Source organism: Streptomyces sp. NPDC049541 (assembly GCF_044465725.1).
Lineage (GTDB): Bacteria > Actinomycetota > Actinomycetes > Streptomycetales > Streptomycetaceae > Streptomyces.
In genome coordinates, this window is sequence record NZ_JBITLY010000007.1 from 352,999 (window position 1) to 408,723 (window position 55,725).

The following is a 55,725-nucleotide window of genomic DNA, read 5'->3' on the forward strand; positions in this document are numbered from 1 at the left end:
GGCGACGAGGAACGCCTCCTGCCGGCGGGCCAACGGCCGCAGCGACGCCGCGAAGAGGGCCACCCCGGCCACCAGCGGCGGCCCCACGACCAGCAGGAGCAGCGGGGCGAGCGAGAACAGCCCGGCGAACGCCCCCACCGCGGTGAACACGAACGAGCGCGACACCATCACGAGCCCGGCGAAGGTGTCCCGCGCGATCTCCACCTGCTGCGTCAGCCCCGACAGCGCCCCGCCGTCGGCCTCCCGCACCCCGCGCCCGACCACCCCCTCGACGAGCCGGTCCCGCAGGGGTTCGACCAGGGCGGCGACGGCCGTGTAGACCCGTCCGGTCCCGTACGCCCCCACGACGACACCGAGCCCGGCCACCCCCAGCCAGGCCAGCCCGACCTCGGCCCGCCCGGCAAGGAAGCCCGCGTCGAGTGCCCGCGCCGGGGCGTACCCGGTGACAAAGGTCTGCCCCGTCTCCAGCACGGACCACCCGCCGAGCCGCACCACGACCCGCCACCGCTCCCGCAGGAAACGAAGCCCGCGCACAAGGATCCCCCCGCCGTGCTGTGCGCCACCCCGGCTGTTCATGCGTGCGCCCCGTCCCCGGCCACCACCCGGAAGCGGACGCCGTGCCACCCCCCGATGCACACCCTCACCGCCAGGCCTCCACCCCACAGGAACCGGGAACCGCGCCACCCGCCCCGCTCCTGCCAGAGCCACACCTCGTCACCGAGCCCGGCCGAGCGGTTGGCGGTCCGCCGGGGCTCCTGCGCTCGGGCTGTGCTCTGCCGAATGCGCCGGGGGCGGTGCCCCTTGATCCCGTCCTGCCTGGGACGGGCCTTGTGACGGGGGCCTGCCGAGCAGCCGGCCGTCCGTCGGGGCTCCTGCGCTCGCGCCTTGCTCTGCAGAACCCCCAGGGGACCTTTGGAACCGGCCCCCTCTTGCCAGGGACACGCCTCAACGAGTCCCGCCGAGCTGTCGGCGGTCCGCCAGTGCCCCTGCACTCGTACCTCGCTTCGCCGAACCCCCCGACGACGCCAGTGGCCCCCGCCGTTCACGCTCGCCCCCCGTCTCCGAAAACCGCCCGATACCCGGCCAGCCGCCACAACTCCGCATGTGTGCCCACCGCCCGCACCCGCCCCCCGTCCAGCCACGCCACCGCATCCGCACGGGCCGCCGTGGCCGCCCGGTGGGCGATGAGGAGTCGGGTGCCGGCCGCGCCGCGGGTCAGGGATTCGGCGATCTGTGCCTCCGTCACCGTGTCGAGGCTGGAGAGGGCGTCGTCGAGGATGAGCAGGCGGCCGTCGTGGGCGAAGGCCCGGGCCAGGCCCAGGCGTTGGGACTCGCCGCCTGATCGGGGGGCGTCGGCGCACGCGGTGGCGTAGCCCTTCGGCAGACGGCGCACGAAGTCGTCGGCGTGTGCCAGGCGGGTCGCCTCCCGGATGCGCGCGGGGGAGGGGGGCCGCAGGCCGAGCGTCAGCGCGTCCTCGATGGTGGTGCCCAGGAGGGCGGGGCGTTCGAAGGCGTAACCGACCGATCCGCGAAGGTCCTTGTGGGTCAGCTCGCGCAGGGGGACGCCGTCGAGCAGGATCCCTCCCGCGTCCGGCTCGGCCAGCCGGCCGGCGAGTGCGGCGAGCAGCGACTTGCCCGTGCCGGAACGGCCGACCAGGGCGAGTGTCGTGCCGCCGGGGACGACGAGGTCGACGCCGTCGAGAACGGTGCGGTCGCCGCGCCGCGCCGTCACGCCCCGCAGTTCCAAGCGGCCGGGGCCGGGCGGCAGTTGGCGGTGACCGTATGTCATGGTCGGTTCCGAAAGTACCTCGTCGAGGCGCCCGGCGGCCGCCCTGGCCCGGGCCAGGCTCGCGAACTGGCCGACCAGCACGCCGACGCCGGTCGCGAGGACCGCGTACCGGGATGCCGCGAGCACCTCGCCGACCGACAGCCGGTGCCGGGTGAGGAGCAGCCCGGCCACGGCGAGGACGCCCAGCTGCAGCAGCGGCGCCACGGCACTCGCCTGCGCCGCGGCCCGTCCCTGCACCCGCCACATGCGGTGGCCCGCGCGCGACAGTTCGGGCAGGGGCCGCAGGATCCGCGCCGTCTCCTTGTCCGCCGTACCCGCCGCCTCGATGGTGCGGTGGCCGGCCACCGCCTCCGCCAGCGCGCCCGCGATCCGCCCCTGTACCTGCTGGTAGTCCGCCACGCAGCGGGTGGTGTCCCGGGAGAGGACGCGCAGCAGGAGCGCCAGGAGTGGCCCTCCGGCCAGGAACACGGCCGCCAGCCACGGGTCGATCAGGCCGAGCGCCACCACGCCTCCGACGGGACCGGCCAGCGCGGCGAGCAGTGCGGCGCGGGCGGCCGGGGCCGTCCCCGCCTGGGCCGCGTTGCCGACGAGGCGGGCGACCAGGTCGCCGGGTCCGAAGCGGGCGGCGGCGCGCGGGCCGACGGCCAGCACATGTCCCGTCAGCCGTCGCCGCAGCCATGCCGTGGTCCGGGCGTCGACGGTGCCGCCCAGCACGGTCTCGCCCGCGTCGAGCAGGGCGAGCAGCAGCACGATCCCCGCGCAGTACAGCACCCAGCGGGTCGCCGGGGAGTGGGCGAGGAGAAGGTCGAGGGTGCGGCCGAGCGCGGCCGGCAGCAGGAGTCCGGCACCGGTGGACGCCGTGCTCATCAGGCACAGGGCGACGCAGCGCGCGCCGCTGTGCCGGGTGGCGGAGTTCAGCAACGCGGCGGGAGGAGCGGCGTCGGCACGAGTCATACGGCTGCGGCCTCGCATTGGGGGTCGGGGGAGCGCAGGACCCCGGGCGGCCCCTCCCTCGCGGGAGCGGACCGCCCGGAGCCGTGGATCACGGTGCCGTCAGAGACAGAGCAGAACGCTCGCCGCGCTGATGCAGGAGAGCAGGCTCGCGGTGCTGGCGCCGCCACCGCCGGTGTGCTCGTCGGATTCCATCGTCTGCAGGTCGAGCAGTGCCATTTCGTGTCCTTCCATCTGTGTGTTCACCCGTGGGGACGGGGTTGGGTCACGACTCCGTCAGGTCGCGGAGCCGCGTCATAGGGGCCGCCGCAGCGGCGGGAGGAACGGCAGGTGGGCGCTACCATCGGTGGCCGCCGCGAGCGCGAGCAGACACCCTGCCGTTCCGGTGGCCAGGTCCATGGACAGCCGCATCATCTGGTGCCCGGGGAAGGCCAGTTGGCCCTCGTATGTCATCGCGTACCAGCCGAGGGCGGCGATCTGCTCGGCCAGCTGCTGTTCCGTCGCGCTCGGCTCCGTGGTGCGGCCGAGGTGCAGGATCATCCCGGCGCGGCCCTGGAACAGGCCGGGCTGTGCGTAGAAGCGGGAGGTGGCGGCGGTGAGGATGCCGGAACGCGCCTTGTCGAACTCCGCGTCAGCGGCGTGCGCGAGATAGTCGTCCAGGACCATGCCGAGGCCCGCGCTGCCGTCACCGAGATAGGGCAGCGTCCGCCAGCCCTCGTCGACCTCCAGACCACCGCCGCTCTTCTGCACGACGCAGCAGTCCAGGTCCCGGCGCAGCGCCACCGCGGCCGCTTCCAGCAGCCCGGCGTCGCCGGTCCACTCGTACTGCCGCAGCAGGAACAGCGCCGGTCCGCTCGCACCCCGCAGCAGCCCGGCCCGCCGCCTCGGCTTGTCGGGCAGCGGCTCGGCAAGGCGTCGTACGACGATCTCCGCGGCCTCGGCCGCCCGCTCGCGCAGCTCCGACTCGCCCGTCGAACTCGCCAGTCGGCCGAGGACCAGGCCGAGGCCGGCCAGGCCGCCGTGCAGGGTGGAGGAGAGCTTCTGCCACTTCTCGGCGAGGATGCCCTCGACCAGGTCGAGCGCCCGCTGCCGGTGGCCGAGGCCGTCCAGGACGTACGCGACGCCCGCGAGCCCGTCGTACAGGCCGAGCGGTGTGCCGGGCGGTGGCGGGGCCGTACGCTCCAGGAGCCAGCGTTCTCCCTCCTCGTACCGTTCGGCGCCGGTCTCGGCCAGCGCGTACAGCACTCCGGCCGCGCCGTGGGCGAGCCCGAGTCCGCCGCCGTCGGAGAACTGGGCGATGTCGCCCGGGAAGAGCCGGTCCTCGCGCTCCGGGGTGGCCGAGGCGAGGATCGCCTTGACCATCGAGTCACGGCTGTGCGGCCAGTCGCCGGGCCGCACCAGCGCCGGGGCCCCCACAGCGGCGCCGCGCGTGATCTCCGCGACGGCCTCGTCCAGGAATTCCCGCGGCACGTCCGGGAACTGCTCCGCGATCACCTCGGCCAGATGCGCCGCCTTGCCCCGGTCGACCACGAACAGGGTGGTCACGGGCAGGAACAGCGCGAGCCGTAAGCAGGCCAGCGCATAGCGGTCGACATCGGTGCCCCTGCGGTCGGGCGGCGCGAAGAAACCGGGGTGCGCGACGACCTGACGGCCGTTCTCCGACACCGGGGCCGCCGCCTCGAAGTCGAGCAGGAACACCGACTCCTCGTCAGGGGCGACCATGATGTTGAAGACGTGCAGGTCGTTGAAGACGATCCCGCGGGCGTGCACCGCCTCCACCGCCCGCTGCACCGCCCCGTGGATGCGCACCGCCCACGCCGTGTAGCGCGCGACCGCCTCCGGATCCGGGTCCGGGGTGAGCAGCGGATGCCGTTCGGCGAAGAAGGAGTTGAGCGGGCGCCCCTCCAGGAAGTCCATCACCAGGAACCGGTGGTCGCCCAGCGTGAACCAGTCCCGCACCTCGGGCACCACCCCGGTGCCCGCCACCTGCTCCAGCGCCTGCTTCTCACGCTCCAGCCGGGCGATCGCGTCCGCGCCGTCGGAGGCCAGGCCCGCGTGCGGCCGCCCCTCCTTGAGGACGACCTTGCGGCCGTCACGGGTGTCGGTGCCCGCGTACACCCCGCCGCCGTTGGAGAAGTGCAGCGCCTTCTCGATGCGATACGGCAACTCGCCGACCGTCGTGGTGTTGCGGGCCGCCAGATGCGGCTCCAGGAACGTCGGCAGCGTCACCCACTCGGGCACCTGGAAGGACGGCGCCCGCCGGTCCGGCACCAGTGTGCCCGCGCCGTCCCGAACCGCCGGCACGAGCGAGCCCCGCTCGTCGACGACGAAGGTGCGTGCGAAAGCGCCGTAGCGCACATAGAGCGGACCGTCGTGCCAGCGCAGATCGGTGAGGATGTACGGCCCCTCGAAGCCCTCCAGCAACTGGCCCAGCTCGCGCAGCACCCCATGGAGCTGCTCCTCGCCGGCCGGATACACGGTGACGAACTTGCCGCTGGTGTCGCGGGCCGCGTACTTGGTGTTGCGCAGGTGCAGCAGATGCGGTCCCGGCACGAACTTGAACGGGATCCGGCGCGGCACGCAGTAGTCCCACACGATGGCCGCGACCCGCTCCGCGTTCGCCCGGGTGGCCGAGGCGTGGATCTTCCAGCCCTGCGCCGGGCCCGGCAGCGCGCTGCCGTCCGCGCCGAGCGGCGTCAGCGTCAGCCAGTCGCCGATCCGCGTCGCGTCCCAGCCCTCCGGCACCTCACGGCGCGCGGTCTCGAAGAGCGGTGCCGGCTGCTGTCCGGCGCCGGCAAGCCGGTCCGGCGTCTCGTAGAAGTGTCTGTCCGCGAGTGCGTACACCTCGTACCGCTTGTCCATGGATTCCCCTCCGTGGCCCGGCACCGACGTTTCCAGCCGCCCGGGGGCCCGGGACAGTCACGCGTGTCACGAGATCACCGTGCGATACGCACGCGTTAAGACATGTTCGGCGTGTTTCGAGTCGGCACGCCCGATGACCTCCACGGAATGCTCACAGGGGCTGCGCAGGCGTCCCATACGCGCTGTAATTGCGGACGTGGTCAGTGAGGGCGCCGAGGCACGCAGAACGAGAACTCTGCGCGCCGAAGGTGCCCTGAAAGCGCTCACATCCGGTCCGGCGCCCGAGCGGGTGCGCCGCGTCCTGGAGCAGGCGCTGGTCTTCGCCGGGGCGGCGTTCGCCGGTGTGTACACCCCGGAGGACGACGGGGACCTGCTGTGCCTGGTGGAGTCGGCGGGCGTGCCCAGAACGCTGTTCGGGCTGCGCGACAGCTATCCGCGCTCCGGCGGCTCCCCGGTCGCCGACAGCCACCGCTCGGGAAGCCCGGTGTGGCTCGGGCCCGAGGAACTCGCGGGGGACGCCGAGGCGCGGCGGACGCCGCCGCGGGACTTCCACCTGGCGGTGCTGCCCGCGCGGGGGGACGCGGACGGCGGCTGTCTGCTGGCCGTCAGCGAGCGGCCGGACGGCTTCGACACCGAGGACCGCAAGTGCCTGGAGCTGATCGCCGACGCCGTGGGCTGTCCCGCCCCCGCCCGCGCCGCCGAGGGCGCTGAGCTGCCGGCCAACGCGTTCAGCCTCGCCATGGACAGCGGCCGGGTGGAGGTCGGCGACGACATCCTGGGGCTGTTCGCCGTCACCCGCGCCGAGTTCGACGGCAGGGTCGAGACCCTGCTGGGCCTGACGGTGCCGGAGGACCTGCCCTCGCTGATGTCGGTGGTCGAGGCCGACCACATGTCCCTCGGCGACCGCGAGCTGGAGTTCCGGGTCCTGCAGCCCTCCGGACCGCCCAAGTGGCTGCGGCTGCGCGGGCGTCTGGTGCCCGGCGGCGAGGGCCGGCCGGGCATGCTCGTCGGCACGGTCGCCGACGCCTCCAAGCTGCGCTCCGAGGTCACCGACGTGGCCCGCGTCCAGCGCCTCGCCGCCATGCTCGCGACGGCCGGCACCGTCCGCGACGTCAGCCAGGCGGTCGTCTCCGCCCTGCGCAAGCCGCTGCAGGCCGACCGCATCGCGCTCGCCGAACTGGAGGGGGACCGGCTCGTCGTCACGGTCCTCGACCCGCCCGATCCGGAATCCTGGCCCGAGCTGTGGCGCCTGGAGTGGCGCACCGAGTGGCCCGACGCGCCCGTGCGCGCCATGCCCACCCTGGCCGCCGCCCTGCGCGAGGGCCGCGCCCGCATCTGGCCCGCCGGCACCCCCCTGGAACCCGCCCTCGCCGACGTCGGCCCCGGCGGACTCGCCGTGCTGCCGCTGCCCGCAGGCAACCGCATGGCCGGCGCCTGTCTGATCGGCTGGGACACCCCGCACGACTTCGGCCCCGACGAGCGCGCCCTGCTTACCGCGTCCGCGGGCCTCGCGGGCCAGGCCCTGATGCGTGCCCACGCGTTCGACGCCGAACACGAACTCGTCGGCATGCTCCAGCGCCAGCTGCTGCCGCGCCGCCTGCCCAAGCTGCCCGGCGCGGTCGCCGTCGCCCGCTACCTGCCCACCACGGCGGGCCTGGAGGTCGGCGGCGACTGGTACGACGTGATCCCGCTGCCCGACAACCACGTCGCCCTGGTCATCGGCGACGTCCAGGGCCACAACGCGAGCGCCGCCACCCTCATGGGCCAGATGCGCACCGCGCTGCGCGCCTACGCCGTCGAGGGCCACCCGCCGGACGTGGTCGTCTCCCACGCCAACCGGCTCCTGACGGACATGGAGACCGACCTCTTCGCCACCTGCTGCTACGTCGACGTGGACATGGAGGAGGGCTCCGCCTGGTACGTGCGCGCGGGCCATCTGCCGCCGGTGCTGCGCCACCCGGACGGCAGCACCGAGGTGCCCGAGTCCGACGGCGGGCCGCCGCTCGGCGTGGTCGCCCAGGCCGACTTCCCGATGAGCGCGCTGCGGCTGCAGCCCGGCACGGTCCTCGCGCTCACCACGGACGGCCTCGTCGAGTCCGCGGAGGCAGACATCGACGACGGCATGGAGCGACTGGCCCGGGAACTGTCCGGCTCCGACCCCGGCCACCTCGGCCTGGTCGCCGACACCCTGCTCGGCAACGCCCGGCGCAGTGACGACGTCGCCCTGCTCCTGCTGCGCTACGACGGCATGGCGCTGCGTCCGCTGCGCGAGAGCTGGACGGTCTGGCGCGTGCCCGAGGCGGTCGGCCACACGCGCCGTTTCACCCGCCGCACCCTCCGCGCCTGGGGCGTCACCCGCGACGACATGGACGCGGTACTCCTGGTCGTCTCCGAACTCGTCACCAACGCCCTGGTGCACACCGACGGCCAGGTCCGTCTCGACCTCACCCTGCTCGACAACCGGCTGCGCGTCTCGGTCGCGGACGCCTCGCCGCGCACCCCGGTGAAGCCGACGAGCATCGGCTGGGAGGCCACCGGCGGCCGCGGCATCCTCCTCGTGGAGGCCATGTCGGATGCGTGGGGGACCGTGCCGGCCAGCGGCGGCAAACAGGTGTGGGCGGAGCTCGTGCTCGGTTCGTGACGTCGGCGCTGATCAGCCGAGCATTTGTACTGCCAGGACGCCCTGCCCGGGGGGCGGGCCCATGGCGTCGCCGCCGGCGAGGGGCACCCGGCCCGCCCTCTCCCGCAGCTGAGCACCGGCCTCGGTGAGGCGGAGGGCGACCGATCGCTTGGCCGATGCTGGAGCGGGTGGCGGAGCAGATCGACCAGGACTTCCTCCGCGGCGTTCTCGGCGCAGCAGCAGACGCGAGCTTCGACGATGGTTCTGTCACCAGTCCACGACGAACGAGGCGGAGCGCACCCGGCTCACTGCGTCTCCACTTCACCGGTCTCGCCCGCCAGGCGGTCAGCATCCTTCGCGGCGTGTCGAAAGGGCGCCGAAGTGGGGCCTGCTCGCGCCAGGTTCCGTGCGGCGGATACGGCGTTTGACCGGGCCGCCGAAGGGGACCCGGCCAGCAGGCACTGAAGCAGAAGGAAGATGAACCGCCGTGACGCCGCACACCACAGACAAGCTTGCGATCCGTCGACCGGAGACCGGTTGGGCGAGGGCCCGGCGGCTGCGGGGCAAGGGCGTGCTGCGTACCTGGATTCCGGCGGTTCTCGAGCAGGGCACCACGCGAACCGACCAGCCCGACCCGGAGGGCAACATCGTGCGGGGCGAGGACTGACCACCGGCGCACCCAGGCCAACAACACCCCGTTCAGCGGGCGTTGGCCCGCAATCCGGCCCGTGCCTGCACGGCACACAGCGCCGGCCTGGTCCTTCTCTGCGCCGACCACGCCTTCGACGGGCGATGCGCATACCCCGTACCCCGAAGATCATGCCAACGTCCCGAGCAGTGCACACCGCCGCACCGGGTCGCCTGCGGCCGAGGAGCTTCCCATATAGAGCGCAATCGCGCGAACCGCTTGGCTCGACGGCGTTCACGGGCGTAGTTTCGTCCGCACGATGATCGACCTGGAGTCCCGCCACGACACCCTCGACGTCGTCGACGACCAGCGCGGGCAGCCCACGTGGAGCGCGGACGTCGCCGCACGTCCCGTCGACCTCGGCCCACATCCGGGCCGGGGTGCGAGTGATGTCCTGCATGCCGTCGGCTGTGGCGACACCTCCTGGTCCGACCGGGTGCGGCGGGTGAGCGGCGGGGCCTTCCCGCGGCCCGCTCCCCGACCCGCGTACAGCGCGCTCGCCCACTGCCGTCGGCAGGAGCTGGGTCTGCCGGCGCCGCGCGACCGGCGATCCGCCCTGCATGAAGCATTCGCCCTTATCCGCAAGGAGTCCCCTTCGTGAAACGCCATGAATTCCTGCGGGGTCTGCACAAGGCCACCGCGAACCGCAACTACCTGGAGATCGGAGTCAACGACGGCCGCAGTCTCACGCTGTCCCGCGTCCCCAGCATCGCGGTCGACCCCGCGTTCAAGGTCGTCACGGAGATCCGGTGCGACGTCCACCTGGTGAAGGCCACCAGCGACGACTTCTTCGCCCGCGACAACCCCCTCGGCCACCTCAAGGGCGGCCGCCACCCCGTGCGCAACCTGCGCCGGGGCCGCAGCCCGATCGGTTACTGGCGGCGCACCACGCTCGACCTCGCGTTCATCGACGGCATGCACCTGTTCGAGTACGCGCTGCGGGACTTCATCAACATCGAGAAGCACTCGGACTGGTCGAGCGTGATCGTCTTCGACGACATGCTGCCGCGCAGCATCGACGAGGCCGCCCGCGACCGGCACACCGACGCCTGGACCGGCGACGTCTACAAGCTCATCGAGATCCTGAACCGCTACCGGCCCGATCTCGTCACCGTCCTCGTCGACACCCAGCCCACCGGTCAGCTGATCGTCTTCGGCGCCGACCACCAGAACACCGTGCTGAAGGACAAGTACGACGAGATCATCGCCGAGTTCCAGGTGCCCGACCCCCAGAAGGTGCCCGAGACGGTCCTGGAGCGGGTGAAGGCGGTCACGCCCGAGACCCTGCTGGGGGCCGACTTCTGGCGCCCCCTGGTCCGTGCGCGCAACCGCGGCCTCAGCCGCTCCCGCGGCTGGCAGCCGCTGCGCTCGGCCCTGGAGAGCCTGACGGCCGGCCGCTGAGTCGCCGGCCGCGCACACTCTCCTCGTAACCGGAGGTGCAGGCGTCGTACGGCAGGAGCCCGGTCCGCCGGGCCGCTGCCGACGACGGCGCCTGCGCGTCCTTCGGGAACAGCACCCGAGGGACGCCCTCGGGTACGCCGTGCTCACGCGCCCGCTATGGCCGGCGAGCGCCCCCTTTCACGCCTTTCCCGCCCGGGATGCCGCACGCCGTCTGAGGACCGCGGCCAGCGCACGCCGTGCCCTGCGGGCCAGCCGCCGTACCGCCGAGGGCCTCGGAGTCCGTACCACCTTGATCGAGTTCGCGTCCGCGCGCAGGGCGAGCGGCAGCGGGAGGAAACGCGGCTCGGCGGCGTCGGGGGCCGCGCACAGGGCGGTCCGCCAGGTCGCGCCGCTGAGGTCGGCGACGGTCAAGGCGGCCTCCAGCAGGGCCCCGTCCCCGGCCGGGGACAGTGTGCCCGGCACGTCCAGGGACCTGTCGGGCGAGGTCAGCCGCAGCAGTACGGCCGTCTCGGCCGGAACGTGCAGCGGCAGGGGCGCGCGCAGCCGGCCCCCGGAGACACTCACGGCGTCCGGTTCGAGCCGGCCGAGGCCGAGGCGCTGGTTGGCCCGGTCGACGTCCAGGGAGAGGTTGCCGTGCTGGTCGGTCCAGTACGGCAGGACCACCCGCCCGCCCACCACCGCCGCGGACGTGGCGGCACGTGCCTTGCGCGGGCCCGGACCCACGCGGGACGTCTTGCTCCAGCCGCCGAGCCTGACGCGGGCGTAGGTGTCCCACAGCCCGGCGCGCAGCGAGGCGCCGTCCACCGCGCCGGCCGGGTCGACGGTGGCCGTGGCACGCAGCACGAGCCGCACCCGCCCGCTGTCCTCGACCGGCACGATCTCCCGGGTGACCTCGATGGGCTGGAAGTACTGGGCGGCGCTGGAGCGTTCGCGCACCAGCAGATCCACGGCGGCCTGTCCGAACCGGGCGACGGTGTCGGCGCCCACCCAGGCGATCGCCTCGTCGAGGTCCTTCGGCGGGCCGTCCAGCGGGATGCGGACCCCGCCGCCGGGGAACGTCAGCGGCGTGCCGCCCGCCGTGAGCTCGGCGGCGAAGTCGAAGCGCAGCCTGCCGTCCTGCCACTCGACGGTCCCGGGCCGGGCCGAGAGGCCGAGCCCGGTCTCCCACTCGGCGAAGGCCACCACGTCGTCGTACCGGTCGGCGGCGACAAGCGCGACCACGACCTGCTGCGTCGGCTGCAGACCGACGGCGACACCGGGACCGAAGCGCTCGAGGACGACCTGGCGGATCTCCTCGAACTGCTTGCGCCGGTAGTCGTCCGGCTTGGCGAGCAGACGGTTGCCGCGCAGCCGCTCCACCATCTCCACCCGCAGCCAGCGGCGGTGGAGGCTGTCTCGCACCGCGCCCGGCTCGGTGTACTGGTCGACGACGTCCAGCGCCTCCCGCAGGTTCTTGAAGTACCCGGCCGGGTCGAACTCCTGGAACCCCGCGTTGGAGGAGTCGTCGCGCCGGACGTGGTAGTAGCAGACGTAGTCGCCGATCACGGACACGTTGGCGGCGCGCAGATACGCCTCCGTCACGAAGACGTGGTCCTCCAGGCGCCGTCTGCCCTCGGGGAAGCGCAGGCCGATCTCGTCCAGGAAGGCCCGGCGGAACATCTTGTGCGGGGTGAGGCTGTCGATGAGCGGGGCGTCCCGCACACTGGCCCGCGGCCGGTTGCGGCGGAACAGCTCGACCGGCACCCCGCGGCCCTGGCCCGCCATCTTGCCGACGACGACGTCGGCGCCGTTGGCCACGCCGTAGTCGTACATCCGCTCCAGGGCCTCCTCGCCGAGGCGGTCGTCGTTGTCGACGAACATCACGTACTCGCCCCGGGAGGCGGCGATGCCGACGTTGCGGGGCTTGCCCGACCAGCCGGAGTTCTCCTGGTGGATCACCCGGACCCGGGGCTCCTCGGCGGCGAGAGCATCGAGCCGGGCCGGGGTCTGGTCGGTGGAACCGTCGTCGACGAAGATCACTTCGTACTCGTCGGGTGGCAGTGACTGCCTCAGCAACGACGCGATGCAGTCCTCGATGTAGGGCCCCGGGTTGTAGACGGGGACGATGACGCTGACCTTGACCGGCATCGGGCTTCCGAGCCCCCTCGGGTCGCTCGCCGAAAGTGTGGGTACGGGTGGCCAGATGCTATCTCCGCCGTGAGCCTCGTCCCACTGCGAGCCTTTTTCTCACCTCGTTTCCGCGGGCCGGGTCAGTCGTGCGTCTTGGCCAGCAGTTCCAGGATCTCGGCGGTGGTGCCCGTCTCGCCCAGCCGCGGGAAGATCCGGTCGACGCTGCCCCGGTGGGCCTCCGGGTCCAGGTCGCTCATGGCGTCGGTGGCGAGGGTGACGTGGTAGCCGTGCTCGTGCGCGGCGCGGGCGGTGGACTCCACGCCGATGCTGGTGGCGATGCCCGTCAGCACGATCTGCGTGACGCCCCGGCGGCGCAGCTGGACATCGAGACCGGTGCCGTGGAAGGCGCCCCAGTTGCGCTTGGTGACGGTGATGTCGCCGGGGTGACCGGCCAGTTCGGGGACCACGACGTCCCAGCCCTCCGGGTAGGCGCCGCCCGGACGGGAGACCTCGGTGCGGCCGGGGACGGTGTCCGCCCCGTCGGCGGCGAAGGAGACCCGGACCAGCACCACGGGCAGACGGCGGGCGCGGAAGGCGTCGGCGAGTTCCACCGTACGGGTGACGACGTCGGCGCCGCTGTGCGGCTGGACGGGCGCGGCCACGATGCCGGCCTGGAGGTCGATCACCACGAGGGCGGTGCGCGGGTCGAGGGCGGTGACGGTCATGACATCACGTCTTTCGTTGCGGTACGAGGGTGTCGAGTGAACGGTCGGGGAGCGCGGACGCCAGGAGCAGCGCCGATCCGGCGAGCATGAACAGCGCCAGGTCGTGCATCCCGGAGGTGTCGGCGCGGTGGGGGAAGAAGGCCGCGGCGGCGGCGGACGCGGCCAGCGCGCCGAGGTAGCCGAAGGTGCGCAGCAGCCCGGCGGCCGAGGCGGTGCGGTCCGGCTCGGCCTGGCGGTACAGGGCGTTCTGGATGGCGAGCCCGAGCAGGCCCTGCGGCACGCCCATCACTGCACCGACCAGGACCAGCGCCCACATCGGCGTACCGGAGCCGACCAGCAGCAGCGCGGCGCAGCCGGCCATCTGCAGAAGGCTGCCGGCGACGAGCTTGGTCCGGACGGCCTCCCGGCGTCCGGTGGCGGCGGAGACGGCGAGCCCGGTGGCCGACAGCGACAGCAGCACCAGTCCCGCCGTGGCGGCGGGCAGACCGCGCCCCTCCTCCAGCCACTGGGTGAAGCCGTACATGAAGGCGTACGAGGTCGTGTAGGCCAGCAACTGGCGCACATACGTGACGATCAGCGGGACGTTGCCGCCGAGGACGCGCAGGTCGACGAACGGGCCGGGCACCCGCAGCTCCCGCACCGCGAAACCCGCCGCGGCGATCGCTGACAGCACCGGCAGATACCAGCGGTCGAGTCGCAGACCCGTCAGGAAGACCATCAGCGAGACCATCATGACCGCGAACAACGCCATGCCGGGCAGGTCGACACCCTTTCCCCGGCGCCGCCCCGGCGTCCTCGGCAGACGGCGCGTCCCCAGGACCAGACAGGCCACCGACAGCGGCACGTTGACGGTGAAGACGGCTCGCCAGCCGCCGAGGCCGATCAGCAGACCGCCGAGGGCGGGACCGATCACGGCCACGACCTGGTTGGCCATGGCGAGCGCGGTCAGCACCCCCGCCGGGCTGTCCCGGCCCGTGCGCTCGGCCTCGCTCCGCGTCAGCTGCATGGCCGCCGGATACGCCGCCGACGTCCCGAAACCGAGCAGCACGCGCGCGCCGATCAGCGCGCCGAGCGAGGGGGCGACCGCGCCGAGGAGCCCGGCGATGCCCACCAGACCCGTACCGATCAGATAGAGGCGACGCGGCCCGTACATGTCCACGAGCCGCCCGACGACCGGCTGCCCCACCGCGGTGGCCAGGTACAGGGCGGACACCAGCCACACCGTCTGGGCCGGCGGGGCACCGAAGGCGACCCCGATCGGCACCAACGCCACCGCGATCATCGAGGAGTTGACCGGGTTGAGCACCGAACCGAACAGCATCGGCGCGATCAGCCGCCGGTCGAACCCGGTGGGGGAGGGGCGGGCGGTCCGCGCGCCGCCCCCGGTGCCGGATGGCCGACGTATCACGGTTGCGTGAGCCGTTCCAGCAGCGCAAGCCCCGCGAGGACCGTCCGCCGTTCGTCCTCGGTGTAGCGGTCCTGCAGCGCCCGGGCCAGCCATTCCTCGCGGGCCTGCCGGTCGCCCTCGACCCGCAGCCGGCCCGCCTCCGTCAGGGTGATGAGCTGGCGGCGGCCGTCGTCTGGGTCGGGACTGCGCCGGATCAGCCCCTGCCGGTCCAGCGCGGCGAGCGTGGTCGCCATCGACTGTGGCCGCACACCCTCCGCCGTGGCCAGCGAACTGGCCGTGGCGGCCCCGTGCTTGGCCACCAGGGTCAGTGCGGACACCTGGGGCGGCGTGAGCTCGTCGTCCTCCGCGACCTCCCTGATGCGGCGCCGCAGCCGGCTGACCACCACCCGCAGATCCCGCGCCGCACGGGCGGCGGACTCGCCGATGCCTTCGGAAGGGAGGGTGGCCTGTGCATCCATGCCCCGACCCTAAAACCGTAAGGTAAAACTGTCCAGTCCAGGCTGAACAGTTTTGACTGTAGATCGGCTTGCCGTGGTGCAGCACCCCCCGCCGCGGACATCGGCGCCGAGACGGCCGCCACGTCGATGCGTGTGGACAACGAACGGGCTGCCGACCGCGCCGGCGCGACACCCTGTGGTGCGGCGTCGGCCGCCAACACCGAGCGACGCACGGGGCGGACCGCTCACCCCGCGGCGCCGGCGCCGTCTCTAGGCTGAGCGTGTGCGCCTTCTGCTGACGACCGACACCCACCTCCCCAAACGCGCCAAGCAGCTGCCCGAGCCGCTCCTGGCCGAACTCCCGCGCGCCGACGTCGTGTTCCACGCCGGGGACTGGGTCGACACCGCCACCCTCGACCTGCTGGAGGCCCGCTGCCGCAGGGTCGTCGGCGTGTACGGCAACAACGACGGACCGGAGCTGCGGGCCCGGCTGCCCGAAGTGGCGTACGCGGAGCTCGGCGGAGTGCGCTTCGCGGTCGTGCACGAGACGGGCCCGGCACAGGGCCGGGAGGCGCGCTGCGCCGCCCGGTTCCCCGACTGCGACGTGCTGGTCTTCGGTCACAGTCACATCCCCTGGGACACGACGGCCCCCGGCGGCCTGCGCCTGCTCAACCCCGGCTCCCCGACCGATCGGCGCGGCCAGCCCCACTGCACCTACATGACCGCCTCCGTGGCCGACGGCCTCCTCACGGACGTACGGCTGCACCGCCTGCCCCCGAGGTAGCCGCCGGTTTCGGGACAAGGGGGCGGGGCACCCGGCTGCGGCGGCCGTACGTGCGCACCCGGCATCCGGCGGCGTTGTCAGCCCGCATCACCAGCCGGATCGGGGCGCGGCTTCCGGCCGCCGCCGGTCTGCTCGTCGCCACGGCCGGGCTCGCCCTCCTCGCCCTGGCCGCACCGCACTCCGGGTATCTCGTCCTGCTGCCCGCGTTCCTGCTGTGGGGCATCGGCATGGGCTTCCTGACCCCCGCTGTCGTCGCCGCGGCCATCGCGGCCGTCCCGGCCGAACGGTCGGGGCCGGCCTCCGCGATGAACAACACCGCACGTCAGGCCGGCGGTGCGATAGGCATCGCGGTGGCGGGCGCGGTCGCCGGACAGCCCGGCGACGAGACAGGGTTCGTCCGGGGCTTCCACACCGTCGCCCTCGGAGCCGCGGGACTCTACGCGGCCGCCGCGCTGCTCGCCCTGCTGGTGCTGCCGGGCGCCCTGCTTCCGGGCGGTGAGAGGTGACGGCCGGTCCCTTGTACGTCACGGTGATCGGGCCCGCCGCCATGACTTCCCCCAACAGGCGTTACACCGACGGATGGATGGCTCCTCCGGTGGCCGTCAGCGGGGTGCCGCTGCCGCCCCAGCGCAGCGCGACGATCTCGGCGGCGACGGACACGGCGACCTCCTCGGGCGTACGCGCGCCGAGGTCGAGGCCGACGGGGGAGCGCAGCCGGGACAGTTCGCTCTCGGTGAGGCCGGCGTCGAGCAGGCGTTTCATACGGTCGTCGTGGGTGCGGCGGCTGCCCATCGCCCCGATGTAGGCGGCCGGCCGGCGCAGCGCCTCCTCCAGCAGCGGCACATCGAACTTGGGGTCGTGGGTGAGAACGCAGATCACGGTGCGTTCGTCGGTGTCGGTGCCCCGCAGATAGCGGTGCGGCCAGTCGACGACCACCTCGACGGCGTCCGGGAAGCGTTTGGGGGTGGCGAACACCGGGCGGGCGTCGCACACGGTGACCCGGTAGCCGAGGAAGCTGCCGATGCGGGCGACCGCGGCCGCGTAGTCGATGGCGCCGAAGACCAGCATGCGCGGCGGCGGAGCGAAGGAGTGCAGAAAGACCGTGACCGCGTCCTCGCGGCGCTCGCCGTGCGGGCCGTAGTGGCGCAACCCGGTCGCGCCCAGGGCGAGTTCGCCACGTGCGTCGGCGGTGACGGCGATGTCCAGGCCGGCCGTGCCCAGCGTCCCGGACACCTCGTCCGGCCAGACGGCGAGGGTGGCCCCGATCGTCGCCGGCCCGTCCGTCACCGTCGCCACGGTCACCGGGCGGCCCTCGGCCACGGACCGTGCGACCGCGGCGAAACCCGGGTCGGTGTCGTGCGTGACGGGCCGCACCAGCAGCGTGATCTCGCCGCCGCAGGTGAGCCCGACCGCGAACGCGTCCTCGTCGCTGTAGCCGAAGCTCTCCAGGCGTGCCTCGCCGGTGTCGACGACCTCCCGGGCGAGCTCGAACACCGCGCCCTCCACGCAGCCCCCGGACACGCTGCCCACGACTTCGTCGCCGGGCCCCACCGCCATGGCCGCACCGGGACCACGCGGTGCGCTGCGGCTCACGGCGACCACGGTCGCCAGGCCGAACGGGACCCGGGCCGCGTACCACTCGCTCAGCGTCGGCAGAATCTCACGCACGATCCGCTCCTTCCACGGGCGCCGGGCAGGCCCCGCGCACCACCGCCGTCAGACGCTCCAGCGCGGCCGGCCTGTGCCCCTCGACGCAAGCGTCCACGCTCGGCAGCGCCGCCGCCATCCCGGCGTTAATCCGTTGCCGCCGAGACGCCGGTACTGATGCACTTGATGGGTTGGGTCACCGCACCGTCCAGGAGAAGCAATGCGAGCACCGTTCATGTCCGCCCAGGAAGGAATGACCCACTCTTCGAAGGACATGACGCTTCGTGCACTTGCTCAACCTTGGCATCCTCGCGCACATCGACGCAGGTAAGACGAGCCTGACCGAGCGGCTGCTGCACTCGGTCGGAGTGATCGACGAGCCCGGCCGTGTCGACGACGGGAACACTCGCACCGACACCCTCGCGCTGGAGCGGCAGCGCGGCATCACCATCAAGTCCGCCGTCGTCTCGTTCGCGGTCGACGACGTGACGGTCAACCTCATCGACACCCCTGGCCACCCGGATTTCATCGCCGAGGTGGAGCGGGTGCTCGGAGTGCTCGACGGCGCGGTTCTCGTCGTCTCGGCCGTCGAGGGCGTCCAGGCGCAGACGCGCATCCTGATGCGGGCCCTGCAGCGGCTGCGCATCCCGACCCTCCTGTTCATCAACAAGATCGACCGCCGCGGGGCGCGGTACGACGGCGTACTGCGGGAGATCCGCGAGCGGCTCACGCCGGCGGTCGTGGCCATGGGGACGGTCGGCGGACTCGGCACGCCCGCTGCCCAGTTCGTGCCGGGGGTCGCTCCGGCGGCGCTCGATGTCCTGGCGGACCATGACGACGAGCTGCTTGCCGCCTGGGTGGAGGGCAGCGACATGGCGCATACCGCCGTCCGTGCGGCCCTCACCACCCAGACCCGCCAGGCCCTGGTCCACCCCGTCCACTTCGGTTCAGCCATCACCGGAGCCGGCGTGAACGCCCTGGTCGCGGGTATCAAGGAGCTCCTGCCCGCGGCAGACGGCGACCCCGACGGGCCGGTCTCGGGCACCGTCTTCAAGGTCGAGCGAGGCCCGGCGGGGGAGAAGGTGGCGTACGCGCGCATGTTCTCCGGCACCCTGCGCACCCGCGACCGGATCCCCTTCGGCGAGGCCCGCACGGAGGGCAGGGTCACCGCGATCAGCGTCTTCGACCAAGGCGCCGACGTCCGGGCGGACGCCGTCCCCGCCGGACGGATCGCCCGGCTGTGGGGCCTGACCGGCATCAGGATCGGTGACGCGCTCGGCGAACCCCGCAAGGCCTACGAGCACTTCTTCGCCCCGCCCACGCTGGAGACGGTGGTCGTCCCCGGCCCGGGCGTGGACACCCGGAAGCTGCACATCGCGCTCACCCAGCTCGCCGAACAGGACCCGCTGATCGACCTGCGTCACGACGAGCTGCGCCAGGAGACCTCCGTCTCCCTCTACGGCGAGGTCCAGAAGGAGGTCGTCCAGGCCACGCTCGCCGAGGAGTTCGGGCTCGACGTCACCTTCCGGGAGACCACGGTCATCTGCATCGAGCGGCCGTCCGGGCCGGGAGCGGCGGTCGAGTTCAACAAGAAGGACCCGAACCCGTTCCTGGCCACCGTCGGCCTGCGCGTCGACCCCGCACCGGTCGGCTCGGGCGTGCGGTTCCGCCTGGAGGTGGAGCTCGGCGCCATGCCGTACGCCTTCTTCAAGGCCGTCGAGGACACCGTCCGCGAAACCCTCCGGCAGGGCCTGCACGGCTGGCAGGTCACCGACTGCACGGTCACCATGACCCACTCCGGTTACTCGCCCCGGCAGAGCCACGCCCACCAGGGCTTCGACAAGAGCATGTCCAGCACCGGCCACGACTTCCGCGGTCTGACCCCGCTGGTCCTCGTCGAGGCACTGCGCCGGGCGGGCACCCGGGTCCACGAGCCGATGCACCGCTTCCGCCTCGAAGCACCGGCCGACACCCTCGGCGCCCTGCTGCCGGTACTGGCCGCCCTGCGTGCCGTGCCGCAGACGACCCGGACGCAGGGCGCGGACTGCGTCCTGGAGGGTGCGGTCCCGGCCGGCCGGGTGCACGAACTGGAGCAGCGGCTGCCCGGACTCACCCGTGGCGAGGGCGAGTTGGAGAGCGCCTTCGACCACTACGCACCGATCACTCACGGAACGGTTCCCGAACGCCCGCGCACCGACCACAACCCCCTCAACCGAAAGGAGTACCTGTTGAACGTGACGCGTCGCGTGAAGGACTGAGGTGGCTGAGAAGGAACGGTCCCCGCGAATCCTGAAACTTACTCAAGAGTCAGAAGTATTGACGTTGTCCGGAAATCACCGGACTGTAGTGGACATGCCGAATATTCGGACACGTCTGCTCCTTGTGCTGGTTGTCCTCTTCGGATCTCTGACGGTGGCGGGCGCACCCTGCGCCACCGCCGCGCCCCTTCCCGACTCCCTCTGGTTCGACGAATCGCCCCTGACGGTGCAGAACGGCAGATTCGTCGACGGCAACGGCCGCGAGGTCGTGCTGCGCGGCTACAACGTCTCCGGCGAGACCAAGCTGGAGGAGAACAGCGGCCTGCCCTTCGCCTCGGTCGCCGACGCGAAGAAGTCCGCGACCGCGCTGCGTGCCCTCGGCGGCGGCAACTCGGTCCGCTTCCTGCTTTCCTGGGCGCACGCCGAACCCACCCGCGGCACGGTCGACACCGCCTACCTGGCCGCCGTCACCGCGCAGATGCAGGCCTTCCTCGACGCCGGCATCCGCGTCTACCCCGACTTCCACCAGGACCTCTACTCCCGCTACCTCTTCAACTCGGGCAGCTGGTACACGGGCGACGGCGCACCCAAGTGGGCCGTGGCGCTGGGTGGTTACCCGCAGGAGTCGTGCGGGATCTGCCTCTTCTGGGGTCAGAACATCACCCAGAACCAGGCCGTGACCAAGGCGCAGTACGACTTCTGGCACAACACCTACGGCCTGCAGGACGCCTTCCTCGCCACCGCCCAGAAGACCATGGCGTACGTCGAACAGCACCTGAGCGACGCCGAGTTCGCGGGCGTCGTCGGCTTCGACCCCTACAACGAGCCCTTCGCCGGCAGCTACGACTCCGGCCAGAGCAGCCGCAGTTGGGAGCAGAACCTGCTGTGGCCCTTCTACCAGAAGTTCCGGGCCCGGATGGACGCGGCAGGCTGGCAGGCCAAACCCGCCTTCGTCGAACCGAACCTCTTCTGGAACGCCAACATCGACTCACAGAAGCAGGAGGGCGGACTGCTGGACGCCGGCACGCTCGGCCCGCGCTATGTCTTCAACACCCACTTCTACGACCAGAAGGCCATCTCCGGCATCTTCATGTGGGGCAACGCGTCCGACGGGCAGTACGCGAAGGACTTCGGCACCATCCGCGACCGGGCGTCCGCCGCAGGCACCGCCGCCGTGGTCAGCGAGTTCGGCCATCCGCTGTCCGGATCGGTGGCGGGCAAGGCCCCCACGGTCGACAAGGCCATCTACCAGGCCCTCGACTCCCGGCTGCCGGGCTCGGGCTGGTGGTCGAGCCCGGCCTCCTCCGGCCCGGTCCTCTCCGGCAACCAGTGGCAGTGGGACATCTACAACGGCCGCCACCACGAGCTGATGAACGACAACCCCGACAAGGTCAAGACGTCGGGTGACGCCTGGAACGACGAGGACCTCTCCGCCGCAAAACTCGACGACTCGGGTGCGGTGACACTCCGTCAGGACGCTCGGCTCCTCGACCGCCTCTACCCGAGTGCCACGGCCGGTACGACGCTCGCCTTCACCTACGAGGACCGTTCACGCGACGGTTCCACGACCCTGACCTGGAACCCGGTGCCGAGTTCACTGCCGAACGTGTCCCAGCTGGTCGGCTCCGGCCAGTACGGGCTGCTCGTGTGGAAGTCGGGCAGCGGCACGGCACCCACCGAACTGCACCTGCCCGCCTCGTTCCCGACCGCGACGACCACCGTCGTCTCCGACCTCGGCACGGTCTACGGCCCGCCGGCGTACACGACCGCGACACCGGTCGCGGCGGCTCCCGAACCGGGCGGCACGGGCAGTCGGCGCCTCCTGCTCACCGACTCGGACTCCGGCGTCCTGCACTACGCGCTGGTGACCAATGGGGCAACGGCACCATCGGCGAGTCTGCTCAGCGCGGCCAAGGCCGAGCTGGCGGCCTGGGCGGCGGCACACTTCTGAGCCGAGGGCTCGGGCGGGCCGACAGGCCGACGGCGCCGGACTCCATCGTCCGGCGCCGTCGGTGAGGGGGGATCAGCTCGCGGACGGACCCGTCCAGCCGGCCTGCACATGGCCGAGCCGTACCCGCTGCGGATGGTCCCCGACCGGCACGGAGATGACCTTCTGGCCGGTCGCGAAGTCGATCGCCGTGACCTGGTCGGCGCCGCTCTCGGAGATGATGCAGTCCTTGCCGTCGCCACTGACCGTGGCCCAGTACGGGGTGGACGCCGTGACGAGCGGGCCCTCCTGGAGGCCGGCCCGGTCGACGACGGTGGCGTAGTTGTCCATCGTCCCGGCGACGCACAGCTTGCTGCCGTCGGGGCTCATCGAGATGCCGTGGTGGCGCGAGTCCAGCAGCCAGGTGGTGCGGTCGGGGTTGGTCGCCGGGTTCGCCGGCAGCGTCTTCACCCGGGTGATCTTGTCGGAGGCGATGTCGTACTCCAGGAAGCCGTTGAAGAACGACACCTGGAAGTACATCTTCGACCAGTCAGGGGTGAAGGCGGCGGGCCGTACCGCGTCGGAGAAGTCCTTCAGGCCGATCGCGTTCAGCCGGTCGCGCATGTCGATGGTCTTGACCGTCTTGTACGTGGTGGCGTCGACGACGGTGATGTGACGGTCGCCCTTGGTCCAGTCCGCCGACGGGTCGTCGAGGGAGGTGGTGACCTCGCCGATGGACATGTTCCAGATGTACTTGCCGCCGTTGGTGAAGACGTTCTCGTGCGGCTTGTCACCGGTGGCGAACTCGCCCAGTTCCTTGCCGGTGTTGATGTCCAGCACCTGCACCTTGTTGGCGGTGGACGCGGAGACCGCGACCCTGGTGCCGTCAGGGGAGACGGCCATGTGGTCGGCACGGTAACCGGCCACCGGGAAACGCCAGTTGATCCTGTCGGTGGCCAGGTCGATGGAGACGACGTCGGCGAAGCTGGGCCGGGAGACGACCACGGAGGTGCCGTCGGGTGTGGAGTACATGTCGTCGACGTACTGGTCGTGGCCCTGCCCGACCTGGTTGCGGATGGCCGTGTAGTAGATCCACTTGATGGGGTCGGCGTTGATCTCCGCGATGCGCTGCGCCTTGTCGGGGACGACGTTGATCTCCCCGACCTTGGTGAAGTCGCCGGAGGACTTCAGGACGGTGGCGGTGCCGTCCCAGTTGTTGCCCACGAACAGCACCTCGCGCAGTGCTGCGGACGCGTCCGCGGTGGCGGCGGTGGCGGGTGCGGCGGCGGTCAGGGCGAGGGCGGCGGCTACGGAGCAGATGTGCCTGGATCTGAAGGCAGGCATGAGTGCTCTCTCCTCTGCGGACGGGGTGTGATGAGGGCATGCCAAAGAAGTGCGGCCGAATCTGAAAACAGACGCGTTCAGACTCTTACTTACTGGAAAGTAAGGAAGAGGCGCCCTTCTCCACAAGACTGCGTACACGACAAAATTGGCGCGGCGGGCGACAAGGGAGGCTCAGTGGCGGGAAGGCTCAAGGCGCCGACCGGACGGTACGGCGGCAAGACCGCCGCCGAACGGCAGGCCGAGCGGCGCAGGCGATTCCTGGACGCCGCCCTCGAACTCTTCGGTGGCGACCCCGGCTACCGCGCCACCACGGTCGCGGCACTGAGCGAGGCCGCGGGCCTGTCCACCCGCCAGTTCTACGAGGAGTTCCGCACCCTCGAGGACGTGCTGGCCGCGCTGCACCTCCAGGTCAACGACTGGGCCGAGGAGGCCGTCCTGACCGCGTTCGCCGAGGCGCGGGGGCTCCCGCTCGCCGAGCGCGTCACCGCCCTCTTCCGGGCCTACGCCGGGAACGTCACCGGCGATCCGCGCCGGATCAGGATCACCTTCGTCGAGATCATCGGCGTCAGCGCACGCCTGGAGGAACAGCGCCTGGCCCGCCGGTCCCGCTGGGTGGACCTCATCTGCGCCGAGGCGGACACCGCCGCCGCCCAGGGAGAGGCAGCGCCTCGCGACTACCGCATCCCGGCGACGGCCTTCATCGGCAGCGTCAACGGGCTGCTGCACGACTGGAGCGCGGGCTGGGTCAACGCCACGCTCGACGAAGTGGTGGACGAACTGGTCCACCAACTACTGGCAATTCTGCGCCCACCGGGCTGGTCGCCACCGGCCACCTGAACGGCGCGCTGCGCTCGCCGGGCCGTGGTGCGGCGCCCTTCCGGGCTGTGGCGTGGTGCGTTCGCCGCCCAAGGCGTGGCGCGTTCGCCGGTCCGCAACGCGGCGCTCGCCTCGGTCCACGGCGTGGTGGCTTCACCGGGGCGTGGTGCGGCGCCCTTGCCGGGCTGTGGCGTGGGGCGTTCGTCGGGTCGTGGCACGGTGCTCTCGCCGGGCTGTGGCGTGGTGCGCTCGCCTCGGTCCACGGCGTGGTGGCTTCACCGGGCCGTGGTGCAGCGCCCTTGCCGGGCTGTGGCGCGGCGCTCGCCCCGGCCCCCGGCGCGGTGTTTCGCCGGGCCGTGGTGCGGTGCTCTCGCCGTGGCTGTGGCGTGGTGCGTTCTTCGGGCTGTGGCGCGGTTCTCTCGCGGGGGCTGTGGTGCGGTGCGTTCGCCGGACCGCGGCGCCGCGTTCCTGCCGGATCGCGGGGCGGCGCTCGCCTTGGCCCACGGCCGCGGCGCCTTCGCCGGACTGTGGTGCCGCCCCCTGCTGGTCCATGGCGTCGCGCTCCCGCCGGGCTATGGCGAGGTGCGTCCCTCGGGCCGTGGCGTGGTGCCCCTGCGGGGCTATGGCATGGTGCGTTCGCCGGACTGCGGCGCGGTGCTCGCACCGGATCGCGGCGCGGGCTCGCGCCGAACCGCGGCGCGCCGAACCGCGGCGCGCCGAACCGCGGCGCGGTGCCCCTGCCGGCCCATGGCGTCGCGCTCCCGCCGGGCCACAGCGCAGCCCCCCGGGCCAGGCGACTTCTGCCGTCGATCGGCCGACGACACTCCCATGGCCTGTGCCGCCGACCACCCGACCACTCCGAGTGACCCCCCGAACGGCTCAGTGACGATGCGCCGGAGGAGGCGAGGCTGCGTGGACGGTGTGACCGTGGTGGAAGGCATGGGCGTGCATGCGGTGACGAGGAGGCGCGATGTCGCAGGGTTCGGTCGAGGGCGGCATGGCGCCCCACGCCACGAGGGACGCCCCGGGCCTGCCGGCTGACCGGTCCCGGCACGGTTTCGAGCAGTTGAGCGCCGTCGCCGACGCCGTCCTGTATGAGGGCTATCTGCTCTATCCCTACCGTCGCTCGTCGGCCAAGAACCGCGTCCGCTGGCAGTTCGGCGTGCTCTTCCCGCGGACCTGGGTGGAGCGGGACGGCCCGGTCGTCCCCCATGTGTCCGGCTCCGCCGACTCCTGGTACCAGCGGACCGAGGTGCTGCTGAGGATCCTGGAGCCCGGCGCAACCCTGCGGGTGAGGCTTCGATACCTCCAACTGCAGCGCAAGCAGGTGGAGGAGACCGGCCACGGCCGCCTCCGAGAGGTCGAGTCGCTGCGCACCGACGACGGCACGGTGCATCTGACCTTCGACGAGGCCGTGCCGTGCGAAGTGGACATCGCGGTCCCGCTGGACGACCTCCTCCAGGGCGAACGCATCGTTCCGGCGGGAGCGGCGGCCGGCAGGGACATCGAGGCGCTGCCCTCGGGCGTAGGGCGCGTGGTGCGTCGCCGCGAGGAAGTACGGGCCGACGTCCTTCTCGCCGCCGAGCAGTTGGGGGAGAACCTCTGCCGTCTGCGGGTGTGCACCACCAACACGGGACCTTCGCCGGATCCGCGGACCACGCGCGAGGAAGCGCTGAGCGGCGCGCTCATCGCCGCACACACGCTGATCGGCGGTGACGGCGTCGAATTCGTCTCGCTGATCGATCCGCCCGAGGACCTGCGTGCGCAGGCAGGTACGTGCCGGAACGAGTTCACCTTCCCCGTCCTCGGTGGCGAACCCTCGACTTCCCCCGCCGGGGCCATGGGCCGCCTCCTGCTCTCGTCGCCGATCATCCTTCCCGACCATCCGCAGGTGGCCCCGGAGAGCCCCGGGGATCTGCACGACGCCGCGGAGATCGACGAGATCCTCACGCTGCGCACCATGCTGCTGACGGACGAGGAGAAACGCGAGGCACGCGCCACCGACCCACGGGCCGCCGCGATCCTCGACCGGGTCGACACCATGCCCCCGGAGGTCTTCGAACGGCTGCACGGCGCCGTCCGCTCCCTGACCCCGGCCGACCCGTCGCCCCCGCGCGCCGAACGCCCCGCCTGGTGGCAGGAGGGCGCCGACGACGGACTCTCCCCGACCACCGACACGGTGCTCGTCGACGGCGTCCCCCTCGGCGCCGGCAGCCGCGTACGGCTTCGGCCACGCAGGCGGGGCGCCGACGCCCAGGACATGTTCCTGGCCGGACGGACCGCCGAGGTGGCCGCCGTCTTCCACGACGTGGACGACAGCGTGCACCTCGCCGTGACCCTCGACGACGATCCCGCCGCCGAACTGCACACCTGGTACGGCCGCTTCCACTACTTCCGCCCCGACGAACTCGAACCACTCAGCCCGACCGACTCCGACACCCCCCGCAGCGGAGGCCGTTGACATGACAACGCACAGCAGCACCACCGAGGTCAGCGGCGAGCCCAGCCGCGGCGAGGAACGGCAGGGCTTCGACGAGCTCCACATCCTCTGGATCTCCGAGGGCATGAGCTGCGACGGCGACACCGTCTCCCTGACGGCCGCCGACCAGCCCTCCATCGAGGACCTGGTCCTCGGCCTGATCCCGGGCCTGCCCAAGGTGAACCTGGTCAACAAGGTGCTTTCGCCGAGCCTGGGCGGCGAGGACTTCCTCGCCCCCTACCGGGCCGCGGTACGCGGTGAGCTGGCCCCGTTCATCCTCGTCATCGAGGGCTCGATCCCCAACCAGAACATCATCGAGGGCGAAGGCTACTGGACGTCGTTCGGCAACGACCCCGAGACCGGCGAACCGCAGACCCTCAACTGGTGGATCGACCAACTCGCCCCCAAGGCCTGGGCGGTGGTGGCCGCCGGCACCTGCGCCACCTTCGGCGGGATCCACGCCATGGCCGGCAACCCGACCGGCTGCATGGGCCTCGCGGACTACCTGGGCTGGGACTTCAGGTCCCAGGGTGGCCTGCCCGTCGTGAACGTACCCGGCTGCCCCATCCAGCCCGAGAACTTCATGGAGACCCTGATCTGGGTCCTCTACCACGCGGCCGGATCCGCTCCGCCGCCCCCGCTGGACCACATGCTGCGCCCGCAGTGGCTGTTCGGCAAGACGGTCCACGAGGGCTGCGACCGAGGCTCGTACTACGAGCAGGGAAATTTCGGCAAGGACTACAACTCGCCCAAGTGCCTGGTGAAGACGGGCTGTTGGGGTCCGGTCGTCAACTGCAACGTGCCCAAGCGCGGCTGGATGGCGGGCATCGGCGGCTGCCCGAACGTCGGCGGCATCTGCATCGGCTGCACGATGCCAGGCTTCCCCGACGCGTTCATGCCGTTCATGGACGAGCCGCCCGGCGGAACGCTCTCCTCGATGATCGTCAAGCCGTACGGAGCCGTCATCCGCCGACTGCGCGGCTTCACGAACGAGCTGGTCAACCACGAACCCAGGTGGCGCCACAACAAGCAGAAGCTGACCAGCGGCTACGACCCGCACTGGCGTCCCTGACACCGCCCGGCACACACCAACACCACGGACCGACCTACGGAACAGCGACAGCAAGGGGCAGTAAGAGCGATGACCACAACCGAGGCCCGGCCCACGGGACGCAAGCCGCCGCAGCTCGTGGACATGTCCTGGGACCCGATCACGCGCATCATCGGGAACCTGGGCATCTACACGAAGATCGACTTCGCCAACCGGGAGGTCGTGGAGTGCCACAGCACGTCGTCGCTGTTCCGTGGCTACTCGGTGTTCATGAAGGGCAAGGACCCCCGGGACGCGGGCTTCATCACCTCCCGTATCTGCGGCATCTGCGGCGACAACCACACCACCTGCTCCGACTACGCCCAGCAGATGGCCTACGGGGTCAAACCGCCGCGGCTCGCCGAGCACATCGTCAACCTCGGCGAGGCCGCCGAGTACATGTTCGACCACACGATCTTCCAGGACAACCTGGTCTTCGTGGACTTCTGCGAGGCCATGGTCAAGTCCACCAACCCCGGTGTGCTGGCCCGCGCCGAGCGCAGTGACGCCCCCCGCGGGGACATCCACGGCTACCGGACCATCGGCGACATCATGAAGGCCTTCAACCCCTTCGAGGGCGAGGTCTACAAGGAGGCCCTGAAGGTCAGCCGGGTCACCCGCGAGATGTTCTGCCTGATGGAGGGACGCCACGTCCACCCTTCCACGCTGTACCCCGGCGGCGTGGGCACGCTGCCGCAGCCGACCGTCTTCACCGACTACCTCAGCCGCCTCATGCGGGTCATCGACTTCGTCAAGAAGGCCGTCGCCATGAACGACGACGTCTTCGACTTCTTCTACGAGGCGCTGCCCGGCTACGAGCAGGTCGGCAACCGCCGCATCCTGCTGGGCTGCTGGGGTGCGTGGCAGAACCCCGACGTCGTCGACTACCGCTACGAGAACATGAACACCTGGGGCAAGGCGATGTACGTCACCCCCGGCATCGTCGTCGACGGCGAGTTGGTCACCAACAACCTCGTCGACATCAACCTCGGCCTGCGGATCATGCTCGGCAGCTCCTACTACGAGGACTGGGTGGGCGAGCAGCCCTTCGTCACCCACGACCCGCTCGGCAACCCCGTCGACATGCGCCACCCGTGGAACCAGACCACCGTGCCGGTGCCGCAGAAGCGCGACTTCGACGACAAGTACAGCTGGGTGATGAGCCCACGCTGGTACGACGCACGCAGCGGCGACCACCTCGCCCTGGACACCGGCGGCGGCCCGCTCGCCCGCCTCTGGTCCACCGCGCTGAGCGGACTGGTCGACACCCCGTACATCAAGTCCACCGGCCACAGCGTCCGCATCTCACTGCCCAAGGGCGAGTCGCTGCCGGAGACCACCCTGGAATGGCGCATCCCGAAGTGGAGCAACACCATCGAACGGGACCGCGCCCGGCCGTACTTCGTCGCCTATGCGGCCGCCATGGCCCTGCAGTTCCTCGAAGAGGCGATGGGACTCGTGCGGGACGGCGACACCAAGGTCTTCGAGAACTTCGAGGTGCCCGACGAGGCCATCGGCTGCGGCTTCCACGAGGCGGTGCGCGGTGTCCTCTCCCACCACCTGGTGATCAAGGACAAGAAGATCGCCAACTACCACCCGTACCCGCCCACTCCGTGGAACGCCAGCCCCCGCGACAAGTTCGGCACCCCCGGCCCCTACGAGGACGCCGTACAGGGACAGCCGATCTTCGAGGAGAACGGCCCGGACGACTTCAAGGGCGTCGACATCATGCGCACGGTCCGCAGCTTCGACCCCTGTCTGCCGTGCGGTGTGCACATGTACGTCGGCAAGGGCAAGACCCTGACCACCCTGCACTCGCCGACGTACGGCGCCAACCATGGCTGAGCCCGAGCGGCTCGCGGACCCGGCAGTCGAGGCCCGGCTGACCCTGCTCGACCAGCTGCTGGAGGGGCTCGAGTCCACGCCCGGACCCGCCACCCGCTCCGCGGTCGAGACCGTACGGCTGCTGACCGAGATCTACGGCGAGGCGCTCGCCCGGGTCATGGACCACGCGGACGCGCAGCTGGCCGAACGCCTCGCCGACGACGAGCTGTTGGGGCATCTGCTGGTACTGCACGCGATCCATCCGGAGCCCGTGGAGCGCCGGGCGGCCCGCGCGGTCGAGCGGCTGCGGCCCGCCGTACAGGAACGCGGCGGTGACGTGGAGTGGGCCGGCGCGGACGGTGCGGTGGGCCGCGTACGGCTGACGGCGGGCGGCGGCTGCGGCTCCGGCTGCGGCGGCGGGACGGGCGACGTCACCGCGGCCGTCCGGGAGGCGGTGCTCGCCGTGGCCCCGGAGCTGACGGAGGTGGAGCCCGTGCAGACCGCCGCTCCCGCCTTCGTACCGCTGACCACGCTCACCCACCGAGGCACACCGTGACCACGGTCGGCGCGCTCGCCCGCCTCATCCGCTCCTCCGCCGAGGCCACGCCTGCGGCCGAGCAGGAGAGGTGCGACCTGTGCGCCGCGCCGGTGCCGGGGGAGCACCGCCATCTGTACGACACCGCGGCCGAGGAGGTGCGCTGCGCCTGCGGCCCCTGCTCGGTGCTGTTCGCGGACAAGGGCGCGGGCGACGGGCACTACCGGCTCGTTCCCCGCAGGCGGATCAGGCTGCCCCGGGTGGACACTGAGATTCTGGGCGTGCCCGTCGGTCTGGTGTTCTTCGTGCCCCGGGCCGACGGCACGGTCACCGCCGAGGGCCCCAGCCCGGCCGGGGCCATGCGGTGGGAGATCGACGCTGCGGCCTGGCAGCGGCTGACCGCAGCCTGTCCGCAGCTCGTCTCCCTGGAACCGGACGTGGAGGCACTGCTCGTGAACACCGTCCACGGCCTCGACCACCACTGGATCGTCCCGGTCGACGACTGCTACCGGATGATCGCCGTCGTACGCCGGGAATGGCGGGGCCTGTCCGGCGGCGGCCGCGTCTGGCCCGCCGTCGAGCGGTTCTTCGACGACCTCACCGAGCGGCCATGACCACGACTCCGCGGCGCGGAGGCGAGGAAGGAGAACACCCCATGGGCAGCATCAGAGTCGGCCGACCCCAGGCCAAGCCCGACTCCACCGGGCATGTGCCCGGCATGCACCAGGGCAACACAGGGCCCTACGGCCACCAGACCGGACACCACAAGGACGGCACCGCGGACGCGCGCCGCTCCACCGGGATCCATTGGAAGCGGCACGACGCCCTCCTCGACGTCATGCCGAACATCCCGCCGGGATGAGGAAGGACAGGGAGCCGGAATGAAGGTCCAACGAGCAGACGGCGCGCAGGCCGCGACGACGGGACGGCAGCTGCTGATGGCGGAGGCCGCTCTGGCGGGTGCCGTGGCCCTGGCGCTGTTCGTCCGGGAGCTGCCGAGCATCAGGCGTGAGCTGCGGATCTACCGGATGGCCGGCGGCTTCCGCGCAGGCCGCCGCTATCCATGAGCCGACCGTGCACGAGCTGTCGATCGCGACCGCGATCATCGAGCGGGCCGACGAGCTCGCCCGGGCGGACGGGACGGACGCCGTCTCGGCGGTGACCGTGCGGGTCGGCGAGCTGGCCGGGGTCGTACCCGACGCGCTGAGCTTCGCCTTCGAGGTGGCACGCGACGGCACCGCCCTCGCCGCGGCCCGGCTCGTGGTGGAGCCGGTCCCGGCGCACGCCTACTGCGGCGCGTGCGCGCAGGAGTTCCCGGTGGGCATGCCCCCGTTCTTCTGGTGCCCGCACTGCGACCGGCCCTCCACCGACCTGCGCAGCGGCCGGGAACTGGAGATCACCGGGATCGAGTGACATGTACGAGGCCCCGCCGCGGCATCGAGCTGCGGCGGGGCTTCGTGCGTCGGGCTCAGCAGATCCGCGGGAGCTGCTCGCCGAGCGGCAGGTCCACGACTCGGGTTCCGCCGAGGCCGGTGGAGACCACGACCATGCCGGGGTGCTCGGCGACGCACTCACCGATCAGCGTGGCCCCTGCGCCCTGCGGATGGGCGCGCATCGCCGCCAGGACCTCCTCCGCCGCGGTCGGGGGCACGAAGGCGACGAGCCGGCCCTCGTTGGCGACGTAGAGCGGGTCGAGGCCCAGGAAGCCGCAGGCGTTGGCGACGGCGTCCGGCACCGGAATGGCCCGCTCCTGGAGGCGGACACCGGTCCCGGAGGCGCGGGCGATCTCGTTGAGCGACGCGCCCAGACCGCCACGGGTCGGATCGCGCAGGACGTGGAGGTCGGGCGTGACCGCCAGCATGGCCGCCACCAGGTCCGCGAGCGGCGCGGTGTCGCTGGCCAGCTCGACGCCGAACTCCAAGCCCTCCCGGACGCTCATGATGGCCACCCCGTGCAGGCCGATCGGACCGCTGACGATGACGGCGTCACCGGGCCGCGCACGCTGGGGACGGATGTCCACCCCGTCGGGGACGAGCCCCACCCCGGCGGTGGTGACGTACACGCCGTCGCCGTGCCCGGACTCCACCACCTTGGTGTCACCCGTGGCCACGACCACCCCCGCCGCCTCGGCCGCCGCGCCCATGGCCCGCGCGATCCGCTCGACCACGGTCAGTTCCACGCCCTCTTCCAGTACGAAGGCGGCGGACAGGTAGGCGGGCCTGGCACCGCTCATCGCGAGGTCGTTGACGGTGCCGTTGACCGCGAGGTCGCCCAGGCAGCCGCCGGGAAAGAACAGCGGTCTGACCACATAGGAGTCGGTGGAGAACGCCAGCCGAGCGCCGCCCAGTTGGAGGACGGCGGAGTCGGCGAGCGAGGCGAGGGTGGCATTGCCGTAGGCGGGGGCGAAGACCTGCTCCATCAGCTCCGCGGACAGGGCACCGCCCCCGCCGTGCCCCATGACCACCACGGGCTGGTCGCGAAGCGGCGCCGGACAGGTCCAGGCCGCGGGGTCGACGGTTTCGAAGAGTTCAGGCAACGGGGTTCATCTCCTCCCGCGCGGCCTGCGGCGTCGCGGCGTTCATCCGGCGGTAGAGGTAGTAGGCCGCGCAGGCGCCCTCGCTGGAGACCATGGTGGCGCCGAGCGGGGTGCGCGGGGTGCAGGTGGTGCCGAACGCGGCGCACTCGGTCGGCTTGATCAGCCCCTGCAGGACCTCTCCGGCGCGGCACTCGGCGGGCTCCTCGGTGCGGATGCCGGTGACGTCGAAGCGGTGCTCGGCGTCGAACGCGCGGAACGCCTCGGTCAGCCGCCAGCCACTGAGCGGGATGGGCCCGATGCCCCGCCAGTTGCGGTCGGTGACCTCGAAGACCTCCTCGATCATGCGTACGGCGGCCGGGTTGCCGTCCTCGCGCACGGCACGCGGGTACGCGTTCTCCACCCGGTGCTCGCCGCGCTCCAGTTGGCGCACCGCCCGGCGGATGCCCTCCAGGATGTCCAGCGGCTCGAAACCGGTCACCACGAGCGGCACCCGGAACCGCTCGGCCAGCTCGGGGTACTCGGCCGTGCCCATCACGCTGCACACGTGCCCGGCGGCCAGGAAGCCCTGCACCCGGCAGGCGGGGGCCGTCATGATCGCTTCGATCGCCGGAGGAACCCGCACATGCGACACCAGCAGGCTGAAGTTGGTCAGCCCGAGGCGGCGCGCCTGGTGGACGGCCATCGCGTTGGCGGGGGCCGTGGTCTCGAAGCCGATGGCGAAGAAGACCACCTCCCGGTCCGGGTTGCGGCGGGCCAGTTCCAGGGCGTCGAGCGGTGAGTACACCACGCGCACGTCGCCGCCCTCGCCCTTGACCCGGAACAGGTCCCGGTCCGTGCCCGGGACCCGGAGCATGTCGCCGAAGGAACAGAAGATCACCCCGGGACGCGCGGCGATCTCCAGCGCCTTGTCGATGACCTCCAGCGGGGTGACGCAGACGGGGCAGCCCGGCCCGTGGATCAACTCCACCTGCTCCGGCAGCAGTTGGTCGATGCCGTGTCGGATGATGGAGTGGGTCTGCCCGCCGCACACCTCCATCAGGGCCCAGGGCCGGGTGGCGGTGGCACGGATCTCGTCCAGCAGCCGCCGGGCCAGATCGGGGTCGTTGAACTCGTCGATGTACTTCACCGGGCCTCGCTCTCTCGTGGTTCCTCGCTCACGGCGGCGACTCCCGCGTCCCGCGAGGCCTGCTCCCAGGCGTCGCCGAACTCCTCCTCCAGCAACCCCAGTTCCTCGAAGAGCTGCAGGGAGGCCAGCGCCGATTCCTCGTCCAGGCGCTGCAGCGCGAAGCCGACATGCACGATGACGTACTCACCCACCCGCACGTCGGACACGTACTCCAGACACGCCTGTTTCTGCACGCCGCCGAAGTCGATCAGCCCGGTGAGCGGGTCGGCACTGTCGTCGATGGCCACGACCTTGCCGGGCACTGCCAAACACATGGGTCACTCCTCTTGTCGTTCGTGCGCCGCGACCACGAGTTGTCCAAGGGCCAAACCGCCGTCGTTCGGGGGGACTTCACCGTGCCGCAGCACCGCGAAGCCGTCCTCGGCCAGCAGCCGCGTGCACTCCTCCTCCAGCAGCGCGTTGGCGAAGACCCCGCCGCTGAGGGCGACCGTGGCCAGGCCGGTGTCCCGGCGCGCCCGCCGGGAGATCTCCAGGACGGCCCGGGCGACGCCGCGGTGGAAGCGCGCGGCGAGCACGGGAACCGGTGTGCCGCGCCGCAGGTCCGCGACGAGTGCGCGGAGCACGGGGGCGGGGTCGCACAGACCGGAGCCGATACCGAAGGTGTACGCCGAGGTGTCGGCGTCCCGGGCCGAGGCGGCCGCGGCCTCCAGCTCAACGGCGGCCTGGGCCTCGTATCCCGCGCGGTGGCAGACCCCCAGCAGGGAGGACACCGCGTCGAAGAGCCGGCCCATGCTGGAGGTCGCCACGCAGGCCACTCCGCGCGTCAACTGCCGTTCCAGGACGGTGAGTTCCGTGTCCGAGCAGGCGGTGACGCAGGGCAGGTCCGCGTCCCACCGCACACCTGCGGCCCACAGTCTGGCCAGCGCCAGCCGGCACGGGTTGGCCACCCCGGCGTCTCCGCCGGGCAGGGGGGCGGGGGAGAGGTGGGCGAAGCGTCGGTGGCCCCTGTAGTCGGCGAGCAGGATCTCTCCGCCCCAGACGGTGCCGTCGTCGCCGTAGCCCGTTCCGTCGAAGGCGACGCCGATCACGGGGGAGGTGCCGTCGAGGCCGTGCTCGGCCATCGTCGAGGCGATGTGCGCGTGGTGATGCTGGACGAACACCGGTGTGTGCCCGGGCAGTTGAGCGGCGCGGCGGCGGGCCCAGCGGGCCGAGTGGTAGCCGGGGTGCCGGTCGGCCGCGACGAGTTCGGGGGTGACACCGCTCAGCCGCCGGATGTGCCCCTCCGCCCGCTCGGCTGCCTTCAGCGTGGTCAGATCGCCCATGTCACCGATGTGCGGGCCGAACCAGGCCTGATCGCCCTCGCCGACGCACAGGGCGTTCTTGAGGTCGCCGCCCACCGCGAGCGCGGGCCGCACGGCGACCGGCAGCCGCAGCGGGCGGGGCACATACCCCCGGGACCGGCGCAGCACCTGCTCGCTGCCGTCGGCGCGTACCCGCAGCAGGGAGTCGTCGCACGGTGAGGCGATGGCCCGGTCATGGGTGAGCCAGGCGTCGGCCAGCCCGGCCAGCCGGGTCAGCGCCTCCTCGTCGTCCGTGACGATCGGTTCCCCCGAGCGGTTGCCGCTGGTCATGACGAGGACACGAGGGCCGGGTGGATCGCCGGGCAGACCCAGCAGCAGGGTGTGCAGGGGGGTGTAGGGCAGCATCACGCCGAGCTGCGGACTGCCGGGGCACACACCGGGAGCGAGGCGCAGGTGCGCGGCCGGCGTCCGCGGGCGCAGCAGGACGATGGGGCGGCGGGGGCTGGTCAGTGCCGCGCGCTCGGCCGGGGAGACCTGGGCGATCTGCTCCACGGTGTCAAGATCTGCGCACATCACCGCGAACGGCTTGCCGCCGCGCTCCTTGCGGATGCGCAGTGTGCCGACGGCTCGTGCGTCGGTGGCGTCGCAGGCCAGGTGGTAGCCGCCGAGGCCCTTGACGGCGAGGACGCGGCCGGCTGCCAGCAGAGACCGCGCCGCCGTCAGGGCGTCTCCGTTCCGTTCGGGACGGATACCGCTGCCTGCCGCCGGCACCAGCCGCAGCCGGGGACCGCACTCCGGGCAGGCGACGGGCTGGGCGTGGAAGCGCCGGTCGGCGGGGTCGCCGTACTCCCGGGCGCATGCGGGACACATCGGGAAGCCGGCCATCGTGGTGACCGCCCGGTCGTACGGCATCCCGGTGGCGATGGTGAAGCGGGGGCCGCAGTGGGTGCAGGTGACGAACGGGTGCCGGTGGCGGCGGTCGGCCGGATCGGCCAGCTCCCGCAGGCAGTCCTCGCAGGTCGCCGTGTCGGGCGGGAGCAGCGTACGGCCCGCGGACCGTTCGGTGGCACGGATGGTGAAGGCGTCGTCCGCGCCCGTGGCGGGCACGTCCTCGATGCCGACGCCGGTGACGGCGGCCAGTGGCGGCGGCTCCGTGGCCAGGAGGCCGCAGAACCGGGCGACACCGTCGGGCGGGCCCTCCACCTCGATGACCACGCCGCTCGCCGTGTTGCTCACGAACCCGGCCAGCGCGAGATCCGTGGCCAGGCGGTGTACGAACGGGCGGAAACCCACGCCCTGCACCGTGCCGCGCACCATGACGCGGCGGCGTACCGCCCGCGCGGCCGGGGCGGTCACGAGACGCGGCCGGCCGTGAGGCCCGGGGCCTGTTGCGCGTGCTGGTGACCGTGGGGGTGCGGCGCGAGGGGAGGCCGGTGCACGGGGGTGCCGTCCCGTGCGGCGAGAACCCGCTCCAGCACGGTGGCGACGCCTGCGCCGTCACGGGCACAGGTCCGTACGACCTCCACCCCGGGGTTGACCCGCTGAACATGGGCGGCGAAGGCGGCCTCGTCGAAACCGGCGGGCTCGGCCAGATCGGTCTTGGTGAGCACGACCAGATGGGCGGAGCCGAAGGCCGTGGGGTACTTCAGCGGCTTGTCCTCGCCCTCGGTGACCGCCATGAGGACGATCCGCAGGCTCTCGCCGAGGTCGTAGGCCGCCGGGCAGACGAGATTGCCGACGTTCTCCACGAACAGCACTCCGGTGTCCTCGGGGAGCCAGCTCTGCACATGACCGCTGAGCTGCCGGGCCTCCAGATGGCACAGCCCGTCGGTGAGCAGCTGTTTGACCGGCGCGCCCGAACGGGCCAGTCGGTGGGCGTCGTTCTCGGTCGCCAGGTCGGCGGTGAGCGCGGCCACCGGGATGTGCCGCTCCACCGCCAGGGCCAGCACCCGCCCGAGCAGTTCGGTCTTGCCGCTGCCCGGGCTGGACAGCAGGTTGACGACAGCGACCCCGCGGCGGGCCAGTTCGGCGCGCAGGCTGGCGGCCAGGCCGTCGTTCTTCGCCAGGACGGCCTGGGTGACGTCGTCCATGGACTCGCACATGGGCGCTGCTCCTCGCGGTCGCTCGGGGGAGATGGGTGTCGGTGCGTCACCGATCCTCGACGCCGCCGGCCACCGGGAGCGGGACCTCGGCCGCGGACGGGTCCGTGGATTCGTCCGGGCGGCTCAACGAAGGCGTGGCCGTGGGGTCGGCGAGCAGCGCCGGGACCAGGCTGTGCAGGGCTGCGACGGCCCGGTCGACCGCCTCGCGGACCGGTGCGCTGATGCCCGGGGCGATGTCCTCGTCGCCGCGCGGCCGCACTTCGGGCTCGCAGGCGAGGACGAGGACCCGCGGCAGCGGCTCGTCGCCCAGGTGGGCGGCCAGGGCCAGCACCTTGGCCGGATCCATGCCATGGGCCTCGGGCGGGGCGGCGCCCGCGGTGCCGTCGGGCGGTTCCGGCTCGATCAGCGACAAGGTGCCCGGGCGGTGCCCCCGCGCGGCCGCGTCGACCAGGACGGCCACGTCGTAGCCGGCGAGCAGCTCGTACGCGAGATCCAGGCCGCGGATGCCGAAGTCCCGGACCCGGACCTCGGGCGGCAGCGGCCGCCGGTCCAGGGCCCGGATCACCTCGGGGCCGAAGGCGTCGTCCGCGAGGAAGATGTTGCCGACGCCCGCCACCAGCAGACGGGTACCGCACCCCGTCACCGGACACCCTCGTCGACCGGGTCGCCGGCCGGGGCCAGGGGCCGGGCCTCGCCGTTCGGCAGCTTGCGGACGAAGGCGGAGCGCAGGGCGTGGTACGGGGCCTGCGGATCGAAGAAGACGGCACGCATGTGGGCGAGTTCGTCCCGGCGGTACTCCGCGAGCGGCTGCCGTGCCTCGTCCGCCTGGCGTGCCGCGGCCTTCGCGGCGATCCGCTGCGGAAGGTCCGGGTCACCGGCGAGTTCGGCCGCCAACCGTTCGACCTCGGCGGTGAACTCGTGCGGAGGGGCCTGCACCAGACGGTCCACCAGGCCGATCCGTGCCGCGCTCGCGGCGCTCACCGGCAGCGCCTCGGTCGTCAGCCGCTGGGCCGTCTCGGTCCCGACGCGGCGCGGCAGGGTGTACGTCCAGAACTCCGACCCGTACAGGCCCATCCGCCGGTAGTGCGGGTTGAGGACGGTGCCCGTGCGGCACCACACCTGGTCGGCGGCCAGGGCGAGCATGACGCCGCCGGCCGCGGCGTTGCCGCCGAGCGCCGCCACCACCATCCGGTCGGTGGTGCGCAGCACCGCCTCGACCACGTCGTCCATGGCGTTGAGGTTGGACCAGGACTCGCAGGCGGGGTCGGCGGCCGCCTCGATGACGTTGAGGTGGATGCCGTTGGAGAAGAAGTCGCGGGCGGCGCCCAGCACCAGCAGCGAGGTGGGACGGGTGAGCGCGTACCGGTAGGCGGCCAGCAGCCTGCGGCAGTGGCCGGTGCTCATCGCCCCGCCGGGGAAGGAGAAGTTCAGGAATCCGACGTCGCCGTGCTGCCGGTAGCGGATGTCGCTCCAGGTGATCCGGCCGGAGGGCAACTCGAGCGGTGCCGCGACCTCAGGAAGCGAGGGGCCCGTGAAGGAGGCGAGCACGGAGGCCGCCGGGCGACGGAAGGGCGCCGGGTCGCCGGAGGCCTTGCGGGGCCGCAGCTCCGGGATCCACACCGCCCCGTCCCGGGTGGCCCGGCACACGGCCCCGGCGCGCGTCGCGAGCAGTTCCCCGGGCCGTCCGTGCAGCCGGTCCTCGGGATGCCCGCCGTGCAGGAACACCTCCCGGCCGCAGAGTTCGTCCAGGACCCCCGGCTGGGAGTCGGCCGCGCGGAGCTTGCGCAGGACCGTCTCCGTCGTGTCGTTCTCCCAGTCGATCCGGCGCTGCTCGCGGCGGAAGAAGTCGCGCCAGACCACCCGGATCGCGGGATCGCTCTGCGGCTGCGGCTTGAACGATCCGTCGGCGTACCGCCGCACCGCCAGCCGGACGGCGGCCGAGGCGGCGTCGGAGGCCTCCCCCCGGTACAGACTGCTCTTGCCGACCGGCGGCACCGGGAAGGACTCGGCCGCCCATACGGCGCCCGCGTCCATGGCCGCTTCGGCCTGCAGCACCGTCACCCCCCAGTGCAGGGCACCCTCGGCGATCGCCCAGTCCAGGGAGGACGGGCCGCGGTCGCCGGGCGGCCCCGGGTGCACGATGAGGCAGGTGTGTTCCTGCCAGATGTCCTCCGGCAGCGCCGTCTTCAGCATCGGGGCGATGATCAGTTCCGGGCGGGTTTCGCGAACGGCGGTCCGCACCGCCTCGGCGCCGTGCGAGGCGAGCACGACGTCCACCCGGTGCCCTTCGTCGGACAGTTCCGCGTACACACGCTGGCACAGGCTGTTGAACGCGCTGGCGACGAGCAAGATGTCCATGACGCGGATGATCGTCGGTATAAGGGAGGGCGAGAAGGACCGCGGCGGCGTTTCGTGGTCCGGCGTCAGGTCTCTTCCTCCATCCGGATCGCATTCCTCAGGTCCTCGAACGCCTCGCTGTGGTCGCCGCGGTGCCCTTCGAGCAGGGCCGCGGCGATCGCGTCGAGCTTGCGCTGGACCGCGTGCTCGGCACGCATCTCGGCGTTCTTCAGCAGCGCGAGGAGCAGCAGGGTCACCGCGGTCATGGACCCGCTCGCCAGCAGGAGCAGCTCGATCCTCAGCTGCGCCAGGTGGGAGGCCACGAAGAAGGCGATGAGGGTCAGACAGACCAGGAAGAAGAGCGGGGAGCTGGTGAAATTGGAGGCGTATTCGGCGAATTGATCGAACCGGCCGCGCCGCGGGCCACCGCGCTGAACGGGACTCTTGAAGGTCATGAGCGAGGCTTACCCCACCGTCCGCGCGGACGGCGCTCCTGGCGTCCTAGCCACCCCACCGGTCCACCGCCGCCAGCACCGGAGCCACCCCGTCCTCCCCGCGGATGCGTGCCCCGAGCGTCTTTGCGCGCCGCGCGAACGCCGGGTCCCTGGTGGCCCGCATCAGTGCCGTGGCCAGCGTGTCGGGGGTGAGCCGGCGCAGCGGCAGGGTGCGTGGGGCGACGCCCAGGGCGACCAGGCGGGCGGACCAGAAGCCCTCGTCGAACTGGATCGGCACCGGCACGGCCGGCACCCCGGCGCGCAGACCCGCCGCCGTCGTGCCCGCCCCCGCGTGGTGGACCACGGCGGCCATACGGGGGAAGAGGACGGAGTGCGGGACCTCGTCGACGCACATCATGTCGTCCCCGGAGGCCTCCAGGCCGGCCCAGCCGCGCTGGATCACCCCGCGCAGCCCGGCCCGGCGCAGGGCGCGCACGACACCGGTGCTGAGCCGCTCGGGATCGGGCACGGTCGCGCTGCCCAGGCCCACGAACACGGGCGGCGGCCCCGCGTCCAGGAAGTCCCGTACCGGGCCAGGGAGTTGAGGCTCTGTGTCGTACGGCCACCAGTATCCGGTCACCGACAGGCCCGGCCGCCAGTCGTCCGGCCGCGGCACCACCAGCGGGCTGAATCCGTGCAGCACCGGCCGCCCCTGCCGTTCCCGCGCCCGCCAGGCCGCGGCGGCACTCACCCGGGGCAGCCCCAGCCGCTCCCGCACCGCGGGCAGCGCCCCGGCGAAGACCTGCTCCACGGCCAGACTCACCCCGTGCCCGGCGATCCGGTTGCCCACCGCGCCCAGCGAGCGGACCCCCAGCATCGGCGGCCCGAACTCCCGTGTCGGAGCGAGAGGTTGAAGGGGCACGTCCAGGTAGGGCAGCGACAGGCCCTCCGCGATGGTGTGCCCCAGCGGCCCCACCGAACCGGACAGCAGCAGCATGTCGCTCGACCGGGCGGCCGCCACCAGATCGTCCGTCATCCGCCCGACCAGCGCCCGCGCCATCGCGACCACCCGCACCAGCTTGCCCACACCGGTCGCACTGCGATGCAGTCCGCGCCCCCGCGAGGACTCCAGTTCCGCCCGCGGGTCCACGGGCAGCGGATGGAAACGGACCTGCGACCCGGCCACCAGAGGCTCGAAACGGGCGTGTGTCACCAGAGTGACCTCGTGCCCGGCACGGGAGAGCCCGTGTCCGAGTCCCGTGTACGGGGCGACGTCGCCCCGGGATCCCGCCGTCATGATCGCTACGCGCACGGTGGCCAGTATGGCGCCGCCGTACCTGTTTCGGCGAGAACGCCCCGTCGAGACAGGCGGCTTCACGCTTGTCACTTCCGTTGACTCGACGCAAACGGTGGCTCTACCTTCGGCGCGCAACATGTTCGGATCGCCGATCCTCGTTCGATATATCGAATGAACGGAGCCGCATGTACCCCCCTCCGCGCTCGACCCGCAAAGGTCTCGCAGCCCGCTGCAGAGCAGCCGCCGTACGCCTCCTCGCCCTCGCCGTCACCGCGGCCGCCGCCCTCCTGTTCGCGGCACCCGGCCCCGCCCAGGCGGCGACGACCCGTCAGACAGCCGTGCCCACCGCCCCGATGGGCTGGGCCTCCTGGAACAGCTTCGCCGCCAAGATCGACTACAACGTCATCAAGCAGCAGGTCGACGCGTTCGTCGCGGCGGGCCTGCCGGCGGCCGGCTACAAGTACATCAACATCGACGAGGGCTGGTGGCAGGGCACCCGCGACAGCGCCGGCAACATCACCGTCGACACCGGTGAGTGGCCCGGCGGCATGAGTGCCATCGCCGACTACATCCACAGCAAGGGCCTCAAGGCCGGCATCTACACCGACGCAGGCAAGAACGGCTGCGGCTACTACTACCCGACCGGCCGCCCGGCCGCCCCGAACACCGGCAGCGAGGGCCACTACGACCAGGACATGCTCCAGTTCTCCAAGTGGGGCTTCGACTTCGTCAAGGTCGACTGGTGCGGCGGAGACGTCGAGGGACTCGACGCCGCGACGGCGTACCAGTCGATCAGCGACGCGGTCGCCAGGGCGACGGCCGCCACCGGCCGTCCGCTCACGCTCTCGATCTGCAACTGGGGCAAGCAGAACCCCTGGAACTGGGCGCCGGGCCAGGCCCCGATGTGGCGCACCAGCACGGACATCATCTACTACGGCAACTCGCCCTCGATGACGAACCTGCTGTCCAACTTCGACCAGACCCTCCACCCCACGGCCCAGCACACCGGCTACTACAACGACCCGGACATGCTGATGGTCGGCATGGACGGCTTCACCGCCGCCCAGAACCGCACCCATATGAACCTGTGGGCCATCTCCGGCGCACCGCTCCTCGCCGGCAACAACCTCGCCACGATGACCTCCGAGACCGCCTCGATCCTCAAGAACCCCGAGGTCATCGCCGTCGACCAGGACCCGCGCGGCCTCCAGGGCGTGAAGGTCGCCGAGGACACGACCGGCCTGCAGGTGTACGGCAAGGTCCTCGCCGGTACCGGCAACCGTGCCGTCGTCCTCCTCAACCGCACCTCCTCCGCCCAGAACATCACCGCCCGCTGGTCCGACCTCGGTCTGACGAACGCGTCCGCGACCGTGCGTGACCTGTGGGCGCGCACCGATGTCGGTTCCTACGGCACCGGTTACACCACCAGCGTTCCGGCGGGCGGCTCGGTGATGCTGACGGTCACCGGAGGGACGGAGGCGGCCGGCAGCACGTACACCGGTACCTCGGGCTTCTCGGGCGTGGTCGCCGGGAACACCGGCATCAAGGTCGTCGACGTGTCCTACACCAACAACACCTCTACGGCCCGCACCGGCACCCTCAAGGTCAACGGCCAGGTGGCCACCGCGGTCTCCTTCCCGCCGACGGGCGCCGGCCCGGGCACGATCTCGGTCGAGGTCGGTCTGTCCAAGGGCTCCGCCAACTCGCTCACCTTCTCCGGCGCCCCGACCCTCGACTCGATCACCGTCAGACCCCTGCCGGGGACAAACGGCTCCCAGGTCGTCGGCAAGCAGTCCGGACGCTGCCTGGACATCTTCAACAACACGATCACCAACGGCACCCAGGGCGAGCTGTGGGACTGCAACGGCGGTCAGAACCAGGCCTGGACGTACACCTCCCGCAAGGAACTCGTGGTGTACGGCAACAAGTGCCTGGACGCCTACAACCAGGGCACCACCAACGGCACCAAGGTCGTGATCTGGGACTGCAACGGCCAGAACAACCAGAAGTGGAACGTCAACAGCGACGGCACCATCACCAACGTCAACGCCGGCCTCTGCCTCGACGCCTACAACAACGGCACCGCCAACGGCACCTCCACGGTGCTGTGGTCCTGCGGCACGGGCGACAACCAGAAGTGGACGCTTTCGTAGGCCCGGCCTAGGCGAGCGGCAGCAGCAGGACGCCCGCTGCCACGACCGCGGCGCACGCCAGCAGCCAGCCGGCCAGCAGGCGGCGCCGCAGGTCGCGGTAGGCGCCCTCGTACTCCTCCCGCAGTTCGCGGGCGCGCTCCGCGGTGTGCCGCCACGAGGTGCGGGCGACCGCGAGGTACTCCGCCTCGAACCGGCGCTCCACCTCTTCCCGCTGATCCTGCGTCAGCCAGTCGAAGGGGGCGCTGAAACGTGCGGCGGCCGTACGGCCCTCCTCGCGGGCGGCGGCGATCAGCAGGTGGCCCTCGATCTCGTCGAGGAGCAGCTGCGCGTCGTCACTGCTCATGGTGCGGTCAACTCCCTCACCGGTGCCGGATCCTGGCGGTGGTGCAGGTCGAACGCCGGGGATTCGCTGCGGATGCGGGGGAGGGAGGTGAAGTTGTGCCGTGGGGGCGGGCAAGAGGTCGCCCACTCCAGGGAGCGGCCGTAGCCCCACGGGTCGTCGACCTCCACCTTCTCGCCGTACTGCGCGGTCTTCCAGACGTTGTAGAAGAACGGCAGGAACGACATTCCGAGGAGGAACGAGAAGATCGTCGACACCGTGTTGAGCGTCGTCAGGCCCTCCACCGCCAGGTAGTCCGGAATCCGCCGCTGCATTCCGTTCACCCCCAGCCAGTGCTGGACCAGGAAAGTGCCGTGGAAACCGACGAACAGCGTCCAGAAGGTGATCTTCCCGAGCCGCTCGTCGAGCATCTTGCCGGTGAACTTGGGCCACCAGAAGTGGAATCCGGAGAACATCGCGAACACGACGGTGCCGAAGATGACGTAATGGAAGTGGGCGACGACGAAGTAGGTGTCGGAGGTCGGGAAGTCCAGCGGTGGCGAGGCGAGCATCACGCCGGTCAGGCCACCGAAGGTGAAGGTGACCAGGAAGCCGGTCGCCCAGAGCATCGGGGTCTCGAAGGACAGGGACCCCTTCCACATCGTTCCGATCCAGTTGAAGAACTTCACGCCGGTCGGTACGGCGATGAGGAACGTCATGAAGGAGAAGAACGGCAGCAGCACACCGCCGGTGACGTACATGTGGTGGGCCCACACGGTCACGGACAGGCCCGCGATGGCGATGGTCGCGCCGATCAGGCCCATGTAGCCGAACATCGGCTTGCGGGAGAAGACCGGGATGACCTCGGAGATGATGCCGAAGAACGGCAGCGCGATGATGTACACCTCTGGATGGCCGAAGAACCAGAAGAGGTGTTGCCACAGCAGGGCGCCGCCGTTGGCCGCGTCGAAGACATGCGCACCGAACTTCCGATCCGCCTCCAGCGCGAACAGCGCGGCCGCGAGGACCGGGAAGGCGAGCAGGACCAGCACCGCGGTCAGCAGCACGTTCCACACGAAGATCGGCATGCGGAACATGGTCATGCCGGGCGCGCGCATGCAGATGATGGTGGTGATGAAGTTGACCGCACCGAGGATCGTGCCGAAGCCGGAGAAGGCCAGACCCATGATCCACAGGTCGGCGCCGACGCCCGGGCTGCGGACCGCGTCCGAGAGCGGGGAGTAGGCGAACCAGCCGAAGTCGGCCGCGCCCTGCGGGGTGAGGAAGCCGCCCACCGCGATCGTCGAGCCGAACAGGTAGAGCCAGTAGGCGAACATGTTCAGCCGCGGGAACGCCACGTCGGGCGCGCCGATCTGCAGCGGCATGATCCAGTTGGTGAAGCCCGCGAACAGCGGCGTCGCGAACATCAGCAGCATGATCGTGCCGTGCATCGTGAACGCCTGGTTGAACTGCTCGTTCGACATGATCTGCAGACCAGGCCGGGCCAGCTCGGCGCGCATCAGCAGCGCCATCACGCCGCCGATCAGGAAGAACGCGAACGACGTGACGAGGTAGAGCGTCCCGATCGTCTTGTGGTCAGTGGTCGTCAGCCACTTGAGGTGCCTCATGCCCCGCCTGTGTCCGCTCCGGGCACGCCGGTCACACTCGGGTGACGCGTCGAGAATCACGGAAACGGGTGTGACGATCCGGACGGTGCCGGACACGAACGGGACATGAGCAACGACGAGATCTTCGCCGCTGCCTATCGCGAGCACTACTGGGCGGTCAGCCGCTATGTCGCGCGGCGACTGGGCGGTCGGGCCGACGAGGTGGAGGAAGTGGTGGCGGAGGTGTTCACGGTCGCCTGGCGACGCCGGGCCGACCTGCCGGGATCCCCGCTGCCCTGGTTGTACGGCGTGGCCCGCAACTGCCTGGCGAACGCGGTACGCGGCTACGGGCGGCGCCGCCGGCTGGTCGACCGCCTGGGCAACGACGAGACCGCTCACGGCCGGCAGATCGTGGCGAGCCCCGACGCGGAAACCCCGGGCGGCTGGGTGCACGAGGCTTTGGCCCGGCTGTCCGAGACCGACCGGGAGGTGCTGCGCCTGACGGCATGGGAGGAACTGGGCATCGACGAGGTCGCCGTCGCCCTCGGCTGTGGACCGAGGGCCGCATCGATGCGGCTGCACCGTGCCCGGCGGCGGCTGAGAGCCGAGATAGACCGTATGGGTCCCCCGCGGTCCCCTGCGACCTCCGCCGACGCGACCTCCTCGAAGGAACACGGCCATGGCTGACGAACTCGAACTCCTGCGCCGCGCCAACCCGGTGCCGGCCGACGGCCCTCACTACGGAGACGGCCCCCTCGACCACCACGCCGAACGCCGGCTCAACCGGCTGCTGCACGAACGCCCCACGGGCCGCCGCCGCACCCGGCTCCTCTGGAGCCTCGCCGCCACCGCCGTCGTCGCCACGACCGCGCTGACAGTGCTGCTCAGCGGCCCCGGCACCGCGCCCGCGGTCGCCGCACCCCGCCCGCTGGTCGTCCAGGCCGACTCCACCCCCGTACCCCTGGAGGAACTGGCCGACCGTGCACAGCGGCAGGCCACGGCGGAGGATGCGCCGAAGCTGCGCAAGGGCACGCATGTGCAGTCCTGGAGCCTCGGCATGAGCGAGGACAAGCCCCCGATCACGCTTCCCGAGGAGCGCGTCGTGCGCTGGAAGGCCGACGGCAGCCACACCGAGCTCGTGGTGGCGACCGACCCCCGCCACCCCGGCCGGCCGGTCCTGCGCGACGACGGCGGCGATCCGCACCTGGTCGAGGACGGCCATGTCATCAGCAGCCGGACGTTTCCGCCCAGCTGGAGCGACGCGCCGCCCGAGTCGCCCCCGCCGAACGACACGGCGCGGCTGCGGGCCTATCTCCAGGAGGCCGCATACACCCGCACCAGGCTGACGACCCCCGAACTCCTCGACGCCGTCGCGGAGTTGCTCGACCACTGGACCCTCGGGGCCCGCGAGTCCGCGACGCTGGCCAGGCTTCTCGCGGGCACCGGGGGGCTGCGGCCGGTCGGCCAGGTCACGGACCGGCTCGGGCGGCCAGGCCAGGCGTACGAGTACCAGGGCGCGGGCTACCGGCGGATGCTGATCATGCAGCCGTCCACCGGTGCGGTCCTCGGCCTGGAGACCGTCTTCACCAGGGCGGAGCCGGAGTACGGCGTCAAGGCCGGCGATGTCATGGACTACAGCGCCTGGATGCGCTGATCACACTCCGAGCTGCCGGGCGGCGGCAGCCACGGTCTGCTCCAGCAGCGTGGCGATCGTCATCGGACCGACACCGCCCGGCACCGGAGTGATCAGACCGGCCCGCTCCACGGCCGAGTCGAAGTCGACGTCGCCGACGTTGCCCGGGTTGTAACCGGCGTCGATCACGACAGCGCCGGGCTTGATGTCCTCGCCTCGGATCAGCCGCGGCCGCCCCACGGCGGCGACCACGATGTCCGCCTCCCGCACGACCGAGGACAGGTCCCGGGTACGGGAGTGGCAGTACGTCACCGTGGCGTCGCGGGCGAGCAGCAGCATGCCGGCCGGCTTGCCGAGGATGGCGCTGCGGCCCACGACCACGGCCCGCTTCCCGGACGGGTCGACGCCGTACTCGTCGAGCAGCCGCATGATGCCGCCCGGCGTGCACGACACGAAGCCCGGCAGGCCGAAGCTCATCGTCGCGAACGAGGCGAAGGTGACGCCGTCGACGTCCTTCTCGGGCGCGATCGCCTCGAACGCGGCCCGCTCGTCGATGTGCTCGCCCATCGGGTGCTGCAGCAGAATGCCGTGCACAGCAGGGTCGCTCGACAGGGAGCGCAGAGCGCCGACGAGTTCCTCGGTCGTCGTGGCGGCGGGAAGTTCCACCTGGCGCGACTCGATACCGGCCTTGCGGCAGCGGTTGCGCTTCATCCGGACATAGGTGACGGAGGCGGGGTCCTCGCCGACCAGAACCGTCGCCAGACAGGGCGCCGTTCCCGTCCGTGCGGTGAGGTCGGCCGCCCGCTTGGCGGTGTCCTCGACGATGCGCCGGGCAAGGGAGGTGCCGTCGATGAGCCGGGCCTGGGGCATGATCCACTCCTGGGCTGGTGTGACGTGTCGCCCAGGCGCACGGCATCGACTCCGCGTGGCCGCTCCCCGGTGGTGCTCCACCTCAGCGCCAGTCACGGCCCGCCCTCAGACTAGCCGAGCCGCCACAGCGGTCAGCAGCCGCTGTCACCGGGCTGCCGAGAAGGTCCAGGGCGACCGCGAGGTGACCTGGACCCTCGCGGTTCTGCGTCCTACTCGTCCCATGCCTGGATCAGGACCTCTTCGGCGATCTTGCCGTCCCGCAGCGTGATCATCGATTCGGCCAGGACACGCGTTCCGTCCGCGTACTGGCAGGACTGGCTGTAGGCGGCGTGGTCGCCCTGAACGATGCACTGGTCCACGTGGTGCGTCATGTCGCGGCTGTAGATGTCCTCGAACATCGCGCCGATCTCCTGGCGACCGCGCAGGACCTTGGGCTGGCTGGGCTGGGTGTTGCGGTCCACGATGCGTATCTGCGCGTCGTCCGCATAGAGCGACAGAAGATCCGCCGCAGTGTGTCCTTCGATCCCCTTGCGCAGGGTGTCCGCGCTGAAGCCGGGAGTTGCCGTGGTGCCCATCATGACCTCCTTCGAGGGCCGCGACCCGAGGAGCTGCGGGCCGCGAAGTACCTCTCCTTCGAGGCTCCTCCGCCGCGGCAGCCTCGGCAAGCGCAACCGGAGCACTGCCCCTGATGGGTGAGCGCCGGGGCGCGGCCGTGACCGTCGCGGGCCTGGTGACGTTGTGGGAAGCATGATCTCAACACGACGTATCGTCGCCGCCGTTGGTCTCGCCGCAGGAATCACCGCCCTTGCCGCGCCGCTCGCCTGCGCGTCCGACGCGACCATCCAGAACAAGGACGCCAGCGAGCTCAACCCGATCGCCACGCTCGACTCGCTCGCCCAGAGCGGCATCCCGGCGGAGCGCAGGGCCGAGGTGCCGCGCCCCTCCGAGCAGCTGCGGCACCTGAACCGCCTCAACAACCTCGAGCAGCTGGACCGGGTCGCCCGCATGGGAGCCGCCAGCGGGTTCCCGGGGGCCCTGTAACCCCGCCGACGCCGCATCGAACGTCCCCCCACAGCGAAAGGGCCGCCCGGAGAGGGCGGCCCTTTCGCTGGGCCGGTGACCTGATCACAGCCCGGCGGTTGAAGGGTGAAGGAAGTGGAAACCGGGCCGGGGGTGCATCAGGAAGTCATGGTGCGAGATGTTCCACGCATAGGCGCCCGCGAGCGAGAACACCACCCGGTCGCCGGCCCTGAGCCCCGGCGTGCAGGCGCGGCGGGCCAGGACGTCCTTCGGGGTGCACAGCTGCCCGGCCAGGGTGACCCGCTCGCCTTCGGCGGCCGAGCGCGGCCACGGGTGCGGCCAGGCGTCCACCTTCAGCACCGAACAGGGCTGGTCGTGCCCCTTCGTCGCCGGCGTCCGCAGATGGTGGGTGCCCCCGCGGACCACCGCGAAGTCCTCGCCGTGGCTGCGCTTCACGTCCAGCACCTCGGTGGCGTACCAGCCGCAGTACGCCGTCAGCGCCCGCCCCGGCTCGATGCGCAGGGTCAGCTCGGGGTGCGCCTCGGTCAGACCGGCGAGCCCGCTGCCGTAGGCGGCCCAGTCGAAGCGGCGTTCCGGATCGGTGTAGTCGACGGTCATCCCGCCGCCGACGTTGACTTCGGCGAGCGGAACACCGAGGCCCGTCGCCCAGGACACCACGGACTCGGCCACCGCCAGCTGTTCGCCCGCCTCCAGGCCACTGGCCAGGTGGGCGTGCACACCCCGTAGTTCGAGGTGCGGATACGTTCCGTCGGCGAGCGCCCGTACGACGTCGACGGCCTGTGCCGGGTCCAGGCCGAACGGTGTCGGGCGGCCTCCCATCGCCAGTGAGCTGCCCGCCAGTGCCCCGTCCGCGACCGGAAGGTTGACGCGGACCAGCACCGCCACCCGCCGCCCCGGCCCGCAGGTCCGCGCCAGCTCGGCCAGCATGCGCAGCTCGTATGCGCTCTCCACATGGAAACGCTCGACGCCGAGCTCCAGCGCGGCCCGCACCTCGTCCGGAGTCTTGCCGGGACCGCCGAAGGCGAGCGGCCGCTCCGGCACCGCCTTGGCCACATGGGCGAGTTCACCGCCCGAGGAGACCTCGTAGCCGTCCACGTAGGGGCCGAGCGCGCCGAGGATCTCCGGCTCCGGATTGGCCTTGGACGCGTAGTACACCTCGACCCGCTCCGGCAGCGCGGCCCGGACCGCGGCGGCATGGGTGCGCAGCGCCGCCAAGTCATAGACGTAGGCGGGCAGTTCGGTGGCGGGCAGGGACAGGACTCGGTCGTGGACCGCGGGCGTCGGGTCGGTCATCGGATGCTCCCGGTCGAGTCGCGCAGGATGTCCTCGGCGAGCGGGGACGGCAGCCGCACATATCCGGCGTCTCGGTCCGCCTTGCGTTCCCAGCGGGTCAGCAGGTTGGCCTTGGCGGGCAGCGGCACCCCGGCGAGCAGGGCGGCGAGCCTCGGCGGGCAGCCGTGGCGCTCGGCGTACGCCTGGAGCGTGGCGCGCACCCGGGCCCACAGGGCCGCCTCCGCCTGCGGGTGCAGGTCGGCCAGGGCGGCGAGCAGCTCCGCGATGTGGTTGACGAGCAGGCAGTACACGACCCGGTCCCAGCCGCGCTGGGCGTCGTACGTCATCGGGCCCGCGACGTCGGGCGGCAGCGCGGCCAGCGTGTCGGCGTGGTGTTCGGGGACCAGCTTGGTGCCCTCCAGGTCGCGGAAGAGGACCTGGGCGGGCATGCCGTCGGCACCGACGCACACCAGGACGTTCTGCAGATGGGGTTCCAGGACCAGGCCGTGGTCGAAGTACGCGGCCAGGACGGGCGGGACGAGCAGGTCGAGATACGTCGACCACCAGGCGAGGGTGGTGCGTACGTCCGCCCCGTCGAGGAGGCGGGAGACGTGGGCGGCGCCGGTCGGGTACTCGTCGGCGACCGCAGCGGCGAGGAGGGGGACCGTGCCAGGGGCGAGACGGCGGGGCAGGCCCTCGCGGACGATGACGCCGAAGCCCTCGAACAGATCGCGGTCGGGGGTGCCGTCCGGGCCGGGCAGGGCCAGCGTGCGGTACGCCGGTTCGCGCAGCACGGCGCTGCCGGGGAAGCGGTCGGCCAGGTCTGCGAGTGCCGGGGCCAGCAGACGGGTCAGGGCGACGGCGCCGGACAGCTCGTAACTGCTGTTCTTGCGCAGGCAGTTGGTGATCCGGACGTTCAGGCTGAACTTGAGGAAGGTCTCCCCGTCGTACAGGGTGCGCACCGAGGCGGTGGCCGCGAAGGGCTGCCCGCCCGGGCCCAGGTCGAGGATGTCACCGCGGTCGAGAGCGACCTGCAGGGCCGGGTGGGCCTGGAGGGTTTCGTACTGCCACGGGTGCGCGGGCAGCAGCCGGTAGCCCTCGGGTACGTCCGTGCGCAGTGCGTCCAGTGGGGCGGTCGCCGACGGGTCCGCCGACTCCTCGGCGATCAGGTGCGCGCGGACGGCGAGGTGCCGCAGCGGGAAGGAGGCGCCGGCCTCGGGCGCATACGCGGACCAGGCCCGCGGGTCGCCGGTGCGGGCCTTGGGTGTGGGGTGGAAGCGGTGCCCGAACAGCAGGGACTGCTCGGAGGCCAGGTACGCGGAGAGCCGGTCGTCGGGGAGACGGGCCGGGCGCGTGACGCCGAGCGCGGTGGTGATGGCGTCGTGGCTGGAGGCGATCTGCTCCAGGAACTCCTCGTTGCGCACGCCGGTGCGCAGCGACAGCTCGTCGTGCGTGTACTCGGCCAGGCGCCGCCAGTCCACCGGCGACCAGCCGCCCTCGCCCTGTTCGCTCACGGGGCCGGTGAAGCGGTGCGCGCCCAGCAGCGAGGTGCGGCGCAGCGCGACCCGCAGCAGCACTCCACGGCGCGGCAGCCGCAGCAGCAGCCGGCCGTCGGCGACGACCGACTGGTGCTCGGGGCCCGACACCTCGCGCAGCAGGCAGTTGAGGAGCGTGTGGGCCACGGCGTCGTCGGCGGAGGGGAGTCCGGCGGGCGCGGCGGTACTCCCGGAGAGCGAGGTCGCGGTCCCCCCGGACGAGGTCTGGGGACGGATCAGCGAGGGCATCAGCGGCTCCTGCGGGTGCGGGGGGTGAGCGGGGGGAGGACGGTGGCCAGTACGGTGACGGCGGCGGCCGCGCTGCCCGTCAGCACGGGGGCGGCCGGGCCGAAGCGGGCGCTGCCCGCCGCCGCGGCCACTCCGGCGGCGACGGCGCCGGCCTTGGAGAAGAACTCCAGCGAGCCGAACATCCCGCCCGGCGCCCTGCCCTTGGCGCAGTCGGCGGCCAGCACCGACAGGCATACCAGGCCGAGAGTGAGGCCGGCGCCCAGCAGCAGCCGTACGGCGATCAGGGTGGGCAGTGTGTCGGCGATCCCGTGTCCGGCGAGCCCGAGCGCGATGCAGGCGAAGCCGAGCGTGATCCCGGTCCGGGGGCGGCTGTGGAAGGCGGAGTGCACGGCCAGCGCCGACACCAGGTAGCACAGGTGGGGAAGGGCGAACAGCACGCCGGACAGCGTCGGCGAGGTGCCCGGCAGGCGGTCGTCGACGAGGGCGATCAGGTAGGGGAAGGAGATGACCGTGGCGAAGACGAAGGCGAACTCCAAGGCGTACAGGGCCTTGAGCGAGATCACCGGTGGCTCGAGGACGCCAGTCGTCTCGGGGGTCTTCCCCGACTCCCGTGCGGCAGGCTCCGGTTCGGGCAGTGCCGCCAGCAACAGGGCGGCCGTCAGCGGCAGTACGGCGAGCAGGGCGTACTGGCGGTGCGGCGACAGCCAGCCGGACAGCGAGCCGACCACGATCGGGGCCACGACCAGCGCGGCCCGCGCGCTTCCCTGCATCAAGGTGAGCGCCCTGGACAGGGCCGGGCCCTCCAGAGCGGCGCCCAGGTACCCGTTGGACGCGGCGAACGTGCCGCCCAGAATGCCCTGCAGCACCAGCGCCACGGTGAACGTGGCCAAGGAATCCGCCCAGCCCGCGAGCAGGAAGGCCACGGCCAGCCCCAACTGGGCGCGCAGCAGCAGCCGTTTGCGGCCGTGGCGGTCGGCGAGCCGTCCCCACAGCGGGGCGCCCAGCGCCCCGAACACGGTCGGGACGACGTACAGCACCCCCGCCCAGCGGGCGTGGCGGTCGCCCAGCTCCGGGAGGATCTCGGTGAGATACGGCGGCAGCCCGAGCGCCGCGAAGGACGCCACGAAGTAGCAGCCCGCGACCGCGTGCACATGCCCGCGGGTGAACGCCGCACCCGGCGTTCGCAGGGTCTCGGCGCTCATGCGGAACCCCCGTGGGGCAGCAGGTAGTTGGGGCCGCTCGTGTAGTGCTTGTTGACGTCGGCGGCGCCCGAGCGCTCCTTGCTGAGCAGCGTGCCGGCCGTGACCATGGCCTTGACCGGCAGCCGCGGCGCATCGAGGACATGCGCCCGCAGGACGGCGCCCGCGTCACCGCCCAGCCGGTCGACGGCCTCCGCGAGCCGATCGCGTACGAGCGTCAGCAGTGCGTCCCGGTGCTGCCGGGCGAGCCCGAACGCGTAGGCCCCGGCACACAGATGGACCGTGATGGTGGCGAACACGTCGGCCACCGGCCCGTCCCCGGCGGTGAAGGTCCGCGGATCGTCGAAGCCCCACGGCCCGGGCAGCACGGCCGCCAGCCGGGTCGCGTTGATACGGGGCCCGTCGTTGTCCTTGAACAGCAACCGCGGACCGCCCGGTCCCAGCACCAGCGAGACGTTCTGCTGGTGCGACTCCAGCGCGATGCCGTAGCCGAACAGGGTGGTCTGCCAGTCGAACAGCAACGACAGGCAGGCGTCCAGCAGGGCCAGTGGATCGCCGCCGTAGAAGCGGTCGGCCAAGTGATCGAGGACCGGTCGGCCGTCGGGCGCCTCGGCGAGGAGCGCGGCCAGCGGAACGGTGACGGAGTCCTCGAGACCGGTCGGGAAGCGGCGGCACAGGACTGCAAGGAGTTCGTGGCCTGCGTGCGCGTACGTGCTCTCGTCGGCGTGCAGGATCGTCTCCCGGAAACGGGGCTCGCGCGCGATCACCGCCTCCACCAGCCGCTGCCCCGCCGCGCCGTCGACGAGCGTGCCGGGCTTGATGGAGCGCTTGTTGCGCAGGCCCAATGTGGCCGTGGCCAGGGGGAGTTTGAGGTGCAAGGAGGGATCCGCGGCCACCGCGACCGTGCGCATCGAGAGCGTGGGTACGACTTCGAGGTGGGCCTGCTCGGCGAGCAGCGCACGACCGGCGAGGCCGGTGGTCCGCAGCGCCTCGTCGAGCGGGGCGCCCACGGTCAACGGGTGGACGGGCAGCGCCACATGGGTCTGCTCCACCTCGGGCAGACCGAGCCGCGCGGGCGAGGGCCACAGCGCGGGGAGCGGGCCGGTCAGGGTCAACGCCTCACGCGGCACGGCGAGCCAGCGCAGGGCGAAACGGGGGTGGAACTCCGGTGCGTACGACCGCAGTTGCTCCTCCGACAGGCCGGAGCGGCCGCGCGCGGTCGGGTAGACGGGGTGGTCGAGGCGGGCCGCCAGGGTGTCGTGGGCCAGACCCGTCCAGCGGGCCGGATCGTGCCCGTACCGGTCGATGAGCCGCCGGCCGACCTCGTCCCGGGTCCGCTCGTGCAGCCGCATCGTGTCCAGCGTCTGACGACACTCCTCGGCGAACGCGTCGAAGCCGGCACGGTCCGCGGGCTCGGCCGGCTCACGCAGCGCACCGAGCACGGTCTCGTACGAGGTCAGCTCGGAGCCGTCCGACTCGCGCGCGAGCAGCGGCAGCCGGGCCCGGTACTCGCACTGGAAGCCGTCCTCGGTGACGGGCAGCAGCAGGGCGTCCTCGGTGAGGGGCAGCCGCAGCCAGTCCCCGTCCGGGCGGCGCACGAGCGTGCTGCGGCTGCGCAACCCGACCACGTCCTCCCGCAGCAGGGCGCTGAGCACGCGGGTGAGCAGCTCCGCCTCGCAGGTGTCCGTCACGACCGGTGCGGTCACGGCTGGATCTCCCAGCGCTGCGCGGCCAGAAATTCCGCCGACACCCGGTCCACCGTCGCCTGGTCGGTGCCGACGGCCCGCAGGACCCCGAGGTAGTCGCGGTTGGTGCGGTACAGCTCGTGCCGCTCGCCCACCGGTCGCAGCGGACGGTACGTCAGATGGACACCGTCGAGGTCCCGTTCCTGCGCCGCGGGAGCCTCGGTCAGGGTTCCGGCGCGGTCGGCGCACGGGTAGTCCAGGCGCGCGGCGCCGTCGCGGCGGGCCCCCAGGTCGGCGGGGAGCCGCTCGCCCAGATGGGCGCGGAGGATCAGCTCGAAGAGCGGTATCTCCAGCAGCCGGGCCAGCAGCAGATCGCACTGGTCGCCGATGGCACGGTAGTTGACCTCGATGATCCTGGCCCGGCCCGCGTGCACCACGAACTCGGTGTGGCAGGCGCCGAAACCGACGCCCAGCGCGTCCAGTTGGGCGAGAACCTGCGCGACGACCGGCTCGGGATGGGCCGGGACGAAGGTGAGGCGCTCCTCGATGAAGTACGGCGGGGGCGACAGCTCGGTGTGGAATCCGCCCAGCACATGGCGGACGTGGCCGTCCCCGAGCGTCTCCAGGGTGTACAGCTCGCCGGGGAGGTACTCCTCGACGAGCAGGACGGCACCGGGGCGCCGCTGAAGGATGTCCTTGGCGTGCGTGGTCAGCTGCTCGGCGTCGTCGACCAGGACCACGTCCTCGCTGGCCACGCCCTCACGGGGCTTGAGCACGCACGGGTAGGGCGCGTCGTCCGGCGCGACCGGCTCCGTGAGCTCGGCCGACCACACCGTGTCCACGCCGGCGGCGGCGAGCCGGCGCCGCATCTCCGCCTTGTCCTTGGCGGCGAGCGCGGCCCGCCAGTCCTTGGCGGGCAGACCGAAGTAGGCGGCGGCGAGGGCGGTCTGGGTCTGGAGGTGGTCGCTGTTGGTGAAGACGGCGTCGGCGCGGTGGTGCGTCGAGATGCGGGTGATGACCGCCCGGTGGTCGCGGACGTCGCACTCCAGGACCTCGGTGTCCGGGTGGGCGCGGCGGTGGGCCTCGGGCTGGTCGGTGAGGACGGTGACGTCCAGGCCCAGCCGGGCGGCGGCGGGCAGGAAGCCCTCGGAGACGGAGTCGGTCGGATTGAGGGCAAGCAGATACAGGCGCATGGCTGATGAACAACTTCCGCTGGCGGGTGGGGGGTCGGGGGGGGGGGGGGGGGGGGGGGGCCCGGGGGGGGGGGGGGGGGGGGGGGGGGGGGGGGGCGGGCGGGGGGGGGGGGGGGGGGGGGGGGGGGGGGGGCGGGCGCCG

The 55,725-nt window shown here is 72.0% G+C and carries 49 protein-coding genes and 1 riboswitch (1 of these 50 only partly in view); of the genes, 21 read left to right on the plus strand and 28 right to left on the minus strand.

Annotated elements, in window-relative coordinates; all coding sequences use genetic code 11:
- From ACIBW9_RS27195 to lanKC, 4 genes are all read right to left on the minus strand, one after another.
- A protein-coding gene (locus ACIBW9_RS27195; RefSeq protein ID WP_398959309.1) for an ATP-binding cassette domain-containing protein crosses the window boundary here: on the minus strand, positions 1-576 show its beginning. Its footprint begins 1,554 nt before the window's first position; 576 of the gene's 2,130 nt are visible here — the first part of the coding sequence; it begins with the start codon at positions 574-576; its stop codon lies off the left edge, out of view.
- Positions 577-1,042: 466 nt separating this feature from the next.
- Positions 1,043-2,743, minus strand: coding sequence for an ABC transporter ATP-binding protein (locus ACIBW9_RS27200; RefSeq protein WP_398959312.1), 1,701 nt, complete (start codon positions 2,741-2,743; stop codon positions 1,043-1,045).
- 99 nt (positions 2,744-2,842) lie between these two features.
- Positions 2,843-2,959, minus strand: a complete 117-nt coding sequence (locus ACIBW9_RS27205; RefSeq protein WP_030937754.1) for a SapB/AmfS family lanthipeptide — start codon at positions 2,957-2,959, stop codon at positions 2,843-2,845.
- Between the two features lie 75 nt (positions 2,960-3,034).
- Entirely contained in the window at positions 3,035-5,602 is a 2,568-nt protein-coding gene (lanKC, locus tag ACIBW9_RS27210; RefSeq protein WP_398959314.1) for a class III lanthionine synthetase LanKC, read from the minus strand.
- Positions 5,603-5,798: 196 nt separating this feature from the next.
- Here lanKC and ACIBW9_RS27215 point away from each other — a divergent pair, with 196 nt between their 5' ends.
- The 4 genes from ACIBW9_RS27215 (at position 5,799) to ACIBW9_RS27230 (ending at position 10,311) form a co-directional block, all read left to right on the plus strand.
- Complete coding sequence (locus tag ACIBW9_RS27215; RefSeq protein ID WP_398959316.1) at positions 5,799-8,243, plus strand: SpoIIE family protein phosphatase; 2,445 nt, start codon at positions 5,799-5,801, stop codon at positions 8,241-8,243.
- Positions 8,244-8,709: 466 nt separating this feature from the next.
- Positions 8,710-8,889 (plus strand): hypothetical protein, encoded by a 180-nt coding sequence (locus tag ACIBW9_RS27220; protein WP_398959318.1) that lies wholly within the window; start codon positions 8,710-8,712, stop codon positions 8,887-8,889.
- A gap of 280 nt (positions 8,890-9,169) precedes the next feature.
- Entirely contained in the window at positions 9,170-9,511 is a 342-nt protein-coding gene (locus ACIBW9_RS27225; protein WP_398959320.1) for a sugar nucleotide-binding protein, read from the plus strand.
- Positions 9,508-10,311 (plus strand): class I SAM-dependent methyltransferase, encoded by an 804-nt coding sequence (locus ACIBW9_RS27230; protein WP_398959322.1) that lies wholly within the window; start codon positions 9,508-9,510, stop codon positions 10,309-10,311. The genes ACIBW9_RS27225 and ACIBW9_RS27230 overlap by 4 nt, the downstream gene beginning before the upstream one ends.
- Positions 10,312-10,488: 177 nt before the next feature.
- Here the strand turns inward: ACIBW9_RS27230 and ACIBW9_RS27235 are convergent, their stop codons facing one another.
- The 4 genes from ACIBW9_RS27235 to ACIBW9_RS27250 form a co-directional block, all read right to left on the minus strand.
- The gene (locus ACIBW9_RS27235; protein WP_398959324.1) at positions 10,489-12,438 is read right to left on the minus strand and encodes a glycosyltransferase family 2 protein; all 1,950 of its coding nucleotides are present in this window, start codon (positions 12,436-12,438) and stop codon (positions 10,489-10,491) included.
- Positions 12,439-12,560: 122 nt separating this feature from the next.
- Positions 12,561-13,145: a hydrolase gene (locus ACIBW9_RS27240; protein ID WP_398959326.1), complete on the minus strand. Its 585-nt coding sequence runs from the start codon at positions 13,143-13,145 to the stop codon at positions 12,561-12,563.
- Between the two features lie 4 nt (positions 13,146-13,149).
- Positions 13,150-14,553: an MFS transporter gene (locus tag ACIBW9_RS27245; protein ID WP_398959328.1), complete on the minus strand. Its 1,404-nt coding sequence runs from the start codon at positions 14,551-14,553 to the stop codon at positions 13,150-13,152.
- The gene (locus ACIBW9_RS27250; protein WP_398959330.1) at positions 14,550-15,011 is read right to left on the minus strand and encodes a MarR family transcriptional regulator; all 462 of its coding nucleotides are present in this window, start codon (positions 15,009-15,011) and stop codon (positions 14,550-14,552) included. The genes ACIBW9_RS27245 and ACIBW9_RS27250 overlap by 4 nt, the downstream gene beginning before the upstream one ends.
- 262 nt (positions 15,012-15,273) lie before the next feature.
- On the opposite strand from ACIBW9_RS27250, the gene ACIBW9_RS27255 reads away from it, so the two are divergent.
- Both ACIBW9_RS27255 and ACIBW9_RS27260 read left to right on the plus strand, forming a co-directional pair.
- Positions 15,274-15,774, plus strand: coding sequence for a metallophosphoesterase family protein (locus tag ACIBW9_RS27255; protein WP_398959332.1), 501 nt, complete (start codon positions 15,274-15,276; stop codon positions 15,772-15,774).
- A gap of 74 nt (positions 15,775-15,848) precedes the next feature.
- Positions 15,849-16,280, plus strand: a complete 432-nt coding sequence (locus ACIBW9_RS27260; protein ID WP_398959334.1) for an MFS transporter — start codon at positions 15,849-15,851, stop codon at positions 16,278-16,280.
- A 61-nt stretch (positions 16,281-16,341) separates the two neighbouring features.
- On the opposite strand, the gene ACIBW9_RS27265 is transcribed toward ACIBW9_RS27260, so the two are convergent.
- Entirely contained in the window at positions 16,342-17,442 is a 1,101-nt protein-coding gene (locus tag ACIBW9_RS27265; protein ID WP_398959336.1) for an XdhC family protein, read from the minus strand.
- A gap of 263 nt (positions 17,443-17,705) precedes the next feature.
- Here ACIBW9_RS27265 and ACIBW9_RS27270 point away from each other — a divergent pair, with 263 nt between their 5' ends.
- Together ACIBW9_RS27270 and ACIBW9_RS27275 are read left to right on the plus strand one after the other, a co-directional pair.
- Positions 17,706-19,679: a GTP-binding protein gene (locus ACIBW9_RS27270; protein WP_398959338.1), complete on the plus strand. Its 1,974-nt coding sequence runs from the start codon at positions 17,706-17,708 to the stop codon at positions 19,677-19,679.
- Between the two features lie 94 nt (positions 19,680-19,773).
- Entirely contained in the window at positions 19,774-21,630 is a 1,857-nt protein-coding gene (locus tag ACIBW9_RS27275) for a cellulase family glycosylhydrolase (RefSeq protein WP_398959340.1), read from the plus strand.
- 72 nt (positions 21,631-21,702) lie between these two features.
- Here the strand turns inward: ACIBW9_RS27275 and ACIBW9_RS27280 are convergent, their stop codons facing one another.
- Positions 21,703-22,950, minus strand: coding sequence for a YncE family protein (locus ACIBW9_RS27280; protein WP_398959342.1), 1,248 nt, complete (start codon positions 22,948-22,950; stop codon positions 21,703-21,705).
- 174 nt (positions 22,951-23,124) lie between these two features.
- On the opposite strand from ACIBW9_RS27280, the gene ACIBW9_RS27285 reads away from it, so the two are divergent.
- From ACIBW9_RS27285 to hypA, 9 genes are all read left to right on the plus strand, one after another.
- Complete coding sequence (locus ACIBW9_RS27285; protein WP_398959344.1) at positions 23,125-23,787, plus strand: TetR/AcrR family transcriptional regulator; 663 nt, start codon at positions 23,125-23,127, stop codon at positions 23,785-23,787.
- Between the two features lie 949 nt (positions 23,788-24,736).
- A complete protein-coding gene (locus ACIBW9_RS27290) occupies positions 24,737-26,227 on the plus strand; it encodes a hypothetical protein (RefSeq protein ID WP_398959346.1) in 1,491 nt (496 codons plus the stop codon).
- A gap of 1 nt (position 26,228) precedes the next feature.
- Positions 26,229-27,317 (plus strand): hydrogenase expression protein HypE, encoded by a 1,089-nt coding sequence (locus ACIBW9_RS27295; RefSeq protein ID WP_398959348.1) that lies wholly within the window; start codon positions 26,229-26,231, stop codon positions 27,315-27,317.
- 69 nt (positions 27,318-27,386) lie between these two features.
- The gene (locus ACIBW9_RS27300; RefSeq protein WP_398959350.1) at positions 27,387-29,180 is read left to right on the plus strand and encodes a nickel-dependent hydrogenase large subunit; all 1,794 of its coding nucleotides are present in this window, start codon (positions 27,387-27,389) and stop codon (positions 29,178-29,180) included.
- On the plus strand, positions 29,173-29,715 hold the full coding sequence (locus ACIBW9_RS27305; protein ID WP_398959352.1) for a NifU family protein: 543 nt from the start codon (positions 29,173-29,175) through the stop codon (positions 29,713-29,715). The genes ACIBW9_RS27300 and ACIBW9_RS27305 overlap by 8 nt, the downstream gene beginning before the upstream one ends.
- Positions 29,712-30,308, plus strand: a complete 597-nt coding sequence (locus ACIBW9_RS27310; protein ID WP_398959354.1) for a DUF5947 family protein — start codon at positions 29,712-29,714, stop codon at positions 30,306-30,308. The genes ACIBW9_RS27305 and ACIBW9_RS27310 overlap by 4 nt, the downstream gene beginning before the upstream one ends.
- Before the next feature lie 41 nt (positions 30,309-30,349).
- Positions 30,350-30,556: a hypothetical protein gene (locus ACIBW9_RS27315; RefSeq protein ID WP_398959356.1), complete on the plus strand. Its 207-nt coding sequence runs from the start codon at positions 30,350-30,352 to the stop codon at positions 30,554-30,556.
- 19 nt (positions 30,557-30,575) lie between these two features.
- Entirely contained in the window at positions 30,576-30,761 is a 186-nt protein-coding gene (locus tag ACIBW9_RS27320; RefSeq protein ID WP_398959358.1) for a hypothetical protein, read from the plus strand.
- Positions 30,762-30,768: 7 nt separating this feature from the next.
- Positions 30,769-31,107: a hydrogenase maturation nickel metallochaperone HypA gene (gene hypA / locus ACIBW9_RS27325; RefSeq protein WP_398959360.1), complete on the plus strand. Its 339-nt coding sequence runs from the start codon at positions 30,769-30,771 to the stop codon at positions 31,105-31,107.
- Positions 31,108-31,162: 55 nt separating this feature from the next.
- On the opposite strand, the gene hypE is transcribed toward hypA, so the two are convergent.
- The 9 genes from hypE to ACIBW9_RS27370 all read right to left on the minus strand — a co-directional run bounded on the left by hypE (position 31,163) and on the right by ACIBW9_RS27370 (position 40,827).
- Complete coding sequence (hypE, locus tag ACIBW9_RS27330) at positions 31,163-32,230, minus strand: hydrogenase expression/formation protein HypE (protein ID WP_398959362.1); 1,068 nt, start codon at positions 32,228-32,230, stop codon at positions 31,163-31,165.
- Complete coding sequence (gene hypD, locus ACIBW9_RS27335) at positions 32,223-33,356, minus strand: hydrogenase formation protein HypD (RefSeq protein WP_398959364.1); 1,134 nt, start codon at positions 33,354-33,356, stop codon at positions 32,223-32,225. Before hypD ends, hypE begins: the two co-directional genes overlap by 8 nt.
- Positions 33,353-33,670: a HypC/HybG/HupF family hydrogenase formation chaperone gene (locus ACIBW9_RS27340; RefSeq protein ID WP_365846168.1), complete on the minus strand. Its 318-nt coding sequence runs from the start codon at positions 33,668-33,670 to the stop codon at positions 33,353-33,355. Before ACIBW9_RS27340 ends, hypD begins: the two co-directional genes overlap by 4 nt.
- A 3-nt stretch (positions 33,671-33,673) precedes the next feature.
- Positions 33,674-36,013: a carbamoyltransferase HypF gene (hypF, locus tag ACIBW9_RS27345; RefSeq protein ID WP_398959366.1), complete on the minus strand. Its 2,340-nt coding sequence runs from the start codon at positions 36,011-36,013 to the stop codon at positions 33,674-33,676.
- Positions 36,010-36,759 carry a hydrogenase nickel incorporation protein HypB gene (gene hypB, locus ACIBW9_RS27350; RefSeq protein WP_398959368.1) on the minus strand — a complete coding sequence of 250 codons (750 nt, stop codon included), beginning with the start codon at positions 36,757-36,759 and terminating at the stop codon, positions 36,010-36,012. The genes hypF and hypB overlap by 4 nt, the downstream gene beginning before the upstream one ends.
- 46 nt (positions 36,760-36,805) lie before the next feature.
- Entirely contained in the window at positions 36,806-37,402 is a 597-nt protein-coding gene (locus tag ACIBW9_RS27355) for a hydrogenase maturation protease (RefSeq protein WP_398959370.1), read from the minus strand.
- The gene (locus tag ACIBW9_RS27360; protein WP_398959372.1) at positions 37,399-39,117 is read right to left on the minus strand and encodes a hydrogenase maturation protein; all 1,719 of its coding nucleotides are present in this window, start codon (positions 39,115-39,117) and stop codon (positions 37,399-37,401) included. The genes ACIBW9_RS27355 and ACIBW9_RS27360 overlap by 4 nt, the downstream gene beginning before the upstream one ends.
- A gap of 65 nt (positions 39,118-39,182) precedes the next feature.
- Entirely contained in the window at positions 39,183-39,551 is a 369-nt protein-coding gene (locus ACIBW9_RS27365; RefSeq protein WP_398959374.1) for a hypothetical protein, read from the minus strand.
- Positions 39,552-39,597: 46 nt separating this feature from the next.
- The gene (locus ACIBW9_RS27370; RefSeq protein ID WP_398959697.1) at positions 39,598-40,827 is read right to left on the minus strand and encodes a glycosyltransferase; all 1,230 of its coding nucleotides are present in this window, start codon (positions 40,825-40,827) and stop codon (positions 39,598-39,600) included.
- A 185-nt stretch (positions 40,828-41,012) separates the two neighbouring features.
- Between ACIBW9_RS27370 and ACIBW9_RS27375 the strand changes: the two genes are divergently transcribed.
- Positions 41,013-42,980, plus strand: coding sequence for an RICIN domain-containing protein (locus ACIBW9_RS27375; RefSeq protein ID WP_398959376.1), 1,968 nt, complete (start codon positions 41,013-41,015; stop codon positions 42,978-42,980).
- Between the two features lie 7 nt (positions 42,981-42,987).
- On the opposite strand, the gene ACIBW9_RS27380 is transcribed toward ACIBW9_RS27375, so the two are convergent.
- The gene (locus tag ACIBW9_RS27380) at positions 42,988-43,323 is read right to left on the minus strand and encodes a hypothetical protein (protein WP_398959378.1); all 336 of its coding nucleotides are present in this window, start codon (positions 43,321-43,323) and stop codon (positions 42,988-42,990) included.
- Complete coding sequence (gene ctaD, locus ACIBW9_RS27385) at positions 43,320-44,927, minus strand: cytochrome c oxidase subunit I (RefSeq protein WP_398959379.1); 1,608 nt, start codon at positions 44,925-44,927, stop codon at positions 43,320-43,322. The genes ACIBW9_RS27380 and ctaD overlap by 4 nt, the downstream gene beginning before the upstream one ends.
- Positions 44,928-45,032: 105 nt before the next feature.
- Between ctaD and ACIBW9_RS27390 the strand changes: the two genes are divergently transcribed.
- Positions 45,033-45,593 (plus strand): RNA polymerase sigma factor, encoded by a 561-nt coding sequence (locus ACIBW9_RS27390; RefSeq protein ID WP_398959381.1) that lies wholly within the window; start codon positions 45,033-45,035, stop codon positions 45,591-45,593.
- Positions 45,586-46,560 (plus strand): CU044_5270 family protein, encoded by a 975-nt coding sequence (locus ACIBW9_RS27395; protein ID WP_398959383.1) that lies wholly within the window; start codon positions 45,586-45,588, stop codon positions 46,558-46,560. Before ACIBW9_RS27390 ends, ACIBW9_RS27395 begins: the two co-directional genes overlap by 8 nt.
- Here the strand turns inward: ACIBW9_RS27395 and ACIBW9_RS27400 are convergent, their stop codons facing one another.
- Both ACIBW9_RS27400 and ACIBW9_RS27405 read right to left on the minus strand, forming a co-directional pair.
- The gene (locus ACIBW9_RS27400; protein WP_398959385.1) at positions 46,561-47,409 is read right to left on the minus strand and encodes a bifunctional 5,10-methylenetetrahydrofolate dehydrogenase/5,10-methenyltetrahydrofolate cyclohydrolase; all 849 of its coding nucleotides are present in this window, start codon (positions 47,407-47,409) and stop codon (positions 46,561-46,563) included.
- A 22-nt stretch (positions 47,410-47,431) separates the two neighbouring features.
- Positions 47,432-47,515, minus strand: a riboswitch (ZMP/ZTP riboswitch).
- 103 nt (positions 47,516-47,618) lie between these two features.
- Positions 47,619-47,984 carry a nuclear transport factor 2 family protein gene (locus tag ACIBW9_RS27405; protein WP_398959387.1) on the minus strand — a complete coding sequence of 122 codons (366 nt, stop codon included), beginning with the start codon at positions 47,982-47,984 and terminating at the stop codon, positions 47,619-47,621.
- Between the two features lie 172 nt (positions 47,985-48,156).
- Between ACIBW9_RS27405 and ACIBW9_RS27410 the strand changes: the two genes are divergently transcribed.
- Positions 48,157-48,450, plus strand: coding sequence for a hypothetical protein (locus tag ACIBW9_RS27410; protein WP_351476818.1), 294 nt, complete (start codon positions 48,157-48,159; stop codon positions 48,448-48,450).
- Between the two features lie 84 nt (positions 48,451-48,534).
- Here ACIBW9_RS27410 and ACIBW9_RS27415 read toward each other — a convergent pair whose 3' ends face one another.
- From ACIBW9_RS27415 to ACIBW9_RS27435, 5 genes are read right to left on the minus strand one after another with little or no spacing between them, the layout of a single operon-like run.
- A complete protein-coding gene (locus ACIBW9_RS27415) occupies positions 48,535-49,743 on the minus strand; it encodes a type III PLP-dependent enzyme (protein WP_398959389.1) in 1,209 nt (402 codons plus the stop codon).
- Complete coding sequence (locus tag ACIBW9_RS27420; RefSeq protein ID WP_398959391.1) at positions 49,740-51,506, minus strand: IucA/IucC family protein; 1,767 nt, start codon at positions 51,504-51,506, stop codon at positions 49,740-49,742. The genes ACIBW9_RS27415 and ACIBW9_RS27420 overlap by 4 nt, the downstream gene beginning before the upstream one ends.
- Positions 51,506-52,708 (minus strand): MFS transporter, encoded by a 1,203-nt coding sequence (locus tag ACIBW9_RS27425; protein ID WP_398959393.1) that lies wholly within the window; start codon positions 52,706-52,708, stop codon positions 51,506-51,508. Before ACIBW9_RS27425 ends, ACIBW9_RS27420 begins: the two co-directional genes overlap by 1 nt.
- A complete protein-coding gene (locus ACIBW9_RS27430; RefSeq protein WP_398959395.1) occupies positions 52,705-54,411 on the minus strand; it encodes an IucA/IucC family protein in 1,707 nt (568 codons plus the stop codon). Before ACIBW9_RS27430 ends, ACIBW9_RS27425 begins: the two co-directional genes overlap by 4 nt.
- Entirely contained in the window at positions 54,408-55,583 is a 1,176-nt protein-coding gene (locus ACIBW9_RS27435) for an acetyl-CoA carboxylase biotin carboxylase subunit family protein (RefSeq protein WP_398959397.1), read from the minus strand. The genes ACIBW9_RS27430 and ACIBW9_RS27435 overlap by 4 nt, the downstream gene beginning before the upstream one ends.
- Positions 55,584-55,725 lie beyond the last annotated feature (142 nt).

Coding starts and splice junctions, on each gene's coding strand:
- ACIBW9_RS27200 (WP_398959312.1), bottom strand. CDS start 2,743: ATGACTCGTGCCGACGCCGCTCCTCCCGCCGCGTTGCTGAACTCCGCC.
- ACIBW9_RS27205 (WP_030937754.1), bottom strand. CDS start 2,959: ATGGCACTGCTCGACCTGCAGACGATGGAATCCGACGAGCACACCGGC.
- lanKC (WP_398959314.1), bottom strand. CDS start 5,602: ATGGACAAGCGGTACGAGGTGTACGCACTCGCGGACAGACACTTCTAC.
- ACIBW9_RS27225 (WP_398959320.1), top strand. CDS start 9,170: ATGATCGACCTGGAGTCCCGCCACGACACCCTCGACGTCGTCGACGAC.
- ACIBW9_RS27235 (WP_398959324.1), bottom strand. CDS start 12,438: ATGCCGGTCAAGGTCAGCGTCATCGTCCCCGTCTACAACCCGGGGCCC.
- ACIBW9_RS27240 (WP_398959326.1), bottom strand. CDS start 13,145: ATGACCGTCACCGCCCTCGACCCGCGCACCGCCCTCGTGGTGATCGAC.
- ACIBW9_RS27250 (WP_398959330.1), bottom strand. CDS start 15,011: ATGGATGCACAGGCCACCCTCCCTTCCGAAGGCATCGGCGAGTCCGCC.
- ACIBW9_RS27275 (WP_398959340.1), top strand. CDS start 19,774: ATGCCGAATATTCGGACACGTCTGCTCCTTGTGCTGGTTGTCCTCTTC.
- ACIBW9_RS27280 (WP_398959342.1), bottom strand. CDS start 22,950: ATGCCTGCCTTCAGATCCAGGCACATCTGCTCCGTAGCCGCCGCCCTC.
- ACIBW9_RS27290 (WP_398959346.1), top strand. CDS start 24,737: ATGTCGCAGGGTTCGGTCGAGGGCGGCATGGCGCCCCACGCCACGAGG.
- ACIBW9_RS27295 (WP_398959348.1), top strand. CDS start 26,229: ATGACAACGCACAGCAGCACCACCGAGGTCAGCGGCGAGCCCAGCCGC.
- ACIBW9_RS27300 (WP_398959350.1), top strand. CDS start 27,387: ATGACCACAACCGAGGCCCGGCCCACGGGACGCAAGCCGCCGCAGCTC.
- ACIBW9_RS27305 (WP_398959352.1), top strand. CDS start 29,173: ATGGCTGAGCCCGAGCGGCTCGCGGACCCGGCAGTCGAGGCCCGGCTG.
- ACIBW9_RS27315 (WP_398959356.1), top strand. CDS start 30,350: ATGGGCAGCATCAGAGTCGGCCGACCCCAGGCCAAGCCCGACTCCACC.
- ACIBW9_RS27320 (WP_398959358.1), top strand. CDS start 30,576: ATGAAGGTCCAACGAGCAGACGGCGCGCAGGCCGCGACGACGGGACGG.
- ACIBW9_RS27340 (WP_365846168.1), bottom strand. CDS start 33,670: ATGTGTTTGGCAGTGCCCGGCAAGGTCGTGGCCATCGACGACAGTGCC.
- hypB (WP_398959368.1), bottom strand. CDS start 36,759: ATGTGCGAGTCCATGGACGACGTCACCCAGGCCGTCCTGGCGAAGAAC.
- ACIBW9_RS27360 (WP_398959372.1), bottom strand. CDS start 39,117: ATGGACATCTTGCTCGTCGCCAGCGCGTTCAACAGCCTGTGCCAGCGT.
- ACIBW9_RS27365 (WP_398959374.1), bottom strand. CDS start 39,551: ATGACCTTCAAGAGTCCCGTTCAGCGCGGTGGCCCGCGGCGCGGCCGG.
- ACIBW9_RS27370 (WP_398959697.1), bottom strand. CDS start 40,827: ATGACGGCGGGATCCCGGGGCGACGTCGCCCCGTACACGGGACTCGGA.
- ACIBW9_RS27375 (WP_398959376.1), top strand. CDS start 41,013: ATGTACCCCCCTCCGCGCTCGACCCGCAAAGGTCTCGCAGCCCGCTGC.
- ACIBW9_RS27380 (WP_398959378.1), bottom strand. CDS start 43,323: ATGAGCAGTGACGACGCGCAGCTGCTCCTCGACGAGATCGAGGGCCAC.
- ctaD (WP_398959379.1), bottom strand. CDS start 44,927: ATGAGGCACCTCAAGTGGCTGACGACCACTGACCACAAGACGATCGGG.
- ACIBW9_RS27390 (WP_398959381.1), top strand. CDS start 45,033: ATGAGCAACGACGAGATCTTCGCCGCTGCCTATCGCGAGCACTACTGG.
- ACIBW9_RS27395 (WP_398959383.1), top strand. CDS start 45,586: ATGGCTGACGAACTCGAACTCCTGCGCCGCGCCAACCCGGTGCCGGCC.
- ACIBW9_RS27400 (WP_398959385.1), bottom strand. CDS start 47,409: ATGCCCCAGGCCCGGCTCATCGACGGCACCTCCCTTGCCCGGCGCATC.
- ACIBW9_RS27405 (WP_398959387.1), bottom strand. CDS start 47,984: ATGGGCACCACGGCAACTCCCGGCTTCAGCGCGGACACCCTGCGCAAG.
- ACIBW9_RS27410 (WP_351476818.1), top strand. CDS start 48,157: ATGATCTCAACACGACGTATCGTCGCCGCCGTTGGTCTCGCCGCAGGA.
- ACIBW9_RS27415 (WP_398959389.1), bottom strand. CDS start 49,743: ATGACCGACCCGACGCCCGCGGTCCACGACCGAGTCCTGTCCCTGCCC.
- ACIBW9_RS27420 (WP_398959391.1), bottom strand. CDS start 51,506: ATGCCCTCGCTGATCCGTCCCCAGACCTCGTCCGGGGGGACCGCGACC.
- ACIBW9_RS27425 (WP_398959393.1), bottom strand. CDS start 52,708: ATGAGCGCCGAGACCCTGCGAACGCCGGGTGCGGCGTTCACCCGCGGG.
- ACIBW9_RS27435 (WP_398959397.1), bottom strand. CDS start 55,583: ATGCGCCTGTATCTGCTTGCCCTCAATCCGACCGACTCCGTCTCCGAG.